The organism is Caballeronia sordidicola, assembly GCF_002220365.1.
Taxonomy (GTDB): Bacteria; Pseudomonadota; Gammaproteobacteria; order Burkholderiales; family Burkholderiaceae; genus Caballeronia; species Caballeronia sordidicola_C.
Window position 1 is genome coordinate 1 of the sequence record NZ_MTHB01000050.1, and the last position, 57,671, is coordinate 57,671.

Below are 57,671 nucleotides of genomic sequence, written 5' to 3' on the forward strand. Positions count from 1 at the left end.
AGAACGCCTGCCGGGTTGAGGCGCTGCAACTCTCACAGATGGAGCGGGTGGAGAAGGCGCTCGTGCTGTACATGGTCGTATCGTGGCGTATCGCGCGGCTCATGCGTGTGGGCAGAACCTGTCCGGAGTTGGACGCGTCGCTGTTCTTCGAGCCTGACGAGATACACGGCGCCCACGTGCTCTGTAAGAAGGCGCGTCCGAAAAAACCACCGACGCTCAACCAGATGATACGGATGGTCGGCTCACTAGGCGGATTTCTCGGGCGCAAGAGCGACGGCGAACCGGGAGCGAAGACGCTGTGGATTGGCATGCAGCGAGTCATGGATGCTGTGATCACCATCCAGATCTTGCGCGACGGCTATGACACTTCTGTATGTGCGACACGTGTCGCCGTCCGCCGGACGTAAATCGGCAAGGTAGTGGATGGCAAAGTCCGCTTCTGTCTTGTCACGCGCGGCTCGCCGTGCCGTGACCTGCTGTACGGCCAGCAGTTGCCTACCCGGACGTGCGCGACTGGTAACGGTCGGGTGCGAAGCTCCGGGAACAACGTACCCTCGAAAGACATCACCACTGGCGACAGTGCGGATGACGCTGCGAGCCGCAATGCGGCGTGGGGGCCAGGCAAGTTCCGCATGCGCAACAGATGTGAATCGTCGATAAACCTCGTAAGTGTCAACGGGCCAAAGCGGCTGATAGGCCCGGGCCAAAAAAGGCATGCAGCTGGATGTTCTTTTATACAGTGGGGACACGCCGTCCTAACGCTGCCGGGGAATAGACGGGCGCTAAACGGATAGTCCCAGTGCGATAGGAGTGAAGGTCGCATCCGGGGCGACAGGAGCGGGAACGTGGTAAGTCCAATTGTCCGCCTACGCCAGATATTGGGCTACGGCAGGTAAGCCGCGAGGCAAGCTGTTGGGCAAGTGGATATGAGAACGCGGAGAAAGCGAATGGCGAGCGGTAATAGCCCGCATAGGGGTTCAAGATTTGCCCCGACCTGAAAGGGTGCAGACTTCCGCGTGGTGCAGTTGTCGTAGGTCCACTTTCGAGATTCATCGAAGGGAAGCTTGTGAGAGACCGGTATGTCTACGGTTCAGCACCCTTCGTCTCAGCGATGAGGCGAATCGACAATGTGATACTTGCGAAGGGCTTGCGAAGTCGGGCAAGACCGACGTCTATGTGACGTTTAACACTGTGCTCGAGCCGTATGCGGGGAAAGCCCGCACGTACGGTTCTTCGGGGGCCTCGTTGCCGAGAGGCAACGGGGCTACCCACTAACGAAATGGGCTTAAGTAGCTGCATGAGTTGCAAGGGCTATCGCCCGACTCGCTCAGGCAGTTGCAGCTGAAATCCGCTTGTCATGCTCGATCACGGCGTAGGCGCTGTGATTGTGGATCGACTCGAAGTTCTCGGCTTCCAGCACATACGCCACAATTCGTTCGTCAGCATTCAGTCGCGTAGCGACATCGCGAACCAGGTCCTCAACGAATTTCGGGTTCTCGTAAGCACGCTCGGTCACGAACTTCTCGTCGGGCCGCTTCAACAAACCCCACAACTCGCACGACGCTTCTTCTTCCGCGATCCTGATCAAGTCCTCGATCGCAACATCACCCTCGAACTCCGCCGCGATAGTCACATGCGAGCGCTGGTTATGCGCGCCGTATTGCGAAATCTGCTTCGAACACGGGCACAGGCTCGTGACCGGCACGAGCACTTTCAGCGAGATCCGCGTCTCGCCACCGCGCACTTCGCCGGTCAACGTAACCTCGTAATCCATCAGGCTTTGCACGCCTGACACCGGCGCGGTCTTCATGACGAAATACGGGAACGAAACCTCGATACGCCCTGAATGCGCTTCAAGCTTCGCCAGCATCGCGGCAAGCATGGTCCGGAATGCGGCCTGATCGAGCGGCGCACGGTGTTCGTCGAGCAAAGCGACGAAGCGCGACATGTGCGTGCCTTTTTGATCGGCGGGAAGATGAACGTCGAGATTCCAGATGCCAACGCCCGGCTGCAATTCACCGCTGGAGGTCCGGATGGTCAGCGGATATCGAACTGCTTTTACGCCCACGCGCTGGATTGGGATCTGCCTGACGTCGAGCGAACTCTGAACATCGGGCATCGCAAAGGCGGGATTCATCTGATTCATTCTTTTTCCTTGTCCGTGGCGTGAATCTCGTCGCGCGAACCTTGACGCGCACGGATGAAACAAAACGCGCGTCCCCGACGCCCGTCTTCACCACACGTTCTCAATCAGGCGACGCGTTTCGTCAGCTTGCCTGCAGCACTTTCGACAGCAGTATCGACCGCGGTATTGAGAAAGCGCTCGCGAATCGATTTGGCGATACCCGCGCCATCCAGCCCGCACGATGCCAGCAGCTTGACCGGATCGCCGTGATCGATGAAAAGATCGGGCAAGCCCAGTTGCAGCACAGGCTTGATGACCGCGTTCGCCAACAGGCTTTCCACGCATGCCGAGCCTGCGCCGCCCATGATCGCGCCTTCTTCCACGGTCACGAGTGCGTCGTGGGTGGCAGCGAGTTCACGCAGCAATTCGGCATCGATCGGCTTCACGAAGCGCATGTTCGCGACGGTGGCGTCCAGTTCCTCGGCCGCCGCCAGCGCAGGCGCCACCATGGTGCCGAACGCAAGGATCGCGATACGCCTGCCGGAACCTACTTTCTGCGTGGACTCACGGCGGATTTCGCCCTTGCCGAGCGCAATAGCGGTCATCTTCTTGACGATCTTCACGCCCGTGCCCGCACCACGCGGATAACGCACAGCGGACGGATTGGGCTGCTGCAACGCCGTGTAAAGCATCTGACGGCATTCGTCTTCGTCTGACGCCGCCATCACCGTCATGTTCGGGATGCAGCGCAGGAACGCGAGATCGTAATTGCCGGCGTGCGTCGCACCGTCCGCGCCCACCAGACCCGCGCGGTCGATGGCGAATACCACCGGCAGGTTCTGCAACGCGACGTCATGGATCAACTGATCGTAGGCACGCTGCAAGAAGGTCGAATAGATTGCGACCACCGGGCGCATGCCGTCGGCGGCGAGACCGCCCGCGAACGTCACGGCGTGTTGCTCAGCGATACCCACATCGAAATAACGATCCGGGAAACGCTTCTCGAACTCCACCATGCCCGAGCCTTCGCGCATGGCCGGCGTAATGCCGACGACCCGCGAATCCTGCTCGGCGGCGTCGCACAGCCATTCGCCGAATACTTGCGTATAAGTCTTCTTCGACGGTGCCGTCGACGGCTTGATGCCTTCCGCCGGATTGAACTTGCCAGGACCGTGATAGAGAACCGGATCAGCTTCGGCAAGCTTGTAACCCTGCCCCTTCTTCGTCACGACGTGCAGGAACTGCGGACCGCGCAATTCCTTGATGTTTTGCAGCGTCGGAATCAACGATTCGAGATCATGGCCATCAATGGGACCGATGTAGTTAAAGCCGAATTCCTCGAACAACGTGGCCGGAACAATCATGCCCTTCGCGTGCTCCTCGAGCTTGCGAGCAAGGTCCAGCATGGGAGGAGCCACGCGCAGCACGCGCTCCACACCGGCACGCGCCGCCGCGTAGAAACGCCCCGACATCAAGCGCGCGAGATGGCGATTCAACGCGCCGACCGGCGGCGAGATCGACATGTCGTTGTCGTTCAGGATCACGAGCAGCGGCACGTCGTCGGCCACGCCTGCATTGTTCATGGCCTCGAATGCCATGCCGGCGGTCATCGCGCCGTCACCGATCACCGCGATCGAATAGCGGTTGTCGCCCTGCAGCTTGCTCGCGATCGCCATGCCGAGCGCCGCCGAAATCGACGTACTGGAATGCGCGGTGCCGAAGGTGTCGTATTTCGATTCGCTACGGCGCGGGAAGCCGGAAATGCCGCCGGCCTGGCGCAGCGTCTTCATCTGATCGCGACGGCCAGTCAGGATCTTGTGCGGATAAGTCTGGTGACCGACGTCCCAGACAATTCGATCATGCGGGGTATCGAAGACGTAATGGAGCGCGATCGTCAGTTCGACCGTCCCCAGATTCGACGACAAATGCCCGCCCGTCTGCGACACGCTGTCGAGCACGTAGGCACGCAGCTCTTCGGCCAGCGGTTTTAGTTCGTGGCGGTCCAGGGCGCGCAAGGCGGCCGGATCGTCGATGGTTTTCAGCAAGTCGTACATCGTCGTCCCATTTAGGAAAACTGGCGGAAGCCGTTCGGTTGTTACCCGGTGCAGCTTGGAGCAGCATGCGTAAGGTGCGTAAGGTGCGTAAGTTGCATCAGGCACGCCCGCCGGTCCCGCGTTTTATCGTATGTTTCAGTGCACCCGGTTCACAACCAGGTCAGCCAATTCCCCGAGCCGACCGGCACGCGGGCCGAAAGGCGCGAGCGCAGCATGCGCATCGCGGCCCAGTTGCGCCGCCAGTTCGCGCGATGCATCGAGTCCGATGATCGACACGTAGGTCGGCTTGTCATCCTTCGCGTCCTTGCCCGCCGTTTTGCCCAGCGTGGCGGAGTCGGCCGTGACGTCGAGAATGTCGTCTACCACCTGGAACGCAAGTCCGACCGCAGCTGCGTAGGCGTCCAGCGCATTCATGGCGGCTGCATCGGGCGCCTCACCACAGAGTGCGCCCATTCGCACGGCCGCGCGCAGCAACGCGCCGGTTTTCTTGCGATGCATGGTTTCAAGTTCCGGGCGCGAGAGCTTGCGGCCCACGCTTTCCAGATCGATGGCCTGGCCGCCCGCCATGCCGACCGAACCGCTCGCCAGCGCCAGCTCGCGCGTAAGCGACGCCTGCTGCGGCGCGCTCAAGCCGTTGTCCGCCGTCAGCGCAATGAAAGCTTGCGATTGCAAAGCGTCGCCGACCAATAATGCCGTCGCTTCGTCATATTGCACATGTACCGTTGGTTTTCCGCGACGCAAGGCGTCGTCGTCCATGGCCGGCATGTCGTCATGCACCAGCGAATACACATGAATCATCTCGAGCGCCGCGCTCGCCGCTTCCAGTTGCTGCGACCCAGCGCCGGTCAGCTCACCGGCTGCGTTGCACAACAGCGGGCGAACCCGCTTGCCGCCGCCGAGCACCGCGTAGCGCATGGCTTCATGCAGTTTGGCGGGCGCGATGTCCGTTCCCGGCAAATAATGCTCCAGCGCCGTTTCCACGCGGTCAAGGCTCGCGCGCATCCATTGATCGAAAGTCATAAGTCGTCCCCGTTATCTGCCGTTGTGCCGGCGCCCTGGGTGGCGCGCTGGACCTCGGCGGGCAGCGGTTTTAGTGTGTCGCCGTCGAGCACGCGAACTTGCTGCTCGACCTTCTCTAGTTGTTGCTGGCAAAAGCCGACCAGCGCGGCGCCGCGCCGATAAGCCGCTAGCGACTCTTCAAGACTCAGCGCGCCGCCCTCCATGCGCGCCACGAGCCCCTCCAGTTCGGCCAGCGCCGTTTCGTAATTCTCCGGGAGCGGCGCGTTTTCCGCGCTAGCCGAGCCTTCCTGCGTTGCGGTCTTCGCCATGAATCGTGGGTGTATTGTCGGATTTTGGGAAACAAGTCGGACATTCTACGGCAAAAGCTGCTTTTCTGACCTTGAGCGTGCTCTCATCCATGCCTGTGGCCTGTCTCAGGCCATTACTGCCTATCTCTGAAAAAGTGGAGAAAGGGCGTCGACGTGTGGAACTCCTCAGCAGCAATTGACCCAAATCAAGGCCTTGAGTGCCCCATTGAGAGGGTTTTCGGTATAATCGCGGGCTCCCTAAATCGAATTTTCGATGGTTGGGTTGTTCACTGCTTTCACGTCTTCACGGGAGTGGGAATGTCCAATCTGAGTAATGCATTGCAACTGAACGCAATTCACAGTCAGTTGCCAGTCACGGCTTACTTTGACGAAGCGCTTCTCAAGCGCGAAATCGACACGCTGTTCAAACGCGGTCCCCGCTATATCGGCCATGAACTCATGGTGCCCGATACGGGAAGTTATTTTGCTTTGCCCGGCGAGGGCGAAGGGCGTCTGCTCGTCCGTAACAAACAGGACGAAATCGAGCTGCTCTCCAACGTATGCCGCCATCGCCAGGCCATCATGCTCAACGGGCGCGGCACGGCGGAGAACATCGTGTGTCCGCTGCACCGCTGGACCTACGACCTCGACGGCCAGTTGCTCGGCGCGCCGCATTTCGCCGACAACCCGTGCCTCAACCTCGGCAAGTCTGCGTTGCAGAACTGGCAGGGGCTGCTGTTCGAGTCCAGCGGCCGCGACGTTGCCGCCGATCTGGCGAAGCTTGGCCCGGCGAAACATTTCGACTTTTCTGGCTTCATGTTCGATCACGTCGAAGTGCATGAGTGCAATTACAACTGGAAGAGCTTTATCGAGGTGTACCTCGAGGATTATCACGTCGCGCCGTTTCACCCGGGTCTGGGGAGCTTTGTTTCCTGCGACGACCTGACGTGGGAATTCGGCGACTGGTATAGCGTTCAGACGGTTGGCGTCCACAAGAATCTGGAAAAGCCGGGTAGCCCGACGTACCGCAAGTGGCACGACGAAGTGCTGCGCTTCCGTGGCGGCAAACCGCCCGAGTTCGGCGCGATCTGGATGGTGTATTACCCCGGCATCATGATCGAGTGGTATCCGCATGTGCTCGTGGTCTCGTGGCTGATTCCGCAGGGTCCGCAGAAGACGACGAATATCGTCGAGTTCTATTACCCGGAGGAAATTGCGCTGTTCGAGCGTGAATTCATCGAGGCGGAACGGGCGGCGTATATGGAAACGGCGCGCGAGGACGACGAGATCGCCGAGCGCATGGACGCCGGAAGGCGCGCGCTGATGAATCGCGGCGAGTCGCAAGTCGGGCCGTATCAGAGCCCGATGGAGTCAGGGATGCAGCACTTCCACGAGTTCTTGCGGCGGCAGTTGGGCGAGATTTGACAGGGATACGGTTGAATAAGAAAGACGGGCTTGGGTCCGTCTTTTTTGTTTAGACTTGAAGCTTAACTACTGCAACGCGCCGTCCCACGGCCCACCAAGCCGCGCGTTCGCCCCGGGAGCTGTCATGCCGCACACGCACTACACCACGCTTATCTCCGCGACCAATCTTGTCGAACGCCTCGCCGCCGCGCCCGGCAGCGTACTGATCGTCGATTGCCGCTTCGACCTGGCCTCCTCGCCCGAAGCCGGGCAAGCCGCGTATGCGGCAGGACATATTCCGGGCGCACATTATCTGCATCTCGAGCGCGATTTGTCGGGCGCAAAGACGGGTAAGAACGGCCGCCATCCATTGCCGGAACGGGCGGCGCTGGTTGCCACGCTCAATCGCATCGGCCTGAAGGAAGGCCAACAAGTTGTCATCTACGACGCCCAGGGCGGCATGTACGCGGCACGTCTGTGGTGGCTATTGCGCTGGCTCGGCCACGATTCCGTCGCGCTGCTCGACGGTGGCCTCAACGCTTGGCAAGCGGCCGGTCAGCCTCTCGATACGACTACACCGCCCGAATCCGAAGGCACGTTCAAGGCCGGCGCGCCGCTGGCCGTCACGTTTGACGTCGACGCCGTCGTACGCAATCTGACCACGCATGACCATGTCTTAATCGATGCCCGTTCCGCGGACCGGTATCGCGGAGAGAACGAGACGCTCGATCCGGTCGGCGGCCATATTCCGGGCGCGCTGAATCGCTTTTTCAAGGACAACCTGACCACCGATGGCCGCTTCAAGACCGCGCACGAACTGCGCGAGACATTTAGCGGACTGCTTGGGGCAGCGTCGCCGGATCGGGTGGTGCTGCAATGCGGCTCGGGCGTGACGGCCTGCCATAACGCATTGGCGATGGAAATCGCCGGCCTGCATGGTGCCGCGCTTTATGGGGGATCGTGGAGTGAATGGTGCTCGGACGCATCGCGGCCGGTGGCAACAGGCGCGGCTGCCTGAGGTTTTTGCCGTGCCGGGATGAAATAGAGCGCAGCGGTATGGGCGGGAAGCGCCCTCTGCGCTCATTGCAAGGACTTGAGATTTTTGCTCTGCCGGGAGTGGTGGAAGCCGTAACCGAATAGATTGGCGGCCCACTCGCCGCCCACTCGCCGCCCACGGCAAGAGCCATGCGCCGCTAGGGCAAAACGGCGGCGCGGCCATGTTCCTTGTAGGCGTTTGGAACAGACAGCATCGCCGCCCTTTGCCCGTCACTTCACCCCGTGCTCCCTGAACCAAGCCAACGTGCGCTTCCAGCCGTCTTCCGCATCGGCTTTCCGGTAACTCGGCCGGTAATCCGCAAAAAACGCATGCGGCGCGTCGTCGTAGACGACGATTTGCGAGCCTCGCGCGACCGCCGGACCCGACGCAATCGCCTGCTTCATCTGCTCGAGCGAGTCCTGCGGAATGCTTTGATCCAGCTTACCGAACAGGCCAAGCACCGGTGCCTTCAAGTTTGATGCGAGATCGAGCGGATTCGCCGGATTGTTCGGCGTCTTGGGCCCCACCACTCGCCCGTACCACACCACCGCCGCTTTGAGGTGGGGATTGCGCTCGGTGTAAAGCCACGTGATCCGGCCGCCCCAACAAAACCCCGTAATGCCCAGTCGATTCAAATCGCCGCCGTGTTCACCCGCCCAGGCGACGGTCGAGTCGATATCGGAGAGCACCTGGTCGTCCGGCACCTTTGAGACGAGTTGTTCGTTCAACTGCTGCATCGACGTGAATTTCGACGCGTCACCTTCGCGTACATAAAGATCGGGCGCGACAGCTAGATAGCCAAGTTTGGCGAAGCGGCGGCAGACATCGGCAATATGCTCGTGCACGCCAAAAATCTCGTGAATCACGATGATCACCGGCAAATGCGTCTTGCCTTTGGGCTGCGCCCGATACGCGGGCACAAGCGTGCCGTCGGCGGCCTTGAAGCCGACCGGACCGGCTTCCAGACCGTCGCTATCGGTGATGATGGTTTGTGCGGACACTGGCATCACGCAGGCGGCAAAACCGCTGCCGAGCGCAGCCTTGATAAACGTGCGCCGGTTGAACGGGACATGCGGAACGAGGCTGTCGATATCAGGCGTAAGCATGCAAAGCTCCAGCGGCATGGGCCGCGAAGGACCACTGGCACGCAGTGCTAGCGAGCCGGCGTCCAGAATGGGTAAGCCGCGCTACCGACCCGCAAAACCAGCCGAAAGCACGGCAAGAACTACACGATAACTACACGATAACCACGCGATAAATACACGATAACCACTGTGAAGCGCGGGCCGCGCTCCAAAGCCGGCTGCCCATTCTAAACAGCTTTAGTGGAGCTTGACGCGTGGCGCGGTGGAGCGCCGCAACCAGTGGGCGACCGTATCCAGCGCCATGCGCGCCCAGCCATGCAGCGCCGCAATATGCATGCGGTACAGCGACTGATACATGAAGCGCGCGAACAGCCCTTCAATCAGCATGTTGCCGCCGATCAACCCGCCCATCAGACTCCCGACCGCGCTGAAGTGCCCGAGCGACACCAGCGATCCAAAGTCGCGATAGGTATAGTCGGGCAACGGCTTGTCCTCCAACCGGCGCTCAAGCGACTTCAGCAGGAAACTCGCCTGCTGATGCGCAGCCTGCGCACGCGGCGGCACGTTGCGCCCTTCTTTTTCGCCGCCCGGCCACGCGCATGCAGCGCAATCGCCGAGAGCGAAGATGTTGTCGTCGATTTCGGTTTGCAGCGTGCCGCGCACAATTAGTTGACCGAGCCGGTTGGTGGTGAGCCCGTCGAGTGTCGACAGCACGCCGGGCGCGCGGATGCCGGCCGCCCACACCGTCAGATCGGCGGCAATGGTCTTGCCGCTCGCCGTGCGGATCGAGTCGCGCGACACTTCGGCCACGGTCTCGCTGGTCATCAACTGGACGCCGAGCTTCTGCAGCAACTCGGCGGTCGCGGTGGACACGCGCTCGGGCAACGCGGGCAGAATGCGCGGTCCGGCTTCGATCAGCACAATGCCGACATCGTGTTTCGGATCGAGCTTGTGTAACCCATACGCGTGCAGCACTTGCGCCGTATTGCGTAATTCCGCCGATAACTCCACGCCGGTCGCCCCGCCACCCACGATCGCGACCTGAATCCGCGGCTGTTTCACTCCGGCATCGGTGCTCGCCGTACTCGGCTCCGGCGCCCGGTAATCCGCGCGAATACACGCCGCAATCAGCCGTTTGCGGAACAGTTCGGCTTGATCGACGGTATCGAGCGCGAGCGAATTTTCTTGCGCCCCCTGCACGCCGAAAAAGGCTGTCGTACTGCCAATTGCCACGATCAGCGTGTCGTATTCCAGATCGCGCTGCGGCACCAGTTCGCCGGCTTCATCGTCCAGAAGAGGACCTAGCGTCACCCGTCTTGCCGTCCGGTCGATGCCGAGCAAATCGCCCTGCTGATACTCGAAACCGTGCCAGCGCGCCTGCGCCGCATACGGCAATTCCTGCGAAAACGGGTCCAGGCTCCCGGCCGCGACTTCATGCAGCAGCGGCTTCCAGATGTGCGTGGAATTCCGGTCAATGAGCGTAACGCGCGCACGCGCCGCACGTTTGCCGTCTGCGCTGCCGAACTTGTCGCCAAGACGCGTGGCCAGTTCAAGCCCGCCCGCTCCTCCGCCGACGATGATGAAACGGTGCATTCAAACTCCCCTATGACATCATTCAAAACTAGCTGCAAGGGCCACCCGGCATGTTCAATGCGCCCTCAGTGCGCCCTCAGTGCGCCTCTTCCCAGTTATTGCCCACGCCAACTTCCGCCACCAGCGGCACCTTCAGTTTGGCAACGCCGCACATCAACTCCGGCAGGCGCTTGCGGACTTCGGACAACTCGGCTTCGGGCACTTCGAGCACGAGTTCATCGTGGACCTGCATGATCATCTTGCTCTGACTCTTCGATACTTCCAGCCAGTCCTGCACGGCGATCATGGAAAGCTTGATGAGGTCGGCTGCCGTGCCTTGCATGGGCGCGTTGATCGCAGCGCGCTCGGCGCCTTGCCGGCGCGGTCCGCTGCCGCCGTTGATCTCCGGGAGCCAGAGGCGCCGTCCGAACACGGTCTCGACAAAACCATCGCGCTTCGCCTTCGTGCGCGTTTCTTCCATGTAGTTCGCGACACCCGGATAACGCTGGAAATACCGGTCGATATAAAGCTTCGCCGCATCGCGCGAAATGCCGATATTCGATGCCAGTCCAAACGCGCTCATGCCATAGATCAAGCCGAAATTGATCACTTTTGCGATGCGCCGCTGATCGTTTGACACCTCGATAGGCGTGATGCCGAAAATCTCCGAGGCGGTCGCCCGATGCACGTCTTCGCCTTCAGCGAACGAGCGCATGAGCGACGGATCGCCGGAGATATGCGCCATGATCCGCAACTCGATCTGCGAATAATCCGCCGACACGATCTTGGCTCCCGGCGGCGCAATGAACGCCTCGCGAATCCGCCGGCCTTCAGTGGTCCGCACCGGGATGTTCTGCAAGTTCGGTTCATTCGACGAGAGCCGCCCCGTCACCGCCACGGCCTGCGCATAGTTCGTATGCACGCGGCCGGTCTTGGCGTTGACCATGCGCGGCAGCTTGTCGGTGTAGGTAGACTTCAGCTTCGACAAACCGCGATGTTCCAGCAGGATCTTCGGCAACGGATAGTCTTCGGCGAGCTTCTGCAGCACTTCTTCGTCGGTGGAAGGCGCGCCGCTCGGCGTCTTCTTGACCACCGGCAATTGCAGTTTCTCGAAGAAAATCTGGCCGATCTGCTTCGGCGAACCCAGGTTGAATTCGCCGCCCGCGAGCATGTACGCCTCGGCTTCCAACTGAATCAGGCGCGCAGCGATCTGACCGCTTTGCACCCGCAGCAGTTCGCCGTCGATCAATACGCCGTTGCGCTCCATCTTGCGCAGTACGCGCGACGTCGGCATCTCTATGTCGCGGTACACCTTCAGCAATTGCGCTTCATCGGCGAGCTGCGGATAAAGCGCTTGATGCAGCCGCAGCGTAATGTCCGCATCCTCCGCTGCGTAGGGCGCCGCCTGGTCCAGCGCCACTTCGTCAAAGCCAATCTGCGACGCACCTTTACCCGCCACCTCTTCGTACTTGATGGTCTTCGCGCCCAGATGCCGAAGCGCGAGATTGTCCATGTCGTGCGGCCGGTGCGATTCTAAAACATACGATTGCAACAACGTGTCGTGTTCGACACCATTCAATTCGATGCCGTAGTTCGCCAGCACTTGCTCGTCGTATTTCAGATGCTGGCCGACCTTCTTCTTCGACGGATCTTCCAGCCACGATTTAAGCTTTTGCAGGACTGCGTCGCGCGGCAATTGCAGTGGCGCATCCGGTCCGCGATGCGCGACCGGAATATAAGCCGCATGCCCCGGCTCGACCGACACCGATAACCCGACCAGTTGCGCGAGCATTGGGTCGAGCGCAGTCGTTTCGGTATCGAAGGAAGTCAGCTCGGCGGCGTTGATGCGCGCGAGCCATTCGTCGAATTGCTCCCACGTCTGCACCGTGTCGTAATGCCGTTCCATTTCGGTGGCCGGCGCGGGCGGCGTGTCGACGGGACCTTCGACCGCGTCCGCAATCTCCACTTCCCGCAGCCAGGTCTTGAAACCGTGGCGCGTGAACAGGTCGCGCAATTCGTCGCGAGCCTCGGGCCGCGCCGGAAGCGTTTCCTCGATCGACACGATCTGCTCCGTCAGGTCGCACTCCGTCTGTACGGTAACGAGCTGTTTCGCCATCGGAAGGAAGGTGAGAGCCTTGCGCAGATTGTCTCCCACCGCACCTTTGATTTCGTCCGCATGTGCCACGATGCCATCGAGGGTTTCGTATTGCGCGAGCCATTTCAACGCTGTCTTCGGTCCGCACTTTTCGACACCTGGTACGTTATCGACCGTATCGCCGATGAGCGAGAGATAGTCGACGATCCGCTCCGGCGGCACGCCGAACTTATTCAGCACCCCGGCGCGATCGAGCGTCTCGTTGGACATCGTATTGATGAGGGTGACATGATCCGTCACAAGCTGCGCCAGATCCTTGTCCCCGGTCGACACGACCACTTTCATGCCGCGCTTTTCGGCGGCAACCGCAAGCGTGCCAATGACGTCGTCGGCCTCCACGCCTTCGATCATCACAAGCGGCCAGCCGAGCGCTCGCACGATCACGTGGATGGGCTCTATCTGTTTCGAGAGGTCCTCGGGCATCGACGCCCGGTTTGCCTTGTAATCCGGATACCAGTCGTCACGAAATGTCTTGCCTTTGGCGTCGAATACGCACGCGCTATACTCTGCGTTGATGTCCTTTCGCAACCGCCGCAGCATGTTGATCATTCCGTACAGCGCGCCGGTTGGACCGCCGTCAGGGCCGCGTAAATCCGGCATGGCGTGGTAGGCCCGATAGAGATAGCTGGATCCGTCGACCAATAGCAGGGTCTTACCTTCAAGATTAAGTTCTTCAGGCATTATGAACAAAAGAAAAGTGATTCCGAGTCTGCGATCGCTCGCAGATCAAGAGCGCGCGACAGCCAAGAAGGCCCGCGCATCGTGGCAGATGTTCACGATTATGGCAGAGTTTATCGAGGCGACCGAGTACCTGTCGGAGATCCGCCCTGCCATCAGCATCTATGGTTCGGCGCGCCTGAAACCCGAGTCGCCGTACTACAAGCTCACCATGGAAATCGCGCAGAAATTCTCTGACGCCGGCTTCGCCGTCATCTCCGGCGGCGGTCCCGGCATCATGGAGGCGGCCAACAAGGGCGCCCATGCGGGAAAGTCGCCGTCGGTGGGGCTGAACATCGAGTTGCCGCATGAGCAGTCGGGCAACCAGTGGCAGGACATCTCGCTGCGCTTCCGGCACTTTTTCACGCGCAAGGTGACGTTCGTGAAGAATTCGGACGCCGTGGTGGTCATGCCGGGCGGCTTTGGTACGCTCGATGAAATGGCCGAAGTGCTGACGCTGATCCAGACCAAGAAGTCGCGGCACGTACCCATCGTGCTGGTTGGCGCCGAGTTCTGGGAAGGCTTGCTCTCGTGGTTCCGCAACACGTTGATCCCGACCGGCGTGATCAGCGCGAAGGATCTCGACCTGATGCAGGTGATCGACGACCCGGATCAGGTGCTGGAAGCGGTGCTGCAGTTCTACGAAGACCGCGAAACAGCCGAAGAACAACCGGCCGAAGGCAAGTCGGACGAAGACCGGATGTTCTATCTTTGATGGTTTGATAGCGGATTCGATAACGTTCCATAATCTGAGCGCTCGATGAGCGGCTCCTTTCGGAGCCGCTTTTTGCGTTGTCGGACTGCCCTATTGGAATGCAACTTCAGCAAATCCACGCAACTTCCGGCTATGCAATTTCGATAGCCCGTTCATTCGCAACAACTCCATCGCCTTGACGCCGATCTGTAAATGCTGATCAACCTGCGCGCGATAAAACTGGTCTGCCATGCCCGGCAATTTCAATTCGCCATGCAAAGGTTTATCGGAGACGCAAAGCAAGGTTCCGTAAGGCACGCGAAAACGGAATCCATTGGCAGCAATGGTTGCACTTTCCATATCGAGCGCAATGGCGCGGCTTTGCGACAAACGCTGTACCGGCTCACGGTGATCGCGTAACTCCCAGTTACGGTTATCCACGCTCGCCACGGTTCCCGTGCGCATGACGTGCTTGAGATCCACGCCTTCGAGCTTGGTCACTTGCGCGACCGCTTTCTCCAGCGCGACCTGGACTTCAGCCAAGGCGGGAATCGGAATCCAGAGCGGCAAATCGGCGTCGAGCACATGGTCCTCGCGCACATAACCGTGCGCCAATACATAGTCGCCCAGACGCTGCGTATTCCTCAATCCCGCGCAATGCCCGAGCATGATCCACGCATGCGGCCGAAGTACTGCTATATGGTCCGTGATCGTCTTCGCATTCGACGGCCCCACGCCAATATTGACCATGGTGATGCCGCTGCCATCGGCGCGTTTCAGATGATAGGCGGGCATTTGCGGCAAGCGAGGAGGGGCAACGCCCTGCTGCTCCTCTTGCGAATCGCCCAGGTTCTCGTTGCCCGTAATCACGTCGCCGGGCTCGACGAAGGACGTGTATTCCCTTCTATAAGCCCGCGTCTCTTCGTCATCCGCACTCGACATGATCCTGCGTCCGAGCTTCACGAACTCATCGATATAAAACTGGTAGTTCGTATAAAGCACGTAGTTCTGGAAATGCGTAGGCGAAGTCGCGGTGTAATGCTTCAGCCGATGCAAAGAGAAGTCCACGCGCGCCGCCGTGAACAATGCGAGCGGATGCGGTTCGCCCGGACCCGGTTCATACGTGCCGTTCACAATGCGGTCGTCGAGCAGCGCGAGATCGGGCATATCGAAGATATTGCGCATGGCGAGCAGCCGGTCGCGATCCATGTCGCCTTCCAGGTGAATGCCTTCCGCAAACGCGAAGTGAATGGGCACCGGTTGCGCCGATACGCCCACCTCAATCCCGATATGATGATTCTTGGTGAGAAGCCGCAATTGCTCGCGATAATAATGGCCGAATAAATCCGGCCGTGTCAGCGTGGTTTCAAAAATCCCGGGGCCAGCGACAAAACCATATGAACGGCGTGAATCGATTTGCGTATTCAACTCGGTACGCACACGCACGAACGGATAACACGCCCGCACGCGATGTGAAAAAGGTTCGTTCTTTCTATAACGCGCGAAGGCGTCCCGAAGGAAGGAGGCGTTTGCTTCGTAGATTGCCGATACCCGCGCAACGGCGGCCACGGGGTCATCGAAAGACTCCGTCGGAAAGTTGTTGGCAGGCGTGGAATGGCTTGCTTGAGTCCGGTCGTTTGTCATGATCTTCTGCGCTCTTGTGATGAATCGACATTAACACGGAAGAACCACGCGCCCATGAACAGCCCTCCCGGCGATGCGTTTCTTCAACACGTTCCATCGCGCCAGCACGCTTTCATTGAAACCAGCGCAAAATGAGGCTTTTGGGAGGGGCTCGACGTCCCTTTAGTGTCCCTTTAGCGAGTGCGTTTTGCTAAAATCCGGGCACTCATCTGGAGAAACATCATGAAGCCGCTTCAATCTGTCGCCATCGCTGCCATTCTCGCCGCGGCCAGCATGGGCGCCTATGCGCAATCGGCCCCCGCGACGGATGCTCCTCCGGCGCACGTCATGTCGCCTGAAGAGAATGCCGGGCTGCCGGACTTGAAGGCCATCAACCGGCCCGCCGCGCAAGTCACGTCGAAGGTCGAAATTTCGCCGCCGCGCCTGCCGAGTTACCACGAAACAAGCACGAACGGCACCGAAATCACCGAATACCGCGACAAAGGAAAACCGGTTGAAATCGACGTGCGCTCGAACTTTGGCACGCGTTATCAGATGAGCGCGCCCGCCGATACGTCGCCATCCGTGCGCGATAACGGCAAGCCCAGCACGCGCCTGCCTTCGTGGAACCTGACGTACTGAGCGTTTATCGAAGGCTTGTTGAACACTCGCCAAGCCTTCACCTCTGCCGGTTTCATCCGCTGAGCCCTGCGCCGCGCCGCCGTTTCCCGGCAACGCAACGCGTGACTGACGCGCCCGTCGGTCATCCTGCATGTTCAACCTCACCGACGCTCTCCCGCATGGCCGTATTCACCGCTGTCACCGATTCCCAGCTCACCGACTGGCTGCAACACTACGAACTCGGCGAAGCCGTCGATTTCCGTGGCATTGCATCCGGTATCGAAAACAGCAACTTCTTCCTGACGACCACGCGCGGCGCGTATGTGCTGACGATCTTCGAGAACCTCACGGCCACGCAATTGCCGTTTTATCTCGATTTGATGCGCCATCTGGCGTCGCATGCCGTGCCGGTACCTGACCCCATGCCACGTCGTGACGGCACGCTTTTCGGCATGTTGAACGGCAAGCCGGCGGCGATCGTGACAAAACTCGATGGCGCGCCGGAGTTGTCGCCGGGTCCGTTGCATTGCATCGAAGTGGGCCAGATGCTGGCGCGGCTTCATCTGGCCGGCCGGGATTTTCCCGTGCATCAGCCGAACTTGCGCAGCCTCGCCTGGTGGCAGGAGAACGTGCCCGCCGTGCTCTCGCATTTGAGCGACGCGCAGCGCGCGCTGGTCACCGGCGAACTCGAGCATCAGGCGTCATTTTTTGCATCGGACGAGTATCGGTCGCTGCCCGAAGGCCCATGTCATTGCGACCTGTTCCGCGACAACGTGCTGTTCGCGCATCCAACGGCAAATGAAACGCGGCTCGGCGGGTTCTTCGACTTCTATTTCGCCGGCAACGACAAATGGCTCTTCGATGTCGCCGTGTGCGTGAACGATTGGTGCGTCGATCTGGCGAGCGGCGCGCTGGATCTCGCGCGGGTCGACGCGTTGCTGCGCGCCTATCAGACAGTGCGGCCGTTCACGCCCGCCGAAGCACATCACTGGAACGACATGCTGCGCGCGGGCGCGTTGCGCTTCTGGGTGTCGCGTCTTTATGATTTTTACCGGCCGCGCGAAGCCGAGATGCTGAAACCGCACGATCCCGGCCATTTCGAACGCATTTTGCGCGAGCGCATCAAAGTTGCGCCTCCTCCCGTTCACGGTAATTAATCAATGCAATTGATCGAAGTCCCCGCCAAAACCGGTTATGTGTGGTTCCGCCAGGGCATCTGGCTGTTTCGCCGGAATCCGCTCGCGTTTCTCACGGTGTTCTTCGCCTACCTGTTTGCCATGACGCTGATCTCGCGGCTGCCGCTGATCGGTCCGGTGCTGCCGCTGCTGCTGATTCCGGGCGTGGCCGTGGGGTTCATGGCGGCTTGCCGCAATACCATCGCCAAGAAACCGGTCTGGCCGACGGTGCTCATCGACGGCTTTCGTGCCTATGGGCAGGTTGTTGCGCGCCGCCTGCTCGTGCTTGGCGTGGTCTATGTGGTAGCCATGGGTTTGATCTTCGCCGCGTCCGCGCTGGTCGACGACGGTTTGCTGCTCAACATGATGCTCGGCAACGGCCCGGCCGGGGATCCGGAAACCGTGGCGGCAAGCTTCAACCCGCTTGCGGTGCTCGTCGCCATGGTCTGCTATCTGCCGGTCGCCATGCTGTTCTGGTTCGCGCCTATTTTGGTCGCCTGGCATGACGTGCCGCCCGTGAAAGCGCTGTTTTTCAGCTTCGTCAGTTGCTGGCGCAATCGCGGCGCGTTCGTCATCTACGGCGTGTTGTGGATTGGCATTGCGCTCGCCGTGTCATTCGGGCTCAGTGCGCTTATGCAGATGCTTGGTGCCGCACAAGAAATGGCGCTCGCGGTGCTGATGCCGGCGTCCATTCTTGTCACGACCGCGTTGTATTGCTCGTTTTACGCGACGTATCGCGGCTGTTTCGGTGTGCAATCGGAGGATTCCCCTGATATCCCGGATCCGTCCGAACCGCCTGTGTGAGGCTTGTCCGGTGAAACAATCCAGTTAATCGAACGCCGATCACCCGCCGATCACCCGCCGATGACCCTTTAGTCATCGGCGTTTTGTTTGGTGGGGTGTTGTGCAACCAGGACGGACGGCTTCCTTAGTGCGCTAAATATTTGCGTACACTAGCGCTATATTCGTTTTAGCGTGCTCAGGCGCAACTGACATGACCTCTTCCTCGCAATTCTCGCTCGAACTCGATGCCCAGCTTTGCTTCGCGCTGTATTCGACTTCGCTCGCGATGACCAAGACGTACAAACCGCTGCTGGACAAGGTCGGACTGACCTTTCCGCAGTACCTGGCCATGCTGGTCCTGTGGCAAAGCGACGATCTGACCGTCAAGCAGATGGCCGAACGGCTAAGCCTCGATTCAGCGACCATGACGCCCCTGCTCAAGCGCCTGGAAGCGCAAGGGTACGTCAAGCGCGTACGGGGCATTGAAGACGAACGGCAAGTGCACATTCATCTCTCCGACGCCGGCCGTGAACTGAAGAAGGCTATCCACACTATCCCGGGCGAGATCTACTGCGCGGCCGGATCGGACGCCGACCGGCTCATCAAGCTGCGTGACGATCTGGTACGACTGCGCGCATCGCTGATCGAATACAACGAAGCCTAAAAACTCGATAGCCATAAGTAATCACCCACTCGTCAATTTAATTTGCACACTAATGATTAGTGCGATATATTTATTTCCGTTGACACCGTGTGACTGAACTTAGACCTGCAGTACCCTCTTTCTGCCGCCGAGCGGCAACCATTGAACAGGAGAACATCATGAGCATCCTTTACACAGCAACCGCGACGAGCACGGGTGGCCGCGACGGCCGGGCAGTATCGTCGGATGAAAACCTGGATGTGAAATTGAGCGCGCCAAAGGAATTGGGCGGCTCGGGCGCAGCCGGCACGAACCCGGAACAACTGTTTGCCGCTGGCTATTCGGCCTGTTTCCTAAGCGCGATGAAGTTTGTCGCTGGACAGGAAAAGAAAACCATCCCCGCTGACACAACCGTCACCGCCGACGTAGGCGTGGGCCCGAACGACAAGGGTGGCTTTGCACTGGACGTCGAGTTGCGTGTTTCACTGCCGGGACTGGATGCGGCTGAAGCGCAAAAGCTGGTAGAAACGGCTCATCAGGTGTGCCCGTACTCGAACGCGACGCGCAATAACGTTGACGTACGCGTCAAGCTGGTCTAAGCGCAATGCACGGGCGTTGGCGCGGCGCAAAGTCCGCGCCCATCGCTCGCAGCAATCGCCAGACGCAAAAATGCCGACCTTCGTGGCCGGCATTTTTTTGCTTCGACAACGCTGTTTTCAGCGTGACGAATCCTGCTTGTCCTTCTACCGACTATCGAATTACTGCGCGAGCCACGAGGGATGACGCGACGTTGCGCGACGATCCAGCTTCTGCATGCGGTACTCGAGGTCGTAAATGTCAGTGGCTTCGGCCAGATAAGCGTCGTTACGCTCCTTGTCACGCTGGTCGGCAGATTTGGTCAGAAACAGGAAGAGGCGGCTGAGCAGATACATGGTGAACCTCGCTTGATTGATTAGGGTAATTACCTAGTGCTTTGAACGAAGTATAGGGTAATCCCTAAGCAAATGCTAGCGCTCAAAAAAGAATCTCACTGATACGAAAGACTTTTTTACAACACTCGAGGCTAAACCAGCGTCTCGACACCCACGGGAGATTGCACGCGGCGCTGGTATTTGAAGAATTCCCACAGCATGGCCGAGGCATCCGGGCCCTTGGATGAATGGAACTGCACGGTGTCGTCGCCGCCGCTCCAGGCATGGCCCAATCCCCGCACAACGCACGTCTTGATGACTCGCCGCCCGCCTTTGACGTAGTCCGTCACAGTGCAGTCGGCTTGAATTTCCTCGCGGCGTTCGCCGTTGCGCCAGGTGCCGTTTGCGTCGATGAAACGGTTCAGCCGCAGGAATTCCGTTGTCAGTTGCTCGGCATTGGTCTTCGATACGACCGAATCCAGCTCGCCGTGCACGATGATGGCCGGCATGCCGGGGTAATGCGCCACGTCGACTGCGGCGTCGATCAAGCCGACAGGGTCGCGGCGGCTGCCGCGCCGCATGGCATCCATTGCACCGATCGCGGAGTTTGCATCGCCGAAAACCACGCCTGAGTGCAATCCGACAGCCGCGAACAGCGACGGGTATGTGACGGCGAGCATGGCTGCCAGCCCCGCGCCGGCCGACATGCCTGCCAAATAGATACGTTCGGAGTCGAAATGGTGAAGCGCAACCATCTCGCGCACCAGTGAGACGACCGCCGCCGCTTCACCTCCGCCGGAATTGGCGGAATCTTCGTACCAGTGCCAGCAGCGGTGGACGTGCGCGGTTTTCGATTGCTCGGGATACAGCACGGCAAATCCAAAACGGTCCGCCAGCAAATTGATGCGCGTGCCCTGCGCAAACTCGTCAGCCGATTGCTGGCAGCCATGCATCATCACGACCAGAGGCATGTCCGTGAGGGATGCGCCGGACGGCAGATACAACGCGTACGCCAGGTGATTGACGAACCGGCCCGCTGCTGGCGGGGCCGAATGGAACGACCGGCTCCATTTCCCCACTGCCCAGGCCGAGGCGCGCGGCCTTACCCGCGACTCGCGGGTGACGCGCGATTTGCCCGAAATTTTCGGTTTCGTTACAGCCGGTTTGGCCGCCTTGGCGCGAACAGGCAGCGCCGGGGCGCGCGTTTTCGGCGCTCGGAGCGGAGCGATCTGAGTTGCTACAAGGCGTTTCAAGCCTCGTAGCCAGAGTTTTGTCAGGCTTTTTGGCATCGAATTAAGGGTCCGCACAGAAGAATGGATCGCCAAAATCTTGGAAAATGACGAATGTTGTGCAGTGCACAATAGCATTTATTCCGGCACCGTGCGCGCACCACAGAATTTCACATTGCGTCACGTTGCAGACATGTACGCGGCTGATACCGTACGTTGTAGTAACTTTTGTCCAATCGGGCGTTATTTTTAGATTCCCTCTAAAAAGTCGGAGCCCGCTTGGCAGGTATACTGCTAGCTTCCCCCGCTCTGCAGAATCAATCTTCATGCCTGACTTGCCGCTTTCGCTTTGGCTCTCCATTACTTCGCTCGGCAGCGTCGGCGTGATGATTCCACTCGCGCTCGCGGTGGCCGCATGGCTGGCGCTTGGTTATCCATGGCGATACGCCGCGTGCTGGCTCGCTGTGCTCGGTGCTGCCAGTGGACTCGTGACTTTGACGAAAATCGCGTTCATGGGATGGGGTGTCGGGGTGCGCGACCTGGATTTCACCGGAATCAGTGGTCATGCCATGGTGTCGTCGGCGGTATTGCCGGTGGCGTTATTTGTCGCGTGTTTGCCGGGGCGTCGGTGGGTGCGCGCTTTGGGGGTGTCGGCGGGGGTGCTGATCGGAATCGTGGTCGGCGTGTCGCGGATCTTGCTCAATGCCCATTCGGTGTCGGAAGTGGTGACAGGATGCGGGCTCGGCGCGCTTGCCGCGTTGGTGTTCGTGACCTTCGCCTGGCGCGCGGAACCCGGCAAGTTGTCGGGGGCACCGGTTGCGGTGAGTCTTGCAATGGTGGCTATCACGCTGCATGGGATTTCGGTACCCACGCAGCGCTGGATCACGGATATCGCCCTGCATTTGTCTGGCCGCGAGCAGCCTTATATTCGCGCTCGATGGAAAGCGGGTCGCTACGACAAGCCTGTTGCACGGCCGGCGCAACATCTGGATGTGCGGTATTCAGGAACATCGGAATCGTAAAGAGGCTTTCGCTCGCGCTGTTTGAAGGGATCGTTGCTGGCGCTTGGGGATCTTGTGCCCAGGTCCATGGCAGCGTGAGAGTCAACGGTCACGTTTCAATGCAATCGAGCACTGCCAAACAGTGCGAATGAACCGCCTGTCGTTATAACCTCAAATATATTACGTGCGCTTTGTATTCCACTCGACCCGTCCATTGTTCAATCTCAAACACTCGCTGATCGCCGCTGTCTTCACGTTCACGCTGCAATCCGCCGCCCATGCCGATGAAATCGTCGTCTGCGCCGCAGCAAGCCTGACCAATGCGTTCAAAGCCATCGGCGAAGCTTATGAGAGAGAGAGCATCCAGGCACGAAAGTCCTGATGAACTTCGGCGCCTCCGACGTATTGATGCAGCAAATCGTAAAGGGCGCACCCGCCGATGTGTTCGCCTCAGCCGATCAAAAAGCCATGGACAAGGTCATCGACGAAAAGGTCATCGCCACAGGCTCGCGTCGCGACTTTGCTGCGAACTCGCTCGTACTGATCGTTTAGAAAGACAGCACGTTTGTGCCCGCCAGCGTCAAGGATCTCACCGCTGCCAGCGTGAAACGCGTGGCTTACGGCGATCCCGCATCGGTGCCGGTCGGCCGCTATACCGAAGGCGCGCTCAAGCAAGCCGGTGTATGGAACGCAGTCAGCGCCAAGGGCGTGCTCGCGGCCAACGTGCGTCAAAGCCTGGACTACGTAGCGCGCGGCGAAGCGGACGCCGGCTTCGTATTCGGCACTGACGCAGCCGCTGGTCATGCCGCCCACCGTGCTCGGTTATTACCTGCTCGTGTTACTAGGCCGGCGCGGCGTGATCGGGGCGTGGCTCGACAAGTTCGACATCCAGTTGGTGTTCACCTGGCAAAGCGCGGTGATCGCGCCCGCCGTGGTCGCATTTCCGCTCGTGCTTAAGTCGGCGCGTACCGCATTTAAAACCGTCGATCCGCAATTCGAGCGCGCCGCACGCACGCTCGGCGTCAATGAAGCCGCCGTGTTCTTTCGCGTGACGCTGCCGCTCGCCGCACGCGGCATCCTGGCCGGCGCACTGCTCGCGTTCGCGCGGGCGCTGGGGGAGTTCGGCGCCACGCTGATGATCTCGGGGAACTTGCCAGGCCGGACGCCGACGCTCTCGGTCGCCGTCTATGCAGCAGTCCAGGCCGGCGACGACAGCACCGCAAACATCCTCGTGATCGTGACCTCGGTCACCTGCGTGGTCATCCTGCTCGCAGCCGGACGGCTCCTGCCGCAGCGCTCAACAGCATCGGTGCGGTAAACATAGCCGCCATGACCGCCCTTACCGCCCTTACCGCCCGCCTGCGCAAGCATTTCAATCACGCCCGAGCGCGGCTGGTGGAATCCGTCGAAACACGTTGCGCACGCCGATGTGGACTACTCGTTGAACGCGTTCGATCTGATCCAGGTTGCGCGACAGTTTCCGGCGCAATTATCGGGCGGCCAAAAGCAAGGTGTTGCGTTGGCGCGCGCTGGTCCCGCATCCGCAATTGTTGTTGCTCGACGAACCGTTCTCAGCGCTCGACATGACCTTGCGCCAGCGCATGCGCCAGGAACTGGCCGACCTTCAAAGCCGCCTGGATATTCCCATGGTGCTCATCACGCACGATCTCGACGACGTCGCCATGTTCGGCGACCAGGTCGTAAGTTTGCGCGAAGGCATCGTGCATCCGGGCGATGCCCTCGACGCCCTCAGTCGGTCACGCCGAGAATCACGCTCGACGCCTTGAACGCCGCGATAGCAGCCTGACCTTGCACGAGGCCGAGCGTTGTCACGCTCTCGTTGGTGATGACGGCCGTGACGGTGGTGGCGTCGTCCAGTGCGAGAGAAACCTCCGCGTTCACCGCGCCCGGCGTCACGCTCGACACCTTGCCGCGCAACTGGTTTCGCGCCGAGACCCGCATGGGTCCGGAAGACCCTTCGGCGTCATCGACCATCAGCATGACCCATGACGCCTTCACGAGCGCGAACGCCTCAACGCCCTCCTTGAGACCAAGCGACTCGGTACTTTCGTGCGTGACTACGGCGACGATCGATTGGCCTGCGGACAACCTGAGTTCGACTTCATCATTGACGGAACCGCGTGTGACCTGACTAACCGTGCCAAACAGTTGGTTGCGAGCACTTGTTTTCATACCGATTCGTCCAATAAGCCGCCAGTCCTGCACGAAACCTTCAATCGCCGCACCCGCGCGCTCCAGAAACGCCTGATGCTCCCGTTCGATCACCCGATAGGTGTCGATCAGTCTCAGCGCCTTCGCCGTCAGCGTGGTCCCGCCACCGCCCTTGCCACCCGTGGCACGCACGACGAGCGTGGTACCGGCGAGGTTGTTCATGGTGTCGATGGCGTCCCACGCCGCTTTGTAACTCATGCCGACTGCTTTGGCCGCGCCCGTGATCGAACCGGTCTGCTGGATGGCGGCGAGCAACGCGATGCGTGCCGCGCCACCGAGCGTGGCCTCCCCGCTACGAAGCCAGACTGCCCCGCCCACTTCGATGGCATCGTGCGGTGTACTACGGGATTCGTCGGTCATGGGGCGAGAGCCGAGTCGAGTGATAAGAGAGTGCGGCCATTGTATCGATGCGTATCGATGCGTATCGATGCATTCATTCACTTGATCCGCGGCGGTTTTATCTTGCGCAGAATGCGCTCGCCTTCCATGGCGCTCATCCGCTGCGCGTTGACGGCAAAACCCTTCGCCAAACCCTTCTGGAACTCGCCGGCTTCTTCCAGATCGGCCAGCCGTTGAGCGGCGACGGCCGCATCGTTGCCTTCGCCCAGAACACTTTGCAGATTCCCCAATGCCTCTTCAACTTGCTTGCGGGTTTTCCGGGTTAGCAGCGAGCGTAAAAATTCGAGCGCGTAACGCAAGCGCTTGGCGTGAATCCGCACTTTGTGTCGCGTGGGGGCATCGAGCGTGGTGAGTTCCGGCGCACGCTCGATCTTCCGATAATGCTTCGTGATGCGCTTCTGCGCATAGGCCGCGAGCGTCTGGTCCGCCTGGTGCGGGGGCGCTTCGAGCGCGCTGAACCACTCGACAAACGACAGCGCGAGAAGCGCGTAGCGCGGCGAATTCATCGCGTCCTGCAGACGCTGGCGGGCGGCGATGCGCTTGCTATCGGCCGCGCTTTGCGTCGGTTTCCACGCGTCCTTGTGCTCGGGATCATCCGCTGCCGCGTAGGCGACAAGCGTGGTCTCGGTGAAAACGTCCCAGTCGCGGGCATCGCCCAGCAAGTCGCCGAACCATTTCAGATCGGGCGCGACCTGGGTAGTCCATGTGTCGTCGATCCATTCGGGGAAAAGCTTGATCGCCGTCTTCAACCGGCGCTGCGCGACACGCAATTGGTGCACGTGTTCCACCTCAAGGCCGTTGCGGGACGCAGCGTCGTTGCCGAACCACTGCGCCGCAACCGACTTGCCGATCGCGACGAATGCATCGGTTGGACTGGCGTTTTTGGGCAACTTCAGCTTGCTGGCCTTGACCGGCTCGCGCAAGGCGTTGTCGATAGCAATTGGCACGATCAGGAATGGCAGCGTCGCTGCAATCTCATGCGCCGTCGCGAATAGCGCCTCGCGTTCGTCGGGGGCCGCCGTCAGCGTCAGCTTGGCCGGGCGATCCGGGTCAAGCCGCAGCGTGGCGCGCACGTGCACACCAGTATCCATCTCGCCAGGCGTATCCCACTCGACGATCGCCGTCTCGCTGGCCTCGCTCAATGTAAAGCTGGCATCGCCGAGCAGCGTCTTCAGATCCGCCAGCGCTGCCTCCGACTTGATCCAGGCATGCAGCGTGTCAAACGGCCCCGCCTCGGTTTCCATTCGCCGGACCAACGGCCAGTCAAGGTGCATTGCCACGAAAACCCGATGGTCATCGTGTGTCTCGATCCCAAGTTCCCATTCAGCTCCCCACTCATCTCCCCGCTCATCTCCCCGCTCATTTTCCCGCTCAGCCAGATCCGTCCCGGCTTTTTGCGATCGCAGCACGAAATCCGTCCGGCGCGCCGTAGCGAACCGGCTCAGTCGCGCCAGCGCTTCGTCTGGCGAGCCGTTCAGCGCATCCAGAGAAACCATCCTCAACTCGACGAGTTGCAACATAACTTCCCCATCATGAGCGGGTGTCCTTGCCGGGCAGCAAGGCGCACGCCGCACCTTCAGATCAGACGAATTTCAATCCTGTCACGTGTCATCAAGCCGACATAAAGCCTGTGCAAACATGGACGACGCCATTGCCAGAAGCAACGCCTTGCCGGTGTCTCCTTACACCTGAATCCCCTTCCGTACACGCGCAGCCTCTAGACCAAAGGACGTTCCATGCCTGACCTGACTCTACCCGACAGCAACGACAGCAACGGACCCCGCTCGCTCGGACGCCGGCTGAGCATGCCGATATTCCTCGTCGTGATCGGCGTTGGCATTATCTATTGCGTGACGCACCTGATGCACGACCTGGAGTCGGTCCAACAGTCCTCGATACTGCCTTACCTCCTGCTCGGCGTCGCCTTGATGATCGCGCTTGGGTTCGAATTCGTAAATGGTTTCCACGATACGGCAAACGCCGTCGCCACCGTCATCTATACGCATTCGCTCGCGCCTAACCTCGCTGTCGTCTGGTCGGGCATGTGGAATTTCGCCGGCGTGCTGGTATCGAGCGGCGCGGTGGCATTCGGCATCCTGCAACTGCTGCCGGTGGAACTGATCCTTGGCGTCGGGACATCGCAGGGTTTCGCGATGGTCTTCGCGCTGCTGATCGCCGCGATCATCTGGAACCTCGGCACCTGGGCGCTCGGCATTCCTTCATCGAGCTCGCATACGTTGATTGGCTCGGTGATCGGCGTCGGCTTGATGAACCAGATGATGCACGGGCCGTCGGGAACCTCGGGTGTCGACTGGGGCCAGGCGCTCGCGGTGGGCAAATCGCTGCTGTTCTCGCCGCTGGTCGGCTTCATCCTGGCGGGCTTGCTGCTGTACGTGATGAAGCTCGTGGTGCGCGTTCCCGCGCTCTATAAAGAGCCGAAGAAAAACACGCCGCCGCCGTTCTGGATTCGCTGCCTGTTGATCCTGACCTGCACGGGCGTGTCGTTCGCGCATGGCTCCAATGACGGCCAGAAAGGCATGGGACTCATCATGCTGATCCTGATCGGCACCGTGCCGACCGCCTATGCGCTGAACAAGGCCGTTACGCCGGCCGAGACGCAGACCTTCCTCTCGGTCGGCCATCACGCCTCCGAAGTGCTCGGCAAGTACATCAATGGCGCCGCACCCGTGGCCGACCCGCGCGCAACGGTGCAGCTCTACGTGCAGACCAAGGCGGTCCAGCCGGACACCGTGGTCGCACTCAAGCAGCTCACCGATATCATCGATGGACAAGTCGGGCCGTCATCGTCGATGGCAACCGTGCCGCAAAATATCGTGAATAACGTGCGCAACAATATGTATGTGGCCTCCGAAGCGCTGCGCTTGATGGACAAGCAAAGTGCGCCCACTTTCGCAGCCGATGACGCCGCCGTGCTCAAGAACTTCAAAGGCCAGCTCGACCATTCGACCAAGTTCATCCCGACATGGGTGAAGGTGGCCGTGGCGGTGGCACTTGGCTTGGGCACCATGGTCGGTTGGAAGCGGATCGTGGTGACGGTCGGCGAACGGATCGGCAAAACCCATTTGACGTATGGACAAGGCGCATCGGCGGAACTCGTCGCGATGTTGACCATTGGCGCGGCGGACGTGTACGGCCTGCCTGTCAGCACGACCCACGTGCTGTCCTCAGGCGTGGCCGGGACAATGGCGGCGAACGGTTCAGGGCTGCAATGGCGCACCGTGCGCAGCCTCGCGCTTGCCTGGATCCTGACCCTGCCCGTGTCGATCGCACTCGCGGCGGGATTGTTCTGGGTGTTCCGCGGGCTGTTCTAAGCGGCACATGAATGATGCTGACGGGCTTTTTCAAACATGGTTTCAAGCCCGTTGCACGTTAGTTGCACGTCAGTCTCACGTTGCAGCGCGAGCGGTTTTTTCAAACTGCTCGCGCGCCTGCAGAATTTGCAGAATTTGCCGATGGCCAGCATCTGTTTCTCCTCCCTCCGTATTCCCTCCCCCCTTCCAAGTTTTCCCCGACAGGCACAGCGCTTGCTCTATCAATGCGGCAATCGCGAGGGTATTGGTGCTGCGGACACGCAAGCTGAGGCAATCCGCCGATACTCACGCCGCACCAGACGCGGCATCGCCATTCACTCTTCAGCAGACTTTAATAATTAAGGAGAAGTGGAATGATCGGAACAATCTTGCTTGTCGTGTTGATCCTGCTGCTGCTCGGCGCTTTCCCCTCATGGCCGCACAGCCGTAGCTGGGGGTATGGCCCAAGCGGGATCCTGGGCGTGGTGGTAATCATTGTGATCGTGCTGTTGCTCATGGGAAGAATCTAGAGTCATACGTCGGCCGGTGCGTCAGTCGCTTGTCCTGTGATCCGGCGCTGGGTTGAAACTGCCCGCGCCTAGAGCGCAGCGGCACGTTAGGAAAGCTTGAAACCGCTGTGTTATCGCCTGCCAAAAGGAGAACATCCCTTACGGCAGGCGGTTTTCATTGGCTACTGACCGCGCTTCGACATCCGCTACATCCGCTAATCAAGGAGTACACATTTCATGGACCTCCACCTGGAAGGCAAACTCGCGCTCGTCTCGGGATCGACAAAAGGCATTGGCCTGGCCATTGCCACCGGACTGGCGCGTGAAGGTGCGCGCGTGATCGTGAACGGGCGCAAGCAAGCATCCGTCGACGAAGCCCTGGCAAAGCTGCGCGCCCAGGTGCCCAACGCGGAAGCGGAAGGTTTCGCCGGTGATCTCTCCGACGTGGGCCAGATCGATGCGCTGGTCGCGCAATACCCTGCCGTCGACGTTCTGGTGAACAACCTCGGCATCTTCGATCCAAAGCCGTTCGAGGAAATTCCGGATCACGAATGGCTGCGTTTCTTCGATACCAACGTGATGTCCGGCGTACGGCTGGCGCGCGCCTATCTGCCGAAGATGAAAGCGAAGAACTGGGGCCGTGTGGTGTTCATCAGCAGCGAGAGCGGCATTCAGATTCCCGTCGAAATGATCCATTACGGCGTGACAAAAACGGCGCAACTCGGGTTGTCGCGTGGGCTCGCCGAACACTGCGCAGGCACGGGCGTGACAGTGAACGCGGTATTACCCGGTCCGACGCATTCCGACGGTCTCGACGAAATGGCAGCGAAAGGCATGGGCGACAAGTCGTTCGCGGAGTTCGAGAAAGGCTTCTTCGAAACGGAACGGCCAAGTTCGCTGCTCAAGCGGTTTGCCACGACGGAAGAAGTAGCAAATATGGTGGTGTATGTGTGCTCGGAAGCGTCGTCGGCTACGAATGGCGCTGCGCTGCGGGTGGACGGCGGAGTTGTGCGGTCTGCTTTTTAGAACGGTGAGCGCCGCGCAAGCAGGATCAATGCACTACATACAGGATCACACGCGCAAGACACGTCCGTCCGGCCCGATCAGCGGCGGCAGGCGCGGCGTTGAGTCCGTCCCTCTGGGCGCCGTTTTCGGATGCCCTGGAGTTGCCGGGGCTGGCGTGAGCGCCGGCGGCGCCAGGTTGGTTTTATCGGCGACTTGCTTGACGGCCGGGCCGCTCTTGCGCTTTTTCTTTGCCTGCGCCGACTGCACGCTGCGCGGTTTCGCCTTCGATTTATGCATTTGCGCTTCGGGCGGATTCCAGACCTCGACGTATCGCTCAGCGGCTACCGCTGCCAGCGGGCCCAAACCCATGAATCCGGCCAGGACCGCAAGCACGACGTTCGAAGAGAGTGTGGATAAAGCAGATCTCACAACAAATGCTCCAGAGTGTTCAGTGTCCGCCAGCGCGCGAAAGTATAGCGTCCAGCGAGCGCTGCGATGTGTCGAGTTCAAGCAACGCACTGTCCAGCCGTTGCAGCGCCAACGCAACTGTGCGGCCCTCGGCGTCCAGTTCCGGTTCGCTTCGCGTAGCGTCAAAAGCGGCCGATACCGCGCGGGTTGCCTGCACGTATCGCGCGAGCGCAGCGGCTTCGGCAGAAGAATGACTGTTCATGTTCCGTGTCCATGCAAAAGCATTCACCTGTATGAATATACAGTAATGTCGCGCGACGGAAAAGCATTCACGCGGCAATGCGCAGTGTGCACGTAAACCCGTCTGGTTTTAAGTTGCACTTAATTGTCAGAGGGCACATTACAAACGCGAGCTTTTATCGCCGCCATCGAGGGCGGCTTTTGAATCAGGGCTTTCACCGCGAGGACACGTCATGGCCGCCAGCGCATCGTTTCAAAACATCAAGTCCACGATGAAAACCGAACACGCCCTGCCGCTGCACGAATGCCGGCTTTCCGAGGCCGTGGAAAGGCCGTGGGGCAAGCCGTACAGAACAGTCGAATGGGCGCGCAAAAGCGATCCCTGCAGTCAATTGAGCGTGGTTCCGGCAGAGTTCACTACCTCCGAGATTGCCGAGGTATTGCGTGCGCACGTGTCGGGTCGGCGGTACGGTCCCACGGATTCCGACGGGACCGTCCAGGAATGACTTTTTCCATACCACGCTAAACACCAGCAGCGGCCCTTTTTGGCTCCGCTGCTTGGCGAAAACAGTCGGACACGGACGGACACAACCTTGGACGCGCATCCGGGCTGGAAGTTAAAACTTGATAAAGTCCATAAATGGACTAATATACGAATCAAGTTCTTAACGAGACTTTTCTATGCCACGCGCTCAACGCGTCCCGCGTCCTGTTCCTGCGCCACAACCTTCTATCGCGGACATGTCTGCGGCGGGCTTGCGTGCATTTTTCAATATCGCGCGCGACTGGGCCTTGTCGGCCGACGAGCAGATCGTCCTGCTCGGCTCGCCCGGGCGGTCTACCTTCTTCAAGTGGAAAGCCACGCCGCAAACGGCGCGTCTCGGGCGCGACACGCTCGAGCGGCTCTCGCTGATTCTCGGTATCTACAAGGCGCTGCAGATCCTGTTACCGCAAGCCGAAGCCGCGGATGGCTGGATCAAGCGCGCGAATACCGCGCCGCCATTCGGCGGACGGCGCGCGCTTGACCGCATGCTCGCGGGCAACGTTAGCGATCTCGTGGCGGTTCGCCAATATCTCGATGCAATGCGGGGCGGTTGGGCGTGAGCGATCTATCCAATCTGCCGCACGCTGAGAACGACTGGCACGCTGAGTGGCCGCATATCGACCTCAACTGGTCACCGGCCTACCGTGTGATTCCCACACGTTTTCCTGCCGTGAACCTGTTCGACCGGGTTGCGTCGCCCCAGGATTTCGATGCCCTTTACGCACTCGAGGCCATGACTAATGACCGCTTGCGCACGGAAGTGGGCGACCTGGATCTGGTGCCGCTTGTCGAGCGCCAGTTCGGTGCCGGCTATGGCCCGATCATGGCAGCCTTCACGCATCTGAACCCGAACGGCAGCCGTTTTTCCGATGGCAGCTACGGCGTGTTTTATTGTGCGCGCGACCGGCGCACGGCCATTGAGGAGACGCGCTATCACTCAGCGCTGTTTCTCGCGGACACGAAACAAGCGCCGCTGCGGCAGCAGATGCGCCTCTACACGGTATTGGCGCAAGGCGACGTCGTCGATCTATGCAAGGGGCGGCTGGAACAAGCTGCGCTCAATCCCGCGATTCTTTCGCCATCGAGTTATGTCGCGGGCCAGGCGTTGGGACGGGCTGCACGCGAAGCGGGCGCACCGGGAATTGCGTATCCATCGGTGCGGGATCACGGTGGCGAATGCCTTGCCGCTTTCCGCACTACCCTGCTGCGCGATTGTCATCACGCTGCTTATCTGGAATACGAATGGAACGGCGAGGCCGTGACCAACGTCTTCGAAATGAGCAAGGTTGGTTAAGCCGAGCAACTCAACTAGCTGATAGACACTGCCGTCGACGACCGTACGCGCGCGATCTTCTTGGTCGCGGGACGTGCGGCCGTCGATGCGGCTTTCGGCGCGGCAGCCTTCGACACCGCCGCCAGCGCCTCCATCCCGACATCTTTCGATTTCGATGAGTTCTTCAGCGCGGCCGTTTTCGCCTTTTGACTGGACTTGGCAAGCAGCCGGGCGAGCCGCGGGTCCGCGCCATTCGCCGGGCTCTTGCGGCCTCGCGCTGCTTCGCGAGCGCGCCGCTTCGCGTCTTTTTCCAGAAAAATGGCGAGCATTGCTTCGTCGGTCTTCAGGCCGGATCGGCGGGAGGGCGGCAGTTCATCGGCGAGTTCACCGGCTTCGAACGCTTCGATCACCGCCGGATGGACATAGCATTTGCGGCACACGGCCGGTGTGTTGCGCAACATCTTCGATACTTCCTTGATCGTGCCGACCACATGCTTGCGCGCTTCGGTGACGGTTTCCCACGCGAGCTTGCGCAACGCCGCCAGGGCAAACACGCTGCCGGCCCATGTCCGGTAGTCCTTAGCGGTGAAATCTGCGCCGGTGATGTCGTGGAGGTAGTCGTTGATATCGGAGGAGCTGACGGTGTGGCGTTCGCCGTTCGCGTCGAGGTACTGGAACAGATCGTGGCCGGGCAGGTCCATGCAGCGCTTTATGATCCTGGCGATGCGAGGGTCGCTCACCGAGACATCGTGTTCTATCCCGCTTTTGCCGCGGAACTGGAAGCGCAGCGTGCCGGCTTTGACGCTCAGGTGTTTCTTGCGCAGGGTGGTGAGTCCGTACGACTTATTTTCGCGCGCGTATTCTTCGCTGCCTACGCGAACCAGCGTGGTGTCGAGGAGCCTGACCACGGTGGCCAAGACCTTATCCCGCGGCATACCTTCGAGTTCGAGGTCGCGGGTTACGCGTGCACGCAGTTTCGGTAATACGGCGCCGAACGCCAGCATCCGTTCGTACTTGGTGGCGTCGCGGGTTTCGCGCCAACGCGGGTGATATCGATACTGCTTGCGGCCACGGGCGTCGCGGCCGGTGGCTTGCAGGTGGCCACGTGAGTCGGGGCAAATCCAGACGTTGGTGTAAGCGGGTGGGATAGCGAGCGCGTTGATGCGCTTGATGTCGGCATCGTCAGAGAGGGGTGTGCCCTGGGTATTGGAATAGACGAAGGCGCCGTTTTTCCACGCGCGGGTGTAGCCGGGGCGGGAGTCATCGACGTAGCGCAGACCTGGGGGCAGGTCTTCCGGGCAGCCCTTGATCTCGCTCTGCGGTTGTGGGTCCAGGGTTGATGTCACTGCGTGCCTCGCTTGGATCTCGCTCGATTAGACGGGATCCAAGCAAAGCCCATACCTACGGAAGAGCCAACTCCCTGGCCCCTTCCGCACTCGCCCAACCCTGCTTGACCGACCAGCGCTGATCGGTGCCAGCCTCAACGATAGTGAGGCGCCCGTCATCGGTATAAGCGCCAGTGTCGATAAAAATCTGCGACCCGATCTGCTTGATCGCCTTCATGGGCGTATGCCCGCAATAGGTTGGCGATAATCCCCGCTGCCAGGCGGCCTTCCCGGTCCCCAGCGCAAGCGAACGCCCCCACAGCAGCTGCTGGCGGATATCGTCGGGGAAATACGCGACTTCCAGATCAGCGTCGCTGCCAAAAAACTCCGCATGCAGCACGTTGAACCGCGTTGGACCGTCGCCGACAATTCGCACCAACGGAACACTCGCCAGCTTCGCGGCAATTCCCCTCAGTTGCTCATCCGGCAGGTTCGCCGCCCACGCTCCGCCGATCGAATACCACACGTGGCGCTGCATCTTGCCCGCCGCAACCGCGCACAACGCGTCTTCGTGATTGCCCAGCACAGGGTAGAACCAGGGTTTATCGAGCAAGTCTATAGCCGCCAGCGAATCGCTGCCGCGATCGACCAGATCGCCTACGGAAAACAGGCGATCACGCGAACCATCGAAAGCGATTTCACTAAGCAAATACCGCAGGGCGTCGACGCAGCCGTGCAGGTCGCCAACCACAAGGTCACGGCCAGCTTTGTTCGCCGGATGCCAGCAAACGACAGGATGAGTAGAAGCAGTCATAGCAGCAATTTTAATCTTACAAAACGCACGGATATGCGCGCCAACTCGCTTTCCAACAAATTACCTACCCACATTCTGGAACGGCCCCCGGCAATGCGCAACACGATCAGCTTGGCACGGCAATAATTGCCGCGCCAAGCCTCATTACACCGTATTTATTGCGGTGTTGAACGAAGTTTGGCGACCTGATCGGCGGAGGTCGCCGATTGCGGATTGCCAAACGTCTTCGTCACATAATTGCTGATGGCGGCAATCTGCTCATCGCTGAGTTCATTCGCAAACGCGGGCATAAAAGCAGTGGCGTCTTTCGTCTGACGGCTCACGCCGTGCAGCATGACCATGGTCAGATTGTTAGCTGCCGAAGCCCCGACCACGCTGTTATGAATCAGCGACGGATACGCGCCCGGCGCGCTGCCGCCCCGGCCCTCGCCCGTCCAGCTATGACACGTCGCGCAGTTAGCGATAAACAATTGTGCACCGTTCACGCCACTGATCGCCGTGCCGCGCATCGCGGTGACGTCCGCGTTGGTCGGCTTGCCGAAGGAATCACGCGGATGGATGTCGCCGCCGCTCTGCGCCGGCACCGAACGCAGGTACACCACGATCGAACGCAGATCCTCAGGCGTCATGTACTGCGTACTGTTCTGCACCACATCCGCCATCGGGCCCGCCGCATTCGCCCGGCCATGCGCCACGCCGGACGCGAGATAGTGCGTCAGTTCGTCGTCAGTCCATCCGCCGATGCCCGCGTTCTTGTCCGGCGTGATATTGAACGCATGCCAGCCGGACAACTCGGCGCCGCTGAAGCGCTCGCTCGTCTTCAGACCCTGCATCAGATTACGAGGCGTATGGCATTCCTCGCAATGCGCGAGACCGCCAGCCAGATAAGCACCGCGATTCCATTCCGCGCTCTGCTTCGGATCGGGCACGAAACGGCCTTCCTTGAAATTGAACATGTTCCAGAACACCATCAGCCAGCGCTGGTTGAACGGAAACGACAGCTCATTGCGCGGCGGTGAGTAGTGGATCGGCGTAAGCGTATTCAGATAGGCACGGATCGCGAGGACGTCCGAGTCGGTGACCTTCGTATATTCGGCGTAAGGAAAAGCCGGGTACAAGCGCTCACCGCTCTTGCCAATCCCTTCATGCATCGCGCGAAGGAAGTCGGCGTCGCTCCAGCGGCCTATGCCGGTATCCGGATCGCTCGTGATATTGGGCGTATAGATGGTCCCGAACGGCGTGGTGATCGGCAGGCCGCCCGCGAACGGACGGCCTTTGTCGGCGGTGTGACACGCCACGCAGTCGCCCGCGCGCGCAAGGTATTCACCGCGCTTGATCAGATCCGCGCCGGCCAGCGTGTCGCGCTGCACGACCGTGGGCTCAGTCGCGGTGGTCTGCGCGTGCGCCGACTGAATCAGCGAGTGAAAACTCACGCCCGTGATGGCGAGCGCAAGAACGGCGAGCGCGCCGCCCAGGCGCTTGTTCAGTTTGAGTTTGCTAAAGCGCTTCGCGTCGCGAGGTTTGGGGTTCTTCATCGTGGCTCTCCGTCGGCGCGCAATCAAAGTTCTTTCTTCAGCTTGTCGGCGAGACGCAGCGACAACGCGGACAACGTCAGCGTGCAATTCACCGATGCCGCCGTCGGCATCACTGCACTGCCGGCAATGAAGAGGTTCGCGTGGTCGTGCGTGCGGCATTCGGAATCCACGACAGAATCCTTTGGGTCCGCGCCCATGATGGTCGTCCCCATGATGTGGTTGTTCGGAGCGAATTTATCGTCGAAGGTAATCTCCGTGCCGCCGAACAATTCCGCGATCCGCGCGTACTGAGTGCGCGTGTCCGCCGCGCTTTTCTTCACGTAGTCGTTGATCGAGTAGTAGATCTCGGGCTGCGGGATGCCGAGCGAATCCTTATGATCCGGCGATGGAATCACACGGTTCTGCGGCTCGGCCAGATGCTCGTGAAAACTGTTGATGTTCATTGTGCGCGCGGCACGGTCGCGGATTTGCCGATCGAGTTCCGCCCCGGTCACGCCCTTGGCGATCAGGTCTGCCGTGACCGACAGGGTGGGTACGCCATTCGACAAATGCAGCTTCTTCGCCGAGTATTCCGAGCGGAAGGCGCCGTCACGGAAATTCACGACGGAGGTCATCTCCATCGGCCCTCGTCCCGGCCACACGGGTTCATTGGCGAGGAAGCTCACGCCGGTGCCGGGGTGATCCATCAGGTTGCGGCCGACCTGATCCGAACTGTTGCCAATGCCGCTCTTGAATCGATCGGACACCGACTGCAACATCAGCTTCGGCGTTTCAATTCCATTAGCCGCGAGCACGAAGAGCTTGCCCGTGACACGCGTGCTGTTGCCGTTCGGATCCTTGTAATGGACGGCGGTGATCAGGCCTTTATCGTCGCTCTCGATCTTGTAGACGACCGCTTGCGCGATCAGCTTCGCACCTGCCCGCTCGGCTTTCTCCGCATGCGTGATGCCGTTGTACATGGCAGCGATCGGACAGATCGGCATGCAATTGTTGTTGCCGCAGCAGGTCGGGCGGGCATCGTAAGGGCGGCTGTTGCGCGCGACCGGTTCCGGCACCACGTGAAAAGACTGCGCGTTGAGGACATCGGAGAAACGCTGGTCCATGTAGGACAGCGGCAGCATATCCATGGGATACGGTTTGGAGCGCGGCGAACCCAGATCAACGTTATTGCCCGGACCGGACACGCCTAGCTGCACTTCGGCGGCGAAGTACCAGGGCTCGAGGGTCTCATAAGGGATCGGCCAGTCGCGGCCTACGCCATAGAGCGTCTTCAGCTTGAAATCGGCGGGCAGCAAGCGCCACGCGGCCGCGGCCCAGTGCCAGGTCGTACCACCCACGAGCCGCAAGTATTGCGACGCGTAGGGGTACTCGCCCTTCTGGATCAGATAGTTGTTCTCGGGCGAATACTCGGGATGCGGCGCGTAAGGCGTCGACGGATACGGTGTGGCGAAATCGGCTTTCGCCGGCGAGTTACGAAAGTTCTCGACGATCTGCCAGCGCGGAATGCGCGGCCCGGCTTCGAGCAGGATCACGGAGGCGCCCGCGGTCGCGAGCTGATGCGCGACGAGTCCGCCCGCAACCCCCGATCCGACGACCACCACATCGGCCGAATTCGAATTTGCCATTTGTTGTTGTCCTGTGAGGGTAGGTTTTTATTTGCTTCGGTCGCGCTGTCACGCTGTCACGCAGCGCGCCGGCTTGATGCTGTTCTTGATGCGTTCTCGATGTGTTCGGTGCGTTGGGTTCAAGCCGCGCCAGGCGGCTTCTTCGCCCAGTAGAACGGCACGTCGCGGCAATACGACGGAATGGTCAGCACGTCGTTGACGGGATCGAACATCAGCGCGCGCTCGTAGGCGACCACGCTCACGCGCGGGGCGTCGCCGACAAGACCGAGGTACCAGGCCCGCATGATCGCGGTGACCGTGCCGGCGAGCTTCGGCGTGTCCGCCTTGAGCGCCTGCGTCACCGTATCCGACGGCACGCCGCCATGCGCCGCGAGCCAAACGTTCAATGCGCTCACGTTGCCGGCAAACTCGCTGTCCGACTTGGACAGCGCGTCATACACGCGCTGCGCCAGCGCAGGATCGAAGGTGGTGCGGCCGGTCAGTTTGCGTGAGAGCAGCAGGAAACCGTCGAGACCCGCAGGCGGGGTATCGGCGAAAGCCTGGGTGAAGAATGTCGGGAAACCGAAACCCGCAGAAGTGAACGCGAGCGCGACTGCTGACGCACATGCGCCTAGAACAAACCGCCGGCGAGTGGCCGACTGTGCGCGCGCCATGGGGTGGTCGAGTTGTGTCATGTATTGAGGTCCCAATTCGCGTTGTTCAAAGAGGCGATGATCGATTGCACGTGTCGATATCCCTCGAATAGTTTTTAAGCTGCGCCTTGCCGCGGCCGAAGCATGCACGATGAAGGTGTTAATGACCAGCTCCACGGCCGTTGGCAATTGAAAGGCACACGGGCAATAATCGCGGCACTTGAACCCTTCGAAGCGCCGGCATCTCGCGATCGCTTGCACGATACCGCGCCGCGCCAGCTTAACGCTATAACCAGACCACTATAAAAAATGAATTTCGTTCCCCAAGTACTTCGCTATCGCCCGCGGGCGGTCATTGCCCTCGTGATTGGTGTGATCGTGGCAATTTTGGTTCCACATGACTTCAAACCGATCGTGCGCGGCCTCATTGGATGGGACAGTACCGTATGGCTGTATCTCGCGCTCATCTGGATTCAGATGGTGCGGGCGCGACAGGACAAGGTGCAGAAGCTCGCCGAACGCGAAGATGAGAACGCAGGCATGGTGCTGCTCATCATCAGCCTGGCCGCTATAGCAAGCCTTGTCGCAATTGTGTTCGAGCTGGCCATGGCCAAGAACCTGGGCTTGCGCGGCGCGTTTCTCCACTATCTCCTGACCGCATTCACCATGCTGGGCGCGTGGTTCCTCATCCCGACCATCTTCACGCTCCACTACGCACGCCACTACTATCAGTCAGAGGGCGACGAGACATCGCTGAAATTCCCCGATGCCCATCTCAAGCCTGACTATTGGGACTTCCTCTATTTCTCATTCACGATCGCGGTGGCGTCGCAGACTTCGGATGTTGTGCTCTGTTCCAACGAAGTCCGCAGAGCAGCACTCGCGCAATCCGTCCTGTCGTTCTTCTTCAATGCCGCAGTGATTGGTTTATGCGTCAACACGGCGGCCAGTCTGCTTGGGCCTTGAGCGGAACCGGGAAGCAAATATTGCCGTCACGCTTGACAACGTTCGGGCGGAATTGCCGCAACCCATAAATTAATAGGGATGGCTGACAATTCCTGCATGGCGGCGCGTGAGCGCACCGGCATTCCCGTCTTTCGTATAACGATTCCCGAGCACTCCGTGTAAAAACGCCGCCGCCAGCGCGTGCTTTTTTACACGGCTCCCGGCCTCCGCCTAAAGTCGTCTCTCTGCGCTTATCAGGGCTTATCGCTTTCCCCCGGTTTTAGCAGATTCTTAAGAACATGGCACACGCCTTGCTCTAGCTATTGCACATCCCCTCTTCCCTCCGATAAAAGCACCGGATGCATGCGCAGCAGATTTTCCTGCCCTAGCGCAACCCATCGCTTTTCATCCATTGATCGCCAGGAGTCAGCCTTGCCCTTGAACGTCTTGCTTGTCGCTTCCGAGGCTGTACCGCTAGCCAAAACCGGCGGACTGGGTGACATGGTCAGCGCGTACGCCGTCGCGTTACGTGAAGCAGGCGTCGATGCCGCGATCCTGATCCCGGCCTATCCGAAAGCGCTGCAGATGGTCGAGGGATTACGGAAGGTTGCTTCAGTGACGGGGCTCCCCGGCGGCGACGGTGCGCTGTATCGCGGCCGCATGCCCGATACCGGCGTGCCCGTGATCCTGCTGCGCATGGATCATTTGTACGCACGCGAAGGCCTCTATCAGGACACGAAAGGACGCGACTACGAAGACAATGCGATTCGTTTCGCGTCGTTATCGGCGGCGGCGGTGAAGATTGCCGAAGGTGTGCGAGGGTTCAAGAAGCCGGATATCGTGCACGCGCATGACTGGCATTCAGGCCTCACGCCGCTCTTGATGAAGCAAGCCGGCGTGCACGCTAAAAGCGTTTTCACGATCCACAATCTGGCGTTCCAGGGCAACTATTCGCTCTCGCTTGGTGCAGCGCTCGGTGTGCCTGCCAAATGGCTCGTGCCCGCGCTGACCGAACCGAAGAGCATCGAATTTTATGGTGCGTTGAGTCTGATGAAAGCTGGCATTGTCCACGCCGACCATGTCGCTACCGTCAGCGAAACGTATGCTCGCGAAATCCTCACGCCGCGCTTTGGCCACTTGATGGAAGGCGTGCTGCAAAGTTACGCCGGCAAGCTGTCGGGCATCATCAACGGTATCGACGTGGATACCTGGGACCCGAAGACCGATCCGCAGATCGCCCGGCATTATTGTTTCGACGATATGCGCGGCAAGCACGCCTGCAAGCGCGAACTGCAGCAGATGTTCGGCCTTCCCACCGACCCCTTCGCGCCGGTGATGGCGCTCGGCAGCCGGATGACATCGCAGAAAATGGCCGATGTGGCCGTAGAAGCCATTCCGGCGCTGCTGGAACAGTATCCACGCTTGCAGATTGCCGTCCTCGGCAAAGGCGAAGCACATATAGAAGCGGCGTTTCATCGGCTGGCGCAGACCTGGCCGGATCGGGTGGGTGTCTATATAGGTTACGACGAGCGCCGCGCGCACGTGCTGCATGCCGGTGCTGACATCCTGCTGCATGGCAGCCGCTTCGAGCCTTGCGGCCTCACGCAAATCTACGCGATGCGTTATGGCACATTGCCCGTGGCGTCGCGCGTGGGCGGGCTGGCGGATACGATCGTGGATGCAGTCGAAGCAGCGGACACTGAGGGACATCGGACGGGTTTCCAGGCATCTCCCCTCGGCGGCTTCGAGGGCGCAACGTACTCGCGCCCGGCGACCGGCTTTCTCTTCGACGGCGATGGTGTCCAGGACGTCATCACCGCCGCCACGCGCGCGATCGACGCTTTCATGCGTCCGCAACAATGGCGCACGCTTCAACGCAACGCGATGGAACGTGATTACGGATGGAACCATGCGGTAGTGAAATATGTCCAGCTATACGCGGGTCTTACCGACGCGCGTCCTGCGAAAGCACCGGTGCGCACGCGCCGCGTGCCGGTCAGTGTCCGGGCAGTGCCGCTCGCTGCGGTGGCCGAGGCAGATCGTCTCGAAGCGGAACAGGCGCAATTTGTCGCGCGAAGCGCCTGACGCGCCACACCACCCTTTTCGATGGTACGGTTATGGAGTTGACCGTTCGAGGCGCATTGGATTGCAGTGCGCCTTGAACGCATGTCGTCTGACCTGAACTCGCATGCGGGTCGCGAACCATTGGCTACGCTCAGGCTTCGACATTCGCCAGAAAACGTGAAAGAGGTGCGGCACGCTACGTGCTGTGTCCCTCAAGCGACCCTGGCGCCGCACTGAACGGCGTATCGCCTGATGACTTGAGGTTTGATGTCGATACGCACCGCACTCGTCACCCCGGAATTGGTGCTTTGAAGACTGTCTGAGGCGCGTCTGCCGTAGCCGTTCATGCGGTTTGGTTTATTGCCTGGTTGAGCGCGATCGCGTTTTCCCGCATCCACGCCATAGCAGGACGAACTGGAAAGACGACCGATGGAACACCATCACATGCTTCAAGCATACGCACCAAGAATCTATTTCATCGACCCGCTTCTCGTCGGACCATTGCCCGAATGGGCCGCACAATTTGAACATGCCGCCGCGCTGGGCTTCGATCACGTGCTGATCGGCGCACCGTTCCAGCCGGGCAGCAACGGCCATCGACAGGCCGTGGCCGATCACCACAAACTTCACACCGTATTCGGATCCGACGCGCCCGCGAGCGAAGGTCTGCGTCTGCTTGCAAGTCAGGCGAGTCAGCACGGCCTGACCTTGCTGGTCGATATCACCCTCGACCACGTGAGCGCCGAAGGCGGCTTGTTCCGGGAAAACCGGCACTGGTTCCATCCGTTCGAAGCGGCTGAAGCCCGGCTCGATCCGCGTCACGCGCCGCATGAAGAAAGCGCCGCGCATGCGAATTTCGGCGATGGCGAAGCGGCCCAGGCGCTCACCGAATGGTGGGCACGCGAACTGATGCTGCTGGCCGATGCCGGCGTTGGCGGCTTTCGCTTCGAGGCGCCGCACAAGGTGCCGGCGCATGTATGGCGCAGGCTGGGCGCGGCCGTTCGCGAACGGCATCCGCAAACGAAATGGCTTGCATGGACCGTCGGCATCAGCCGTCAGGACCTCGCCGCTCTAGCCGATGCCGGTTTCGACTCGGTGTTTTCATCGTCGCGATGGTGGGACTTTCAGGGCAACTGGCTCTTCGACGAGCACGCCGCCCTGTTTCGCATCGCGCCGCCCATTGCGTTTCCGGAAGAGCCCTACGGCTCGCGCTTGTTGCACGATTTGCCTGACACCGGCGACTCGTCGCTTGTGGAGCGCGCCTACCGGCGCGCGTTGTACACGGCGGCGGGCATAGGCACCGGATTGCTCGTGCCAATGGGGTTCGAATACGGTGTCACGCAGCCGCTCTCCTACAACCACGGCAGCGCGGAAGAATTTCGGCGCGCCAGGGAAGGAGCGCGCTTCAACGTATCGGCAGAAGTGGCGCACGCCAACGCATTGCAACGCAACTCAGCGGCACTGGCGAGCACTGGCGAACTGCGCGCGCTGACCGGCGCGGGCACGCCGTACGCAGCCATTTTGCGCGGCAGCGGCCCGGACCTGCGGGTCGCGGCCGAAGCAGCGCTGATCGTGCTGAACCCGGATCTCACCACGCCGGTTTATGTCGATACGCGCCATCTGCTGGACGGTGCACCCGGCAACTTCACGCGGTTTCGGGCAATTGACGAAGACACGACTGGAACGCCGCTGCCGCTCGAGCCTTTTCTGTTGCAACCCGGCGAAGTGCGCCTGCTACGTGGCGCCGCCGAACCGCCCATCCTGCTGGCGCAACCGCAGGTCAAGCGCGGGGCCAAGGCTGCCGACAAGAAGTCAGTGAACGAGGCGCTGGTGGCGCCGCGGGTGGCGATCGAAAGCGTGACGCCATCGGTCGACCACGGGCGCTTTCCGGCGAAGCGGATCGTGGGCGAAGCGGTTGAAGTCACGGCGGCGATTTTTGCGGAAGGCCACGACAAGATCGCGGCCGCCGTGCAGTGGCGCGCCGCCGATGAAACCGACTGGCACGAAGCGCCCATGGTTCCGGTGCTGCCGCTTGGCAACGACCTGTGGACGACGCACATTCCGATCGATCGCCTGGGGCGTCATGAATTCACAGTGATCGCGTGGCGCGACGACTTCGCTTCGCTGATCGATCACATGCAGAAGAAGCTGAAGGCGGACCAGACCGTTGAACTGGAGCTCGAGGAAGCGCGGCATTTGTTCGCGTTGATCCTGGCCGAAGTGAAAACCACGGAAGGCGCACAGACGGAACCGCTGGAAGGGATCGTCAAGCAGTTCGCCAAAGCCGACGCAGATACCCGGCTAGCGTTGGCGCTCGCGCCGGAAACCGCGCTGGCGATCGAGGCGGCGCGGCATCGGCCGTTCCTGTCGCGTGATCCGGTGACATATCGGATCGACGCCGAACGCGCCGCCGCACGCTTTGCCAGCTGGTACGAAATCTTCCCGCGCTCCATGAGCGACGACGAAAATCGCCACGGCACGTTCGTCGATGTGATCGGCAAGATGCCACGCATCCGCGAGATGGGCTTCGACGTGCTGTACTTCCCGCCGATCAATCCCATTGGCGTGGCGAATCGCAAGGGCAAGAACAACACGCTCACCGCGCTACCCGGCGACGTGGGCAGCCCCTACGCGATCGGCGGCAAAGAGGGTGGCCACGACGCCGTGCATCCGGAACTCGGCAACCTGGACGACTTCAAGCAGATGCTGGAAGCGGCGCGTGCCCACGGCCTGGAGATCGCGCTCGATTTCGCCGTGCAGTGCGCACCGGATCATCCGTGGCTGAAGGAGCATCCCACGTGGTTCGCGTGGCGCCCGGACGGCACGCTTCGTTACGCTGAAAATCCGCCGAAGAAGTATCAGGACATCGTTAATCCCGACTTCTACGCGCAGGATGCAAAGCCGGAACTCTGGCTCTCATTGCGCGACGTATTCCTGTTCTGGATAGCAGCAGGCGTGAAGATTTTCCGCGTCGACAATCCGCACACCAAACCCATGCCGTTCTGGGAATGGGTGATCGGCGATGTGCGCTCGCGGCATCCCGACGTCATGTTCCTGGCCGAAGCGTTCACGCGTCCGCGCGTGATGAACCGTCTCGCCAAGCTCGGTTTCTCGCAGTCGTACACGTATTTCACGTGGCGCGAGTCGAAGCGCGATTTCCTCGAATACATGCACGACCTGACGCAAACGGACGCGAAGGACTATTTCCGGCCGAACTTCTTCGTGAATACGCCGGATATCAACCCGCGTTTCCTGCAGCGTTCGGGCCGCGCCGGTTTTGTGATCCGCGCCGCGCTTGCCGCAACGCTGTCGGGGCTATGGGGGGTGTATAGCGGGTTCGAACTCTGCGAAGCAGCCGCGCTGCCGAACAGCGAGGAATATCTCGATTCGGAGAAGTATCAGATCCGGGCCTGGGACTGGAACCGGCCGGGCAATATTGTTGGAGAAATCACCGCGTTGAACCGGATCAGGAAAGCGAATCCGGCGTTGCATTCGCATCTCGGCGTCAGCTTCCTTCCCGCTCACAACGACAACATCCTCTTCTTCGAGAAAGCGAATGCAGCACGCGACAACATAGTACTGGTCGCGATCAATCTCGATCCGTTCAACGAACAAGGCGCGGACGTGGAACTGCCGTGGCAGACGTTGAATAGTTGGGGCGTGCAGGAATGGGACGCACTGGCCGTGGAGGACCAGATGACGGGCGAACGTTTCGAATGGCGCGGCAAAAAACAGCACATCCGCCTTGACCCGAACACGCGGCCGTTCGCGATCTGGAGAATCGCGCCGACGTGGGGTTTGCCGCGGGCACCGACCATCCTCTGAGCGTCACCTGACAGTCCATCATCACGACGGCATTCGCCGACGTGGCACAGAACAACTCATACAACCGGGACAAACCACCGTCGCGGCTCAAGGAGCGACACGTGAAGCGTAACAAGAACTCGACTCTCAGCAACGATCCGCTTTGGTACAAAGACGCGATCATTTATCAGATCCACATCAAGTCCTTCTTCGACGCGAACAACGACGGCATCGGCGACTTCCCCGGCCTGCTCGCGAAGCTCGATTACATCTCCGAACTCGGCGTGGATACGATCTGGCTGCTGCCGTTCTATCCATCGCCACGGCGTGACGACGGTTACGACATCGCCGATTACCGCAACGTGCATCCCGATTACGGCACGCTCGCCGACGTCAAGCGTTTCATTCAGGAAGCGCACGCGCGCGGCATTCGTGTGATTACCGAACTCGTTATCAACCATACGTCCGACCAGCACCCGTGGTTCCAGCGCGCGCGCCTCGCAAAGCCAGGCTCGAATCATCGCAACTACTACGTCTGGTCCGACACCGACAAGAAGTACGAAGACACGCGGATTATTTTCATCGACTCGGAGCCGTCCAATTGGACGCATGATCCGGTCGCCGGCCAGTATTACTGGCACCGCTTCTTCAACCATCAACCGGACCTGAACTTCGACAACCCCGCCGTGCTGAAGGAAGTGCTGCAGGTGATGCGCTTCTGGCTCGACATGGGGATCGACGGCTTGCGGCTGGATGCGGTGCCTTACCTGGTCGAGCGCGAAGGCACGAACAACGAGAACCTGCCCGAAACGCACGCGATCTTGAAGAAGATCCGCGCGACTATCGATGCGGAGTATCCGAACCGCATGCTGCTGGCCGAAGCGAACCAATGGCCGGAAGACGTGAAAGAGTATTTCGGCGACGAAGACGAATGCCATATGGCCTTCCACTTCCCGCTGATGCCGCGCATCTATATGTCGATTGCGAGCGAGGACCGCTTCCCGATCACGGACATCATGCGGCAGACGCCGGATCTCGCGCCGACCAACCAGTGGGCGATTTTCCTGCGCAATCACGACGAACTCACGCTGGAAATGGTCACGGATTCCGAGCGCGATTATTTGTGGAACACGTACGCGAGCGATCGGCGCGCACGGCTGAATCTCGGCATTCGCCGACGCCTTGCGCCGTTGATGGAACGCGACCGGCGCCGGATTGAACTGATCAATTCGCTGCTGCTGTCCATGCCCGGCACGCCCGTGATCTACTACGGAGATGAGCTCGGCATGGGCGACAATATTCACTTGGGCGATCGCGACGGCGTGCGTACGCCGATGCAGTGGTCATCGGATAGAAACGGCGGGTTCTCGCGCGCCGATCCAGAGCAACTCGTGCTGCCGCCAGTCATGGGTTCACTCTACGGATATGACGCCGTGAACGTTGAATCGCAAAGCCGCGATCCGCACTCGCTGCTCAACTGGACCCGCAAGATGCTCACAGTGCGGCGCGGGAAACAGGCGTTCGGCCGAGGCGCCATCCGTTTCCTGCGTCCGAACAACCGCAAGATCCTTGCGTATTTGCGCGAGGTCGAGGGCGAGCCGCCGATCCTGTGCGTGGCGAATCTGTCGCGGGCGCCGCAGGCCGTGGAGCTCGATTTGTCCGAGTACGCCGGGTCGGTGCCGCTGGAAATGACCGCGGATTCCCCGTTCCCGCCGATCGGCCAGCTCACCTATTTGCTGACGTTCCCGCCGTACGGTTTCCTGTGGTTCCAGTTGTGCCCGGGCAACCAGCGTCCGGCATGGAGCCAGGCGCCGTCCGAGCAGTTGCCCGAATTCGTGACGATGGTGATTCGGGCCGGTCAGACCGGCCCGACACCGGAAAACGTGCGTTTGCTTGAATCGGAAGTGCTGCCTTCTTATTTGAGCAAGCGGCGCTGGTTTGCATCGAAGGATCAGACGTTGAAAGGCGTGCGCCTCGCCGCATTGACGACCATTCCGGAAGCGGGCTTTGCGTTCACGGAGATCGAGGCCGATCTCGGCGATCACGTCGAACGCTACGTTCTGCCGCTCACCATTGCATGGGGCACTGAGACGACCTCGCCGCTCTATATGCAGCTCGCGCTCGCACGGGTGCGCCAGGTTCGTAATATCGGCCATATCACCGACGCCTTCGCTGTTCCGAACTTCACCTACGGCGTGCTGAAAAAGCTCTTGCAGCGGGCAGTCGTTCCCACGGTGCAGAAGAGCGAGATCCGCTTTATTCCGACCGAACGGCTCGACGCGCTTGCCGCCAATTTCAGGCCTGGGGAACCCCCGCCGGAAATTCGCTGGCTGGCGGCAGAGCAAAGCAACAGTTCGCTTGTGATCGGCGATCAGATCGTGCTGAAACTGGTGCGCAGGCTGGTCGGCGGGATTCATCCGGAAGCCGAAATGAGCCGGCACCTGACGAAGCTCGGCTATCAGAATACGGGACCGCTGTTCGGTGAAGTGGTGCGCGTGGACCCGGAAGGCGTGCCGCATACGCTGTGCATCTTGCAAGGATTTATCGACAACCAGGGCGATGCGTGGAACTACGCGCTCGACTACCTGCGCCGCACCGTGGACGAACTCGCGCTGACCGTGGATACCGACGACCACGCGATGGACCGCGAGAAGGAAATGCTCGGCATCGAGGGGTACCGGAAGGTCACGGGAATCATCGGACGACGGCTGGGCGAACTGCATGTTGCGCTCGCCCAAGCTTCGGATGATCCTGCTTTTGCGCCTGAGAAAGCATCGAAGAAAGACGTGCGCGGGTGGAACGATGGCACGCACACGCTGCTTGTCACGGCGCTCGATATTCTGGCAGCGAAGCTCCTGGAGTTCAGCGAGCATGACCGCGAGATGGCGCAGAGCTTGCTCGATCGCCGTGATTTGCTGCTCGCCGCCGTGCAAAAGCTCGTGCCTGAAAACGCCAACGCATTGCGCATCCGTATTCACGGCGACTTCCACCTTGGGCAGGTGCTGATGGCGCAGGGTGACGCTTTCCTGATCGACTTCGAGGGCGAACCCGCGCGGCCGCTTGCGGAACGACGCAAGAAATCGAGTCCGTTGCGGGACGTGGCCGGCTTATTGCGTTCCCTGTCGTATGCCAGCGCCGCTGCGCAACCGACGACCGGCAACGCACCTCAGGCAACCGCCGATCGCAGGCGCGCGCTGTTCGAGCGCCTGCGCAGTCACGGCGAGGAAGGTTTCCTGCTCGAATATCACGCGGCGGTGGCGGCTTCGCCGCAGCCGCTTGCCGGTGACGAAGCCACCTTTGCCGCCCTGCTCGATCTTTTCCTGATCGAGAAGGCCGCCTACGAAATCCGCTATGAAGCGGCGAATCGTCCGACCTGGATCGGTTTGCCGTTGCGTGGCCTCGCGTCGCTTGCGAGCCGCCTGCTTGGCGATACGGGCGCACCGGCCGCTCCCGGCTCGCGACCTGTGGACGCCGCACTCAAGGACACATCTGATGGAAACGAACATGAATAAGCGCACAGACGACAGGGTGCTGACCGAAGGTCTGCACCCGCTCGATATCGACGCGCTCGTCGAAGCTCGTCATCCCGATCCGTTTTCGAAGCTCGGTCTCCACCAGACCGACGCTGGCCCCGTGGTCCGCGTGCTGTTGCCCGGCGCAACCGGCGTGCAGGTGCTCGAGCGCGACAGCAGCAAGCCGCTTGGCACGCTGACGCAGGTTCATCCGGCGGGGTTGTTCATTGGGTTTATCGATGAGATGCAGGCGTATCGGCTCAATATCGATTGGCAAGGCACGCCGCAAGAAGTCGCCGATACCTATTCGTTCGGCCCCGTATTAGACGATGAAGCGTTGAACCGAATTTCCGGCGGGGATCCGTATGCGGTGATGGAGTGCCTGGGATCGCGGCCGGTCGTGCATGGCGGCGTGGCCGGCGCGCGCTTTGCGGTATGGGCGCCGAATGCGCGGCGCGTCTCGGTGGTGGGTGACTTCAATGCGTGGGACGGACGACGGCATCCCATGCGTCTGCGCCATGGCGCCGGCGTCTGGGAACTGTTCGTGCCGGGACTTGGCGCGGGCACGCGCTACAAATACGAGATTGTCACGCGCGACGGCCATACGTTGCCGTTGAAGGCCGATCCGTGCGCGATGCAGAGCGAGCGGCCGCCGGCGACAGCTTCGGTGGTGGCGGATGCTGAGGCCATCGATGGATATGCGTGGACCGACAGTGAATGGATGAACTCACGCGGACCGAGGCAGACCGTGAATGCGCCGATTTCGGTGTACGAGGTGCATGCGGAATCGTGGCTGCGGGTGCCGGAGGAAGGCAACCGCGGTTTGAACTGGCACGAGCTTGCCGAGCGTTTGATTCCCTATGCAAAGAGCATGGGGTTCACGCACCTGGAGTTCATGCCGATTGCGGAGCATCCATTTGGCGGCTCGTGGGGCTATCAGCCGCTGGGGCAATTTGCACCATCGGCGCGGTTTGGGACGCCTGAGCAATTTGCCGAGTTCGTGAACCGCGCGCATGAAGCGGAGTTGGGGATCATTCTCGACTGGGTGCCGGCGCATTTTCCTAACGACGCTCATGGCTTGATCGAGTTCGACGGCACGCCGCTCTATGAGCATGCGGATCCGCGAGAGGGGTACCACCAGGACTGGAACACGATGATTTATAACCTCGGCCGTAACGAGGTTAGCGCGTTCCTCGTGGCGTCGGGGCTGGCTTGGTTGAAGCGTTATCACGTCGATGGATTGCGGGTGGATGCGGTGGCTTCCATGTTGTACCGGGACTATTCGCGCAAGGCGGGCGAGTGGGTGCCGAACATGTATGGCGGCCGCGAGAATCTGGAGTCGATAGCATTCCTCAAGCGCCTGAACCACGAAGTCCGTCAGATTCCTGGTGCGATCACGATTGCTGAGGAGTCGACTGCGTGGCCGGGTGTCACGGCTTCGCTGGAGGATGGTGGGCTTGGTTTCGATTTCAAGTGGAACATGGGCTGGATGCATGACACGTTGCATTACATGGAAGAGGATCCGGTCAATCGAAAGTACCACCACAACATGTTTACGTTTGGGATGGTGTATGCGTATTCCGAGCGATTTTTGTTGCCGCTTTCACATGATGAGGTGGTTCATGGAAAGGGTTCGTTGATTGGGAAGATGCCGGGAGATCATTGGCAGAAGTTTGCGAATCTGCGTGCGTATCTGGGATTCATGTGGACGCATCCGGGCAAGAAATTGTTGTTCATGGGCGGTGAGTTTGGTCAGTTTGGCGAGTTCAATCACGATGCGTCGCCGCACTGGCATTTGCTTGACGATGCGTTTCATGGTGGCTTGCAGAAGCTCGTTCGCGATTTGAACCGGGTGTATGCAGAGGAGCCGGCGCTGTACAAGCTTGATAGCGATCCTCACGGGTTTGACTGGTTGATCGGCGATGACGCGGTCAATAGTGTGTTTGCGTTCCGGCGTACGGATGGTGCGGGACGTGAGTGCGTGGTGATTTCGAATATGACGCCGGTGCCGCGGCTGGGGTATAGGGTTGGATTGCCGAAGGGCGGGAAGTGGAGTGAGATTGTGAATTCGGATGCGTCGGTGTATGGCGGATCGAATATGGGGAATGGGGGCGTGATTCACGCCGAGAATGTTTCGAGTCATGGGCGGGAGTGGTCCGCTGCTCTGACTTTACCGCCGTTGGCGACCATCGTTTTGAGGGCCGATTAGTTGAGTGGATTCGTTCGCACTTGGTTTGGGGGTTGGCGGGCCGGTTGATGTTGGGGGCGGGGTGGTAGGCGTCGAGGATTTTGGGGTTAGCGGTCGGGGCCAGTGCCAGTTGGCTGCTTTCGGCCTTAGCTGAAAGCAGCAACCCGGCATTGACTCAGACCGCAAACGCAAGACCCTGGCAACCCGGCATCAACTCCGACCGCTAACGCCACAACCTCGCACCCCAACATCGACCGACCGCTAACCCCTAAAACACCCAACCCCCGACCACCGAGCGCCAGCAACCACTCCCCCAAACCCCAAAACCCGAGTGCGAACGGAAACCCTATGGCTAATTCATTTCCCGACAAGTTACTCCCGGGCGCGGCTTACCCGCTCGGAGCCAACTGGGACGGTTTAGGCGTCAACTTTGCAGTGTTCTCAGCGAATGCACAAAAAATCGAAGTCTGTCTCTTCGATACCACCGGCCGCAAGGAGCTCGCCCGCTTCGAACTGCCGGAATGCACCGATGAAATCTGGCACGGCTACCTCCCCGGCGCCCACCCCGGCACGGTCTACGGTTTCCGTGCCCACGGCCCCTACGCGCCCCATCAGGGCCATCGCTTCAATCCCCACAAACTGCTCCTCGACCCCTACGCGAAAAAACTCGTCGGCCAATGGCGCTGGTCCGACGCACTGTTCGGCTATCGGGTGCATTCGAACCGGCTAGACCTGTCGATGGACCGACGCGATTCAGCCCCCGCCACCCCCAAATGCGTCGTCACCGACGACGCATTCGACTGGTCCCGCGACACACGCCCGAACGTCCCCTGGGGCGAAACCGTCATCTACGAAACGCACGTACGCGGCACCTCCATGCTGCGCCAAGACATTCGCCAGCACGAACGCGGATCGTTCGCAGCACTGTCGTCGCCGTGGTTCATCGAACACTTGCAGAAGCTGGGCATCACCGCTGTCGAATTCCTGCCCGTACACGCGTTTCTCAACGACCGCTTCCTAGTCGAACGCGGCCTCAAGAATTACTGGGGCTACAACACCGCAGGGTTTTTCGCGCCGGAACCGTCGTACTTGTCGACCAACCGGCTGAACGAGATGCGCATCGCCGTGCGCCGGCTTCACGCAGCAGGTATCGAAGTGATTCTCGACGTGGTCTACAACCACACCTGCGAAGGCAACGAACTCGGGCCAACCGTGTCATGGCGCGGCCTCGACAACGCCAGCTACTACCGCCTGATTCCCGGCGATGAACGCCGCTATATCAACGAGACCGGTTGCGGCAATACGGTGAATCTGTCGCATCCGCGTGTCCTGCAGATGGTCATGGACTCGTTGCGATACTGGGCGACGGCCTTCAACATCGATGGCTTCCGCTTCGATCTCGGCGTGACGCTAGGCCGCGAAGGCCACGGCTTCGACCCGGGCTCCGGTTTCTTCGACGCCATCCGCCAGGACCCGATCCTCAACACGCGCAAGATGATTTCCGAACCCTGGGATATCGGCCCGGACGGCTATCAGGTCGGCAATCACCCGCCGGGATTCGCCGAATGGAACGATAAATTCCGTGACGGAATACGCCGCTTCTGGCGCGGCGATGCCGGCGTGCGACCCGATCTCGCTGCGCGTCTCACCGGCTCCGCCGAGCTGTTTCACCGGCGCATGCGCAAGCCCTGGGCATCGGTGAATTTTGTCGCCTCGCATGACGGTTTCACGGTCGCAGACGTGACGTCCTACGAGCAGAAACACAACGACGCGAACCAGGAAGGCAACAACGACGGCCACAACGAAAATTGCAGCTCGAACTGGGGCGAGGAGGGCCCGACCGAAGACCCCGATATCCTCGAAACCCGCGCTCGCGTGGCACGCGCACTAATCGCGACAAACCTGCTGTCGCTCGGCACGCCCATGCTGCTCGCCGGCGACGAATTCGGCCGCACGCAACACGGCAACAACAACGCGTATTGCCAGGACAACGAGATTTCGTGGATCGACTGGACCCAGGCGGATTCGCCCGCCGGCCGCACGATGACAGACTTCGTCGCCCGCGTCATCGCGCTGCGCAAAAACTACCCGCTGTTGCGGGAAATGCGCTTTCTCCACGGCGATCGTGAAGTGTTGCCAGGTCTCTACGACGTCAGCTGGTTCGACGAACGCGGCGCGGCGCTGACTATCGACGCGTGGCAGGACCCCAAAGGGCGCGCGCTGACACTGCGTCGCGCGGGGCCCGGTCTGAACGGGGAAGTCGATGTCATCCTGATCATGATGAACGGATCGTCGGAGGCACTGAACTTCTCCGCGCCCGCACCGCACTTGGAATGGAATGTGCTCATGGATAGCGCCGTGCCCGACTCGCTGCAGTGCCCCCTGATTGGCGGGGAAATGGAAGTTCAGGCGCACAGCGTGGCAGTGCTGCTCGCACAGCCGACCGGGGACGCCGACTGGCAGGCCGTATGGATGGCGGGCGCCCACGAGGGGCCGCGCCTCTTGACGGCGTTGCCGCCGGACCCGGGCACAATCGGAGCGCGACGGACAGCGGAACCCTGGAAGGTGCTCGTGCTCGTGCCCGAGCACGCGCCGCCCGCAAAGGAGGAAAATTAACGGCTCGAAGACGGTTCAATGACGGTTCGAAGACGTCATGCAAAAACACCGGGCAGGCTCCAAGCCAAGTAACTGACCAAGCGCACTGAAGGCACACACATCATGTCCGAAACCCCAATCGATCCGCACAAGCGTCACCATGCCTATTGCCTGCCCTTCGGCGCTCATCTCACAGATGCCGGACACACGCGTTATCGCTTCTGGGCGCCTTCACTGAAAGCCGTGCAACTGGAGCTCTACCCTAACGAAGAGAGTGCGGCCTCCACACGCACTGACATGACCCCCACCGGCGACGGCTGGTTCGAAGCGCTGGCCGTTGGCGGCGCGGGTACCCGCTACCGGTATCGGATCAACGCGGATCTGGCGGTGCCCGATCCTGCCTCCCGCTTCCAGCCCGACGACGTCCATGGTCCAAGCGAAGTGATCGACCCGCGGGCCTATCGATGGGAAAACACGAACTGGCATGGCCGGCCGTGGGAAGAAACCGTGCTTTACGAAGTGCACGTCGGCGCGATGGGCGGTTATGCCGGCGTGACGCGCCGCCTGAAGGAATTCGCGCATCTTGGCGTGACGGCGATCGAACTGATGCCGCTCAACGACTTCAGCGGCAGCCGCAACTGGGGTTACGACGGCGTGCTGCCCTATGCGCCCGATTCGGCGTACGGCACGCCCGATGAACTGAAGACACTCATCGACACGGCGCATGGCCTCGGGCTGATGGTCTTCCTCGACGTGGTCTATAACCATTTCGGACCCGACGGCAACTATCTGAGCGCCTACGCCAAGTCGTTTTTCCGCGAAGGCGTGGATACGCCGTGGGGTCCGGCGATCGATTTCGAACGTCCGCAAGTGCGCGACTTCTTCTTCGACAACGCGCTGTACTGGCTGAAGGAATATCGCTTCGATGGCCTGCGCCTCGATGCCGTCCACGCGATCAATGACGACGAATGGTTGCGCGAACTGTCGGATCGCGTGCGTTCGTCGGTGGAACCGCAGCGGCATGTGCATCTGGTGCTGGAGAACGAACACAACACATCGAACCTGCTCGAATCGCATTTCAACGCGCAATGGAGCGACGACTCGCACAACACGCTGCATGTCCTGCTGACCGGCGAGGACGAAAGTTATTACAGCGCGTACAGTGACCAGCCGATCCAGAAGCTCGCCCGTGTGCTGAGCGAGGGCTTCGTGTATCAAGGCGAGCCCTCGCCCATCCACGACGGCAAGCCGCGCGGCGAGCCGAGCGCCGACTTGCCGCCCACGGCTTTCGTGATGTTTTTGCAGAATCACGATCAGGTCGGCAACCGTGCAATGGGTGACCGCTTGCGCTCGTTGTGCAGCGAAGACGCGCTCTACGCCGCAACCGGCCTGATGCTCCTCTCACCGCAAATCCCGATGCTGTTCATGGAAGAGCAGTACGGTTCCACGCAGCCATTCCTGTTCTTCACCGACTATCACGACGAACTTGCCGACGCCGTGCGCGAAGGACGTCGCCGAGAATTTGCGAAATTCTCGGCCTTCACCGACGAAAAGCGCCGCGCCCAGATTCCCGATCCCAACGCCATCGAGACGTTCAGAATGTCGTCGCCCGATGAGAGCACGCAACCCGCCGATCACAACGACTGGCTGCACTTCTATCGCTCGGCGCTGGCAGTGCGCACGAAGCTGTTGATGCCCCATCTGAGGAATGCGAAGGCGCTCGGCGCCAAGGTGATCGGAGAGAAAGCGGTGCTGGCGAACTGGCGTCTCGGCGATGGCAGCACCTATTCCGTCGCGCTCAATCTGGGCAAGCAAGCCGTTCCACTCACCGGCCACCCGCCAGGCAAGGTCGTATTCGAAACGCCGGCTCGCGCCCGCGACGCCGCGGATCGCGGCGAGTTGGGCGCAGAGACTTTTATCGCGTGGCTGACTGGCGATTTCGCCGATGCCGCGTTTAATCATGACGCCCGCCGCGTCAAAGCTTCGGGGAAAACCTCGTGAGCACGACCATCAATACCCCGGCTACGCCGGATAAAACTCCCAGCGCTATCGAGGCGCTCGCCGCCAAGGCCGGTTTCGAGGTCGAGTGGCAGGACGCGCACAAGCAGATCCAGCGCGTGCCGGAAGAGACGCTGAAAGTGCTGCTGGAACGCCTCGGCCTGCCCTGCGACAATGCCACGCAACTCAAGCAGAGCGCGGCGACGCTCGATGCGGAATTGTCCGGGCGCAAGCTGCCGCCGTTGATGACCGCGGAGGTCGATCGCGGCATCTCGCTGCCGATGGCGGCGGTGAAATCTGGCGCACGGTATAGGATCGAACTGGAAAGCGGCGCGGTCATCGACGGGAGGTTTACGTCGCCGAAAGGGGAAACCGCGCTGCTTTCACCAATCTCCGAGCCGGGCTACCACACGCTCGTGATCAATGAGCAGCGCACAACGCTCGCGGTGGCGCCGCCGCGCTGCTACACCGTCGACGACGCCTGGCACGCGCTCCGGCCCAGCCCGCAGGCTACCCCGCAGGCGACCCCGCCGATGTGGGGCGTGGCCGCGCAGGTCTATGGTTTGCGGCGCTTGGGCGACGGCGGTGTGGGCGACTTCTCCGCGCTCGCGACGCTTGCGTCAGAAAGCGCGCAGCGCGGCAGCCATGCAATCGCTATCAGCCCGATGCACGCCATGTTCAGCGCAGAGCCGAACAAATTCAGCCCGTACTCGCCTTCATCGCGACTGTTCCTCAACATCGCGCACATCGATCCGGCAGCGGTGCTGGGTGCAGAAGCGGCGCAAGCGGCAATCAAAGCAGCCGGTGTCGCCGATGAATTCGCTGAACTCGAAGCGCTGCAGTTGATCGACTGGCCGCGCGTGGTGACGGCGAAACTGGCCGTGCTGCGCGCGTTGTTCGCGCAGTTCCACGCACATGACAACGACGTGTTGCACAAGGACTTCGCCCGCTTCGTAAAACGCGGCGGGCGTGCGCTGGAAGATCACGCCCGCTTCGAGGCGCTGCAGGCAGCGCAATTGATAGAGGCCAACGAAGGCCACTGGCGCAACTGGGCCGGTGAACTACGCGATCCGCGCAGCGCGGCCGTCGCGGAATTCGCCGCTGCGCACAAGAACGAGATCGATTTTTTCCTCTTCGCGCAATGGCTCGCGGCCAAGGGCTTGTCGCATGCTCAGCATGTCGCCCGCGACTCGGGCATGGCGATCGGCTTGATCGCAGATTTGGCCGTGGGCTGCGACAGTGCAGGCAGCCATGCATGGTCGTATCGCGATGAAATGCTGCAAGGCGTGTCCGTCGGCGCGCCGCCCGACCTGTTCAACCAGGCCGGGCAATCGTGGGGCCTCACCACGTTTTCCCCGCGCGCGATGCGCACCCAAGGATTCTCGGCGTTCATCGATATGCTGCGCGCCGCGTTCACGCTCGCGGGCGGCATTCGTATCGATCACATTCTCGGCTTGCGGCGTCTCTGGCTCGTGCCCGATGGCGAAAGCGCGAAGAACGGCGCGTACCTGCGTTATCCGCTCGACGACCTGTTGCGGCTGATCGCGCTCGAGTCGTGGCGGCATAAAGCCATCGTAATCGGCGAGGATCTTGGCACGGTTCCACCCGGCTTCCGCGAACGCTTGCAGGAGCATGGCCTGCTCGGCATCCGTGTGCTCTGGTTCGAGCGCGCGGAAAAAGGCCCGGGCTTCAAGGCGCCCGCCGACTGGGATAAAGACGTGGCCGCGACCACCACCACGCATGACCTGCCGACAGTCACCGGCTGGTGGATCGGCGAAGACATTGTGTGGCGCGCGAAAATCGGGCAAACGGCCGCGCGAGCCGACGGACAAGATCCCGTCGAAATCGCCCAGACCGAACGCGGCGAGGATCGCAAATTGCTGTGGTCTGCCTTTCAGGAAGCCGGTGTCGCCGCGCCCGATGTTTCGGTACCCGCCGATATCTCCCCGCAAACCGCGCCGGTAGACGAAGCGCTCGCGTTCGTGGCGTCCACGCCCGCGCCGCTCGCAATTTACCCGCTGGAAGATTTGCTCGCGCTCGCCGAGATGCCGAACCTGCCCGGTTCCATCGACGAGCATCCGAACTGGCGCCGGCGGCTGGCTGTACCCGTATCCGAACTCTTCGACGACGATTCATTCGTCGACCGCCTGCTCGCGGTCGACCAGGCCCGGAAAAAATCCGTCCGGACGAAGGCGGCCACGCACAACGCTTCACCCACAGACTGAGACCATGACCGTTCCACGCTCGACGCTCCGGCTGCAGCTTCACAAGGATTTCACTTTCGACGACGCAGCGCGCCAGGTCGACTACATGGCGGCGCTCGGAATCAGCCACGCGTATTTATCGCCGATCACGACCGCGACCAGCGGCTCGACGCACGGCTACGACACGGTCGACTACACCCGTGTCAATCCGGAGCTCGGCGGTGAGGAAGGTTTGAAGCGTTTCGTCGAAAAGCTGCGCGCGCATCAGATGGGCGTGATCGTGGACGTGGTGCCTAATCACATGGGCGTAGGCGGGTCGGAAAACCTCTGGTGGATGGATATCCTCGAATGGGGACGTCACGCGGCGCATGCAC

The 57,671-nt window shown here is 60.7% G+C and carries 45 protein-coding genes and 3 pseudogenes (1 of these 48 running past the window's edge); 28 read left to right on the forward strand and 20 right to left on the reverse strand.

The window, feature by feature from the left end; translation table 11 throughout:
* A partial coding sequence (locus BSU04_RS09330) for an IS4 family transposase (protein WP_306427178.1) occupies positions 1–407 on the forward strand: 407 nt, incomplete at its 5' end.
* A gap of 920 nt (positions 408–1,327) precedes the next feature.
* On the opposite strand, the gene folE2 is transcribed toward BSU04_RS09330, so the two are convergent.
* The 4 genes from folE2 to BSU04_RS09350 form a co-directional block, all read right to left on the reverse strand.
* Positions 1,328–2,146, reverse strand: coding sequence for a GTP cyclohydrolase FolE2 (folE2, locus tag BSU04_RS09335; RefSeq protein ID WP_089160361.1), 819 nt, complete (start codon positions 2,144–2,146; stop codon positions 1,328–1,330).
* Between the two features lie 104 nt (positions 2,147–2,250).
* On the reverse strand, positions 2,251–4,179 hold the full coding sequence (dxs, locus tag BSU04_RS09340) for a 1-deoxy-D-xylulose-5-phosphate synthase (protein ID WP_089160362.1): 1,929 nt from the start codon (positions 4,177–4,179) through the stop codon (positions 2,251–2,253).
* Between the two features lie 135 nt (positions 4,180–4,314).
* Positions 4,315–5,199 carry a polyprenyl synthetase family protein gene (locus tag BSU04_RS09345; RefSeq protein ID WP_089160363.1) on the reverse strand — a complete coding sequence of 295 codons (885 nt, stop codon included), beginning with the start codon at positions 5,197–5,199 and terminating at the stop codon, positions 4,315–4,317.
* Complete coding sequence (locus BSU04_RS09350; RefSeq protein ID WP_062086216.1) at positions 5,196–5,507, reverse strand: exodeoxyribonuclease VII small subunit; 312 nt, start codon at positions 5,505–5,507, stop codon at positions 5,196–5,198. The genes BSU04_RS09345 and BSU04_RS09350 overlap by 4 nt, the downstream gene beginning before the upstream one ends.
* Positions 5,508–5,804: 297 nt before the next feature.
* Between BSU04_RS09350 and BSU04_RS09355 the strand changes: the two genes are divergently transcribed.
* Both BSU04_RS09355 and BSU04_RS09360 read left to right on the forward strand, forming a co-directional pair.
* The gene (locus tag BSU04_RS09355) at positions 5,805–6,911 is read left to right on the forward strand and encodes an aromatic ring-hydroxylating oxygenase subunit alpha (RefSeq protein ID WP_089160364.1); all 1,107 of its coding nucleotides are present in this window, start codon (positions 5,805–5,807) and stop codon (positions 6,909–6,911) included.
* A 124-nt stretch (positions 6,912–7,035) separates the two neighbouring features.
* Positions 7,036–7,908 (forward strand): sulfurtransferase, encoded by an 873-nt coding sequence (locus BSU04_RS09360; RefSeq protein ID WP_089160365.1) that lies wholly within the window; start codon positions 7,036–7,038, stop codon positions 7,906–7,908.
* Between the two features lie 248 nt (positions 7,909–8,156).
* Here the strand turns inward: BSU04_RS09360 and BSU04_RS09365 are convergent, their stop codons facing one another.
* From BSU04_RS09365 to polA, 3 genes are all read right to left on the reverse strand, one after another.
* Entirely contained in the window at positions 8,157–9,032 is an 876-nt protein-coding gene (locus tag BSU04_RS09365; protein ID WP_089160366.1) for a dienelactone hydrolase family protein, read from the reverse strand.
* Positions 9,033–9,248: 216 nt separating this feature from the next.
* Positions 9,249–10,604: an NAD(P)/FAD-dependent oxidoreductase gene (locus tag BSU04_RS09370; RefSeq protein ID WP_089160367.1), complete on the reverse strand. Its 1,356-nt coding sequence runs from the start codon at positions 10,602–10,604 to the stop codon at positions 9,249–9,251.
* 76 nt (positions 10,605–10,680) lie between these two features.
* Entirely contained in the window at positions 10,681–13,419 is a 2,739-nt protein-coding gene (polA, locus tag BSU04_RS09375; RefSeq protein WP_089160368.1) for a DNA polymerase I, read from the reverse strand.
* A gap of 1 nt (position 13,420) precedes the next feature.
* Here polA and BSU04_RS09380 point away from each other — a divergent pair, with 1 nt between their 5' ends.
* Positions 13,421–14,170 (forward strand): TIGR00730 family Rossman fold protein, encoded by a 750-nt coding sequence (locus BSU04_RS09380; RefSeq protein WP_089160369.1) that lies wholly within the window; start codon positions 13,421–13,423, stop codon positions 14,168–14,170.
* A 90-nt stretch (positions 14,171–14,260) separates the two neighbouring features.
* Here the strand turns inward: BSU04_RS09380 and BSU04_RS09385 are convergent, their stop codons facing one another.
* Positions 14,261–15,793: an AMP nucleosidase gene (locus BSU04_RS09385; protein WP_089160370.1), complete on the reverse strand. Its 1,533-nt coding sequence runs from the start codon at positions 15,791–15,793 to the stop codon at positions 14,261–14,263.
* Positions 15,794–16,015: 222 nt separating this feature from the next.
* Here BSU04_RS09385 and BSU04_RS09390 point away from each other — a divergent pair, with 222 nt between their 5' ends.
* The 5 genes from BSU04_RS09390 (at position 16,016) to BSU04_RS09410 (ending at position 19,593) form a co-directional block, all read left to right on the forward strand.
* Positions 16,016–16,414, forward strand: a complete 399-nt coding sequence (locus tag BSU04_RS09390; RefSeq protein WP_089160371.1) for a hypothetical protein — start codon at positions 16,016–16,018, stop codon at positions 16,412–16,414.
* 158 nt (positions 16,415–16,572) lie between these two features.
* Entirely contained in the window at positions 16,573–17,550 is a 978-nt protein-coding gene (locus tag BSU04_RS09395; RefSeq protein ID WP_089160372.1) for a homoserine kinase, read from the forward strand.
* A gap of 3 nt (positions 17,551–17,553) precedes the next feature.
* On the forward strand, positions 17,554–18,372 hold the full coding sequence (locus BSU04_RS09400; protein WP_089160373.1) for a BPSS1780 family membrane protein: 819 nt from the start codon (positions 17,554–17,556) through the stop codon (positions 18,370–18,372).
* A gap of 190 nt (positions 18,373–18,562) precedes the next feature.
* Positions 18,563–19,015: a MarR family winged helix-turn-helix transcriptional regulator gene (locus BSU04_RS09405; RefSeq protein WP_089160374.1), complete on the forward strand. Its 453-nt coding sequence runs from the start codon at positions 18,563–18,565 to the stop codon at positions 19,013–19,015.
* Between the two features lie 158 nt (positions 19,016–19,173).
* Positions 19,174–19,593 carry an organic hydroperoxide resistance protein gene (locus BSU04_RS09410; RefSeq protein ID WP_089160375.1) on the forward strand — a complete coding sequence of 140 codons (420 nt, stop codon included), beginning with the start codon at positions 19,174–19,176 and terminating at the stop codon, positions 19,591–19,593.
* Between the two features lie 159 nt (positions 19,594–19,752).
* On the opposite strand, the gene BSU04_RS09415 is transcribed toward BSU04_RS09410, so the two are convergent.
* Positions 19,753–19,926 (reverse strand): DUF3563 family protein, encoded by a 174-nt coding sequence (locus tag BSU04_RS09415; protein ID WP_089160376.1) that lies wholly within the window; start codon positions 19,924–19,926, stop codon positions 19,753–19,755.
* A 131-nt stretch (positions 19,927–20,057) separates the two neighbouring features.
* Positions 20,058–21,194, reverse strand: coding sequence for an extracellular catalytic domain type 1 short-chain-length polyhydroxyalkanoate depolymerase (locus BSU04_RS09420; RefSeq protein ID WP_089160377.1), 1,137 nt, complete (start codon positions 21,192–21,194; stop codon positions 20,058–20,060).
* 266 nt (positions 21,195–21,460) lie between these two features.
* Between BSU04_RS09420 and BSU04_RS09425 the strand changes: the two genes are divergently transcribed.
* From BSU04_RS09425 to BSU04_RS48500, 4 genes and pseudogenes are all read left to right on the forward strand, one after another.
* Positions 21,461–22,156, forward strand: a complete 696-nt coding sequence (locus tag BSU04_RS09425; protein ID WP_089160378.1) for a phosphatase PAP2 family protein — start codon at positions 21,461–21,463, stop codon at positions 22,154–22,156.
* Positions 22,157–22,349: 193 nt separating this feature from the next.
* A pseudogene (gene modA, locus BSU04_RS09430) lies at positions 22,350–22,948 on the forward strand (molybdate ABC transporter substrate-binding protein); the annotation flags it as partial.
* A pseudogene (modB, locus tag BSU04_RS09435) lies at positions 22,914–23,453 on the forward strand (molybdate ABC transporter permease subunit); the annotation flags it as partial. The pseudogenes modA and modB, both read left to right, overlap by 35 nt.
* Positions 23,454–23,501: 48 nt before the next feature.
* A pseudogene (locus BSU04_RS48500) lies at positions 23,502–23,922 on the forward strand (ATP-binding cassette domain-containing protein); the annotation flags it as partial.
* Here BSU04_RS48500 and BSU04_RS09445 read toward each other — a convergent pair.
* Positions 23,885–24,727, reverse strand: coding sequence for a TOBE domain-containing protein (locus tag BSU04_RS09445; protein ID WP_089160380.1), 843 nt, complete (start codon positions 24,725–24,727; stop codon positions 23,885–23,887). The pseudogene BSU04_RS48500 and the gene BSU04_RS09445 sit on opposite strands and share 38 nt — an antisense overlap.
* A gap of 77 nt (positions 24,728–24,804) precedes the next feature.
* Positions 24,805–26,286: a CHAD domain-containing protein gene (locus BSU04_RS09450; RefSeq protein ID WP_089160381.1), complete on the reverse strand. Its 1,482-nt coding sequence runs from the start codon at positions 26,284–26,286 to the stop codon at positions 24,805–24,807.
* A gap of 216 nt (positions 26,287–26,502) precedes the next feature.
* Between BSU04_RS09450 and BSU04_RS09455 the strand changes: the two genes are divergently transcribed.
* Entirely contained in the window at positions 26,503–28,098 is a 1,596-nt protein-coding gene (locus BSU04_RS09455; protein WP_089160382.1) for an inorganic phosphate transporter, read from the forward strand.
* Here BSU04_RS09455 and BSU04_RS46345 read toward each other — a convergent pair.
* Positions 28,095–28,250 (reverse strand): hypothetical protein, encoded by a 156-nt coding sequence (locus BSU04_RS46345; protein ID WP_179258263.1) that lies wholly within the window; start codon positions 28,248–28,250, stop codon positions 28,095–28,097. The two genes, BSU04_RS09455 and BSU04_RS46345, sit on opposite strands and share 4 nt — an antisense overlap.
* Positions 28,251–28,451: 201 nt before the next feature.
* On the opposite strand from BSU04_RS46345, the gene BSU04_RS09460 reads away from it, so the two are divergent.
* Positions 28,452–28,607: a DUF3309 family protein gene (locus BSU04_RS09460; RefSeq protein ID WP_089160383.1), complete on the forward strand. Its 156-nt coding sequence runs from the start codon at positions 28,452–28,454 to the stop codon at positions 28,605–28,607.
* Positions 28,608–28,823: 216 nt separating this feature from the next.
* Entirely contained in the window at positions 28,824–29,612 is a 789-nt protein-coding gene (locus BSU04_RS09465; protein WP_089160384.1) for an SDR family NAD(P)-dependent oxidoreductase, read from the forward strand.
* A gap of 45 nt (positions 29,613–29,657) precedes the next feature.
* On the opposite strand, the gene BSU04_RS09470 is transcribed toward BSU04_RS09465, so the two are convergent.
* Positions 29,658–30,020 (reverse strand): hypothetical protein, encoded by a 363-nt coding sequence (locus BSU04_RS09470; protein WP_256982362.1) that lies wholly within the window; start codon positions 30,018–30,020, stop codon positions 29,658–29,660.
* A 19-nt stretch (positions 30,021–30,039) separates the two neighbouring features.
* Positions 30,040–30,261, reverse strand: a complete 222-nt coding sequence (locus BSU04_RS09475) for a hypothetical protein (protein WP_089160385.1) — start codon at positions 30,259–30,261, stop codon at positions 30,040–30,042.
* A 211-nt stretch (positions 30,262–30,472) separates the two neighbouring features.
* Here BSU04_RS09475 and BSU04_RS09480 point away from each other — a divergent pair, with 211 nt between their 5' ends.
* The 3 genes from BSU04_RS09480 (at position 30,473) to BSU04_RS09490 (ending at position 32,077) form a co-directional block, all read left to right on the forward strand.
* Positions 30,473–30,745 carry a DUF2866 domain-containing protein gene (locus tag BSU04_RS09480; protein WP_089160386.1) on the forward strand — a complete coding sequence of 91 codons (273 nt, stop codon included), beginning with the start codon at positions 30,473–30,475 and terminating at the stop codon, positions 30,743–30,745.
* Positions 30,746–30,920: 175 nt separating this feature from the next.
* Entirely contained in the window at positions 30,921–31,343 is a 423-nt protein-coding gene (locus BSU04_RS09485; protein ID WP_089160387.1) for an MbcA/ParS/Xre antitoxin family protein, read from the forward strand.
* 14 nt (positions 31,344–31,357) lie between these two features.
* Positions 31,358–32,077 (forward strand): RES family NAD+ phosphorylase, encoded by a 720-nt coding sequence (locus BSU04_RS09490; RefSeq protein WP_089160402.1) that lies wholly within the window; start codon positions 31,358–31,360, stop codon positions 32,075–32,077.
* 14 nt (positions 32,078–32,091) lie between these two features.
* Here the strand turns inward: BSU04_RS09490 and BSU04_RS09495 are convergent, their stop codons facing one another.
* From BSU04_RS09495 to BSU04_RS09515, 5 genes are all read right to left on the reverse strand, one after another.
* The gene (locus BSU04_RS09495) at positions 32,092–33,402 is read right to left on the reverse strand and encodes a DNA topoisomerase IB (RefSeq protein WP_256982364.1); all 1,311 of its coding nucleotides are present in this window, start codon (positions 33,400–33,402) and stop codon (positions 32,092–32,094) included.
* A 55-nt stretch (positions 33,403–33,457) separates the two neighbouring features.
* Positions 33,458–34,195 carry a metallophosphoesterase gene (locus BSU04_RS09500; RefSeq protein WP_089160389.1) on the reverse strand — a complete coding sequence of 246 codons (738 nt, stop codon included), beginning with the start codon at positions 34,193–34,195 and terminating at the stop codon, positions 33,458–33,460.
* Positions 34,196–34,350: 155 nt separating this feature from the next.
* A complete protein-coding gene (locus BSU04_RS09505) occupies positions 34,351–35,730 on the reverse strand; it encodes a cytochrome c (protein WP_089160390.1) in 1,380 nt (459 codons plus the stop codon).
* Between the two features lie 23 nt (positions 35,731–35,753).
* The gene (locus BSU04_RS09510) at positions 35,754–37,355 is read right to left on the reverse strand and encodes a GMC family oxidoreductase (RefSeq protein WP_089160391.1); all 1,602 of its coding nucleotides are present in this window, start codon (positions 37,353–37,355) and stop codon (positions 35,754–35,756) included.
* 119 nt (positions 37,356–37,474) lie between these two features.
* Positions 37,475–38,029: a sugar dehydrogenase complex small subunit gene (locus BSU04_RS09515; RefSeq protein WP_089160403.1), complete on the reverse strand. Its 555-nt coding sequence runs from the start codon at positions 38,027–38,029 to the stop codon at positions 37,475–37,477.
* A gap of 267 nt (positions 38,030–38,296) precedes the next feature.
* Here BSU04_RS09515 and BSU04_RS09520 point away from each other — a divergent pair, with 267 nt between their 5' ends.
* The 9 genes from BSU04_RS09520 to treY all read left to right on the forward strand — a co-directional run.
* Entirely contained in the window at positions 38,297–38,953 is a 657-nt protein-coding gene (locus BSU04_RS09520) for a DUF1345 domain-containing protein (protein ID WP_089160392.1), read from the forward strand.
* 411 nt (positions 38,954–39,364) lie between these two features.
* The gene (gene glgA / locus BSU04_RS09525; protein ID WP_089160393.1) at positions 39,365–41,017 is read left to right on the forward strand and encodes a glycogen synthase GlgA; all 1,653 of its coding nucleotides are present in this window, start codon (positions 39,365–39,367) and stop codon (positions 41,015–41,017) included.
* 423 nt (positions 41,018–41,440) lie between these two features.
* Positions 41,441–44,821: a maltotransferase domain-containing protein gene (locus BSU04_RS09530; RefSeq protein WP_373452813.1), complete on the forward strand. Its 3,381-nt coding sequence runs from the start codon at positions 41,441–41,443 to the stop codon at positions 44,819–44,821.
* 101 nt (positions 44,822–44,922) lie between these two features.
* The gene (gene treS / locus BSU04_RS09535; RefSeq protein WP_179258264.1) at positions 44,923–48,312 is read left to right on the forward strand and encodes a maltose alpha-D-glucosyltransferase; all 3,390 of its coding nucleotides are present in this window, start codon (positions 44,923–44,925) and stop codon (positions 48,310–48,312) included.
* Complete coding sequence (glgB, locus tag BSU04_RS09540) at positions 48,305–50,521, forward strand: 1,4-alpha-glucan branching protein GlgB (protein ID WP_089160396.1); 2,217 nt, start codon at positions 48,305–48,307, stop codon at positions 50,519–50,521. Before treS ends, glgB begins: the two co-directional genes overlap by 8 nt.
* A gap of 327 nt (positions 50,522–50,848) precedes the next feature.
* Positions 50,849–53,116, forward strand: coding sequence for a glycogen debranching protein GlgX (glgX, locus tag BSU04_RS09545; RefSeq protein ID WP_089160397.1), 2,268 nt, complete (start codon positions 50,849–50,851; stop codon positions 53,114–53,116).
* Positions 53,117–53,218: 102 nt separating this feature from the next.
* The gene (gene treZ, locus BSU04_RS09550) at positions 53,219–55,096 is read left to right on the forward strand and encodes a malto-oligosyltrehalose trehalohydrolase (RefSeq protein WP_089160398.1); all 1,878 of its coding nucleotides are present in this window, start codon (positions 53,219–53,221) and stop codon (positions 55,094–55,096) included.
* A complete protein-coding gene (malQ, locus tag BSU04_RS09555; protein WP_256982369.1) occupies positions 55,093–57,318 on the forward strand; it encodes a 4-alpha-glucanotransferase in 2,226 nt (741 codons plus the stop codon). Before treZ ends, malQ begins: the two co-directional genes overlap by 4 nt.
* Positions 57,319–57,322: 4 nt before the next feature.
* Positions 57,323–57,671 carry the 5' portion of a malto-oligosyltrehalose synthase gene (treY, locus tag BSU04_RS09560; protein WP_089160399.1) on the forward strand. Its footprint extends 2,570 nt past the window's final position, so 349 of the gene's 2,919 nt are visible here — the first part of the coding sequence; its start codon is at positions 57,323–57,325; its stop codon lies off the right edge, out of view.

Bases quoted from the DNA above. Each gene is read 5' to 3' on its own strand.
- folE2 (WP_089160361.1), bottom strand. From the start codon at position 2,146: ATGAATCAGATGAATCCCGCCTTTGCGATGCCCGATGTTCAGAGTTCG.
- dxs (WP_089160362.1), bottom strand. From the start codon at position 4,179: ATGTACGACTTGCTGAAAACCATCGACGATCCGGCCGCCTTGCGCGCC.
- BSU04_RS09345 (WP_089160363.1), bottom strand. From the start codon at position 5,199: ATGACTTTCGATCAATGGATGCGCGCGAGCCTTGACCGCGTGGAAACG.
- BSU04_RS09350 (WP_062086216.1), bottom strand. From the start codon at position 5,507: ATGGCGAAGACCGCAACGCAGGAAGGCTCGGCTAGCGCGGAAAACGCG.
- BSU04_RS09355 (WP_089160364.1), top strand. From the start codon at position 5,805: ATGTCCAATCTGAGTAATGCATTGCAACTGAACGCAATTCACAGTCAG.
- BSU04_RS09360 (WP_089160365.1), top strand. From the start codon at position 7,036: ATGCCGCACACGCACTACACCACGCTTATCTCCGCGACCAATCTTGTC.
- BSU04_RS09365 (WP_089160366.1), bottom strand. From the start codon at position 9,032: ATGCTTACGCCTGATATCGACAGCCTCGTTCCGCATGTCCCGTTCAAC.
- BSU04_RS09370 (WP_089160367.1), bottom strand. From the start codon at position 10,604: ATGCACCGTTTCATCATCGTCGGCGGAGGAGCGGGCGGGCTTGAACTG.
- polA (WP_089160368.1), bottom strand. From the start codon at position 13,419: ATGCCTGAAGAACTTAATCTTGAAGGTAAGACCCTGCTATTGGTCGAC.
- BSU04_RS09380 (WP_089160369.1), top strand. From the start codon at position 13,421: ATGAACAAAAGAAAAGTGATTCCGAGTCTGCGATCGCTCGCAGATCAA.
- BSU04_RS09385 (WP_089160370.1), bottom strand. From the start codon at position 15,793: ATGACAAACGACCGGACTCAAGCAAGCCATTCCACGCCTGCCAACAAC.
- BSU04_RS09390 (WP_089160371.1), top strand. From the start codon at position 16,016: ATGAAGCCGCTTCAATCTGTCGCCATCGCTGCCATTCTCGCCGCGGCC.
- BSU04_RS09395 (WP_089160372.1), top strand. From the start codon at position 16,573: ATGGCCGTATTCACCGCTGTCACCGATTCCCAGCTCACCGACTGGCTG.
- BSU04_RS09400 (WP_089160373.1), top strand. From the start codon at position 17,554: ATGCAATTGATCGAAGTCCCCGCCAAAACCGGTTATGTGTGGTTCCGC.
- BSU04_RS09405 (WP_089160374.1), top strand. From the start codon at position 18,563: ATGACCTCTTCCTCGCAATTCTCGCTCGAACTCGATGCCCAGCTTTGC.
- BSU04_RS09410 (WP_089160375.1), top strand. From the start codon at position 19,174: ATGAGCATCCTTTACACAGCAACCGCGACGAGCACGGGTGGCCGCGAC.
- BSU04_RS09415 (WP_089160376.1), bottom strand. From the start codon at position 19,926: ATGTATCTGCTCAGCCGCCTCTTCCTGTTTCTGACCAAATCTGCCGAC.
- BSU04_RS09420 (WP_089160377.1), bottom strand. From the start codon at position 21,194: ATGCCAAAAAGCCTGACAAAACTCTGGCTACGAGGCTTGAAACGCCTT.
- BSU04_RS09425 (WP_089160378.1), top strand. From the start codon at position 21,461: ATGCCTGACTTGCCGCTTTCGCTTTGGCTCTCCATTACTTCGCTCGGC.
- BSU04_RS09445 (WP_089160380.1), bottom strand. From the start codon at position 24,727: ATGACCGACGAATCCCGTAGTACACCGCACGATGCCATCGAAGTGGGC.
- BSU04_RS09450 (WP_089160381.1), bottom strand. From the start codon at position 26,286: ATGTTGCAACTCGTCGAGTTGAGGATGGTTTCTCTGGATGCGCTGAAC.
- BSU04_RS09455 (WP_089160382.1), top strand. From the start codon at position 26,503: ATGCCTGACCTGACTCTACCCGACAGCAACGACAGCAACGGACCCCGC.
- BSU04_RS46345 (WP_179258263.1), bottom strand. From the start codon at position 28,250: ATGCTGGCCATCGGCAAATTCTGCAAATTCTGCAGGCGCGCGAGCAGT.
- BSU04_RS09460 (WP_089160383.1), top strand. From the start codon at position 28,452: ATGATCGGAACAATCTTGCTTGTCGTGTTGATCCTGCTGCTGCTCGGC.
- BSU04_RS09465 (WP_089160384.1), top strand. From the start codon at position 28,824: ATGGACCTCCACCTGGAAGGCAAACTCGCGCTCGTCTCGGGATCGACA.
- BSU04_RS09475 (WP_089160385.1), bottom strand. From the start codon at position 30,261: ATGAACAGTCATTCTTCTGCCGAAGCCGCTGCGCTCGCGCGATACGTG.
- BSU04_RS09480 (WP_089160386.1), top strand. From the start codon at position 30,473: ATGGCCGCCAGCGCATCGTTTCAAAACATCAAGTCCACGATGAAAACC.
- BSU04_RS09485 (WP_089160387.1), top strand. From the start codon at position 30,921: ATGCCACGCGCTCAACGCGTCCCGCGTCCTGTTCCTGCGCCACAACCT.
- BSU04_RS09500 (WP_089160389.1), bottom strand. From the start codon at position 34,195: ATGACTGCTTCTACTCATCCTGTCGTTTGCTGGCATCCGGCGAACAAA.
- BSU04_RS09505 (WP_089160390.1), bottom strand. From the start codon at position 35,730: ATGAAGAACCCCAAACCTCGCGACGCGAAGCGCTTTAGCAAACTCAAA.
- BSU04_RS09510 (WP_089160391.1), bottom strand. From the start codon at position 37,355: ATGGCAAATTCGAATTCGGCCGATGTGGTGGTCGTCGGATCGGGGGTT.
- BSU04_RS09515 (WP_089160403.1), bottom strand. From the start codon at position 38,029: ATGACACAACTCGACCACCCCATGGCGCGCGCACAGTCGGCCACTCGC.
- BSU04_RS09520 (WP_089160392.1), top strand. From the start codon at position 38,297: ATGAATTTCGTTCCCCAAGTACTTCGCTATCGCCCGCGGGCGGTCATT.
- BSU04_RS09530 (WP_373452813.1), top strand. From the start codon at position 41,441: ATGCTTCAAGCATACGCACCAAGAATCTATTTCATCGACCCGCTTCTC.
- glgB (WP_089160396.1), top strand. From the start codon at position 48,305: ATGAATAAGCGCACAGACGACAGGGTGCTGACCGAAGGTCTGCACCCG.
- glgX (WP_089160397.1), top strand. From the start codon at position 50,849: ATGGCTAATTCATTTCCCGACAAGTTACTCCCGGGCGCGGCTTACCCG.
- treZ (WP_089160398.1), top strand. From the start codon at position 53,219: ATGTCCGAAACCCCAATCGATCCGCACAAGCGTCACCATGCCTATTGC.